The organism is Pseudomonas alliivorans (assembly GCF_017826695.1).
In the GTDB taxonomy this organism is placed as follows: Bacteria; Pseudomonadota; Gammaproteobacteria; order Pseudomonadales; family Pseudomonadaceae; genus Aquipseudomonas; species Aquipseudomonas alliivorans.
Window position 1 is genome coordinate 115,185 of record NZ_JAFFZW010000011.1, and the last position, 56,787, is coordinate 171,971.

At 59.9% G+C, this 56,787-nt stretch carries 51 protein-coding genes and 2 pseudogenes (1 of these 53 cut by a window edge); 30 read left to right on the plus strand and 23 right to left on the minus strand.

The window, feature by feature from the left end; all coding sequences use genetic code 11:
* The first annotated feature begins 159 nt into the window (after positions 1-159).
* The gene (locus JTJ32_RS23095; protein WP_210043415.1) at positions 160-1,320 is read left to right on the plus strand and encodes an efflux RND transporter periplasmic adaptor subunit; all 1,161 of its coding nucleotides are present in this window, start codon (positions 160-162) and stop codon (positions 1,318-1,320) included.
* A gap of 33 nt (positions 1,321-1,353) precedes the next feature.
* Entirely contained in the window at positions 1,354-4,482 is a 3,129-nt protein-coding gene (locus tag JTJ32_RS23100) for a multidrug efflux RND transporter permease subunit (protein WP_210043416.1), read from the plus strand.
* Here JTJ32_RS23100 and JTJ32_RS23105 read toward each other — a convergent pair.
* Both JTJ32_RS23105 and sfnG read right to left on the minus strand, forming a co-directional pair.
* Complete coding sequence (locus tag JTJ32_RS23105) at positions 4,479-6,065, minus strand: sensor domain-containing diguanylate cyclase (protein WP_210043417.1); 1,587 nt, start codon at positions 6,063-6,065, stop codon at positions 4,479-4,481. The genes JTJ32_RS23100 and JTJ32_RS23105 overlap by 4 nt on opposite strands.
* Positions 6,066-6,365: 300 nt before the next feature.
* A complete protein-coding gene (sfnG, locus tag JTJ32_RS23110) occupies positions 6,366-7,472 on the minus strand; it encodes a dimethylsulfone monooxygenase SfnG (protein WP_210043418.1) in 1,107 nt (368 codons plus the stop codon).
* 268 nt (positions 7,473-7,740) lie between these two features.
* Between sfnG and JTJ32_RS23115 the strand changes: the two genes are divergently transcribed.
* From JTJ32_RS23115 to JTJ32_RS23130, 4 genes are all read left to right on the plus strand, one after another.
* Complete coding sequence (locus tag JTJ32_RS23115) at positions 7,741-8,181, plus strand: YqaA family protein (RefSeq protein ID WP_210043419.1); 441 nt, start codon at positions 7,741-7,743, stop codon at positions 8,179-8,181.
* A gap of 156 nt (positions 8,182-8,337) precedes the next feature.
* The gene (locus JTJ32_RS23120) at positions 8,338-8,673 is read left to right on the plus strand and encodes a hypothetical protein (RefSeq protein ID WP_099226571.1); all 336 of its coding nucleotides are present in this window, start codon (positions 8,338-8,340) and stop codon (positions 8,671-8,673) included.
* Between the two features lie 192 nt (positions 8,674-8,865).
* Positions 8,866-9,369 carry a flavin reductase family protein gene (locus JTJ32_RS23125; protein WP_210043420.1) on the plus strand — a complete coding sequence of 168 codons (504 nt, stop codon included), beginning with the start codon at positions 8,866-8,868 and terminating at the stop codon, positions 9,367-9,369.
* Positions 9,370-9,448: 79 nt separating this feature from the next.
* Positions 9,449-10,486, plus strand: coding sequence for an LLM class flavin-dependent oxidoreductase (locus JTJ32_RS23130; protein WP_210043421.1), 1,038 nt, complete (start codon positions 9,449-9,451; stop codon positions 10,484-10,486).
* A 275-nt stretch (positions 10,487-10,761) separates the two neighbouring features.
* Here JTJ32_RS23130 and JTJ32_RS23135 read toward each other — a convergent pair whose 3' ends face one another.
* The 5 genes from JTJ32_RS23135 to glnT form a co-directional block, all read right to left on the minus strand.
* Positions 10,762-12,087 carry an ammonium transporter gene (locus tag JTJ32_RS23135; protein WP_210043423.1) on the minus strand — a complete coding sequence of 442 codons (1,326 nt, stop codon included), beginning with the start codon at positions 12,085-12,087 and terminating at the stop codon, positions 10,762-10,764.
* Between the two features lie 310 nt (positions 12,088-12,397).
* A complete protein-coding gene (locus tag JTJ32_RS23140; RefSeq protein ID WP_029241146.1) occupies positions 12,398-13,735 on the minus strand; it encodes an FMN-binding glutamate synthase family protein in 1,338 nt (445 codons plus the stop codon).
* Between the two features lie 15 nt (positions 13,736-13,750).
* Complete coding sequence (locus JTJ32_RS23145) at positions 13,751-14,434, minus strand: GltB/FmdC/FwdC-like GXGXG domain-containing protein (protein ID WP_210043425.1); 684 nt, start codon at positions 14,432-14,434, stop codon at positions 13,751-13,753.
* A gap of 11 nt (positions 14,435-14,445) precedes the next feature.
* Positions 14,446-15,351 carry a class II glutamine amidotransferase gene (locus tag JTJ32_RS23150; RefSeq protein ID WP_210043426.1) on the minus strand — a complete coding sequence of 302 codons (906 nt, stop codon included), beginning with the start codon at positions 15,349-15,351 and terminating at the stop codon, positions 14,446-14,448.
* 73 nt (positions 15,352-15,424) lie between these two features.
* On the minus strand, positions 15,425-16,759 hold the full coding sequence (gene glnT, locus JTJ32_RS23155; protein ID WP_210043427.1) for a type III glutamate--ammonia ligase: 1,335 nt from the start codon (positions 16,757-16,759) through the stop codon (positions 15,425-15,427).
* Between the two features lie 289 nt (positions 16,760-17,048).
* Here glnT and JTJ32_RS23160 point away from each other — a divergent pair, with 289 nt between their 5' ends.
* The 10 genes and pseudogenes from JTJ32_RS23160 to JTJ32_RS26850 all read left to right on the plus strand — a co-directional run bounded on the left by JTJ32_RS23160 (position 17,049) and on the right by JTJ32_RS26850 (position 27,872).
* Positions 17,049-17,654 (plus strand): helix-turn-helix domain-containing protein, encoded by a 606-nt coding sequence (locus JTJ32_RS23160; protein WP_210043428.1) that lies wholly within the window; start codon positions 17,049-17,051, stop codon positions 17,652-17,654.
* A gap of 379 nt (positions 17,655-18,033) precedes the next feature.
* Positions 18,034-18,900 (plus strand): formyltetrahydrofolate deformylase, encoded by an 867-nt coding sequence (gene purU / locus JTJ32_RS23165; protein WP_184323041.1) that lies wholly within the window; start codon positions 18,034-18,036, stop codon positions 18,898-18,900.
* Positions 18,897-19,802 (plus strand): bifunctional methylenetetrahydrofolate dehydrogenase/methenyltetrahydrofolate cyclohydrolase FolD, encoded by a 906-nt coding sequence (folD, locus tag JTJ32_RS23170; RefSeq protein WP_099226562.1) that lies wholly within the window; start codon positions 18,897-18,899, stop codon positions 19,800-19,802. The genes purU and folD overlap by 4 nt, the downstream gene beginning before the upstream one ends.
* Positions 19,784-21,025 carry an FAD-dependent oxidoreductase gene (locus JTJ32_RS23175; RefSeq protein WP_099226561.1) on the plus strand — a complete coding sequence of 414 codons (1,242 nt, stop codon included), beginning with the start codon at positions 19,784-19,786 and terminating at the stop codon, positions 21,023-21,025. Before folD ends, JTJ32_RS23175 begins: the two co-directional genes overlap by 19 nt.
* A 25-nt stretch (positions 21,026-21,050) precedes the next feature.
* Positions 21,051-21,356: a sarcosine oxidase subunit delta gene (locus tag JTJ32_RS23180; protein ID WP_184323044.1), complete on the plus strand. Its 306-nt coding sequence runs from the start codon at positions 21,051-21,053 to the stop codon at positions 21,354-21,356.
* Positions 21,353-24,259 carry a 2Fe-2S iron-sulfur cluster-binding protein gene (locus tag JTJ32_RS23185; RefSeq protein WP_210043429.1) on the plus strand — a complete coding sequence of 969 codons (2,907 nt, stop codon included), beginning with the start codon at positions 21,353-21,355 and terminating at the stop codon, positions 24,257-24,259. Before JTJ32_RS23180 ends, JTJ32_RS23185 begins: the two co-directional genes overlap by 4 nt.
* A 3-nt stretch (positions 24,260-24,262) precedes the next feature.
* Positions 24,263-24,835, plus strand: a complete 573-nt coding sequence (locus JTJ32_RS23190; protein ID WP_184323046.1) for a sarcosine oxidase subunit gamma — start codon at positions 24,263-24,265, stop codon at positions 24,833-24,835.
* Between the two features lie 148 nt (positions 24,836-24,983).
* Complete coding sequence (locus JTJ32_RS23195; RefSeq protein ID WP_099226557.1) at positions 24,984-25,757, plus strand: IclR family transcriptional regulator; 774 nt, start codon at positions 24,984-24,986, stop codon at positions 25,755-25,757.
* A gap of 330 nt (positions 25,758-26,087) precedes the next feature.
* Positions 26,088-27,014: pseudogene (locus JTJ32_RS26845) on the plus strand (HAMP domain-containing protein); the annotation flags it as partial.
* 129 nt (positions 27,015-27,143) lie between these two features.
* Complete coding sequence (locus JTJ32_RS26850) at positions 27,144-27,872, plus strand: methyl-accepting chemotaxis protein (RefSeq protein WP_408004622.1); 729 nt, start codon at positions 27,144-27,146, stop codon at positions 27,870-27,872.
* Between the two features lie 289 nt (positions 27,873-28,161).
* On the opposite strand, the gene JTJ32_RS23205 is transcribed toward JTJ32_RS26850, so the two are convergent.
* Positions 28,162-29,061: a LysR family transcriptional regulator gene (locus JTJ32_RS23205; protein WP_236059409.1), complete on the minus strand. Its 900-nt coding sequence runs from the start codon at positions 29,059-29,061 to the stop codon at positions 28,162-28,164.
* 110 nt (positions 29,062-29,171) lie between these two features.
* Here JTJ32_RS23205 and JTJ32_RS23210 point away from each other — a divergent pair, with 110 nt between their 5' ends.
* Entirely contained in the window at positions 29,172-30,047 is an 876-nt protein-coding gene (locus JTJ32_RS23210) for an MBL fold metallo-hydrolase (RefSeq protein ID WP_210043432.1), read from the plus strand.
* Positions 30,048-30,270: 223 nt separating this feature from the next.
* Here the strand turns inward: JTJ32_RS23210 and JTJ32_RS23215 are convergent, their stop codons facing one another.
* Entirely contained in the window at positions 30,271-30,588 is a 318-nt protein-coding gene (locus JTJ32_RS23215) for an AzlD domain-containing protein (RefSeq protein WP_099226553.1), read from the minus strand.
* Positions 30,585-31,286: an AzlC family ABC transporter permease gene (locus JTJ32_RS23220; RefSeq protein ID WP_099226552.1), complete on the minus strand. Its 702-nt coding sequence runs from the start codon at positions 31,284-31,286 to the stop codon at positions 30,585-30,587. Before JTJ32_RS23220 ends, JTJ32_RS23215 begins: the two co-directional genes overlap by 4 nt.
* A gap of 244 nt (positions 31,287-31,530) precedes the next feature.
* On the opposite strand from JTJ32_RS23220, the gene JTJ32_RS23225 reads away from it, so the two are divergent.
* Entirely contained in the window at positions 31,531-31,929 is a 399-nt protein-coding gene (locus tag JTJ32_RS23225; RefSeq protein ID WP_210043434.1) for a hypothetical protein, read from the plus strand.
* Positions 31,930-31,997: 68 nt separating this feature from the next.
* Complete coding sequence (locus JTJ32_RS23230; RefSeq protein ID WP_210043436.1) at positions 31,998-32,480, plus strand: GNAT family N-acetyltransferase; 483 nt, start codon at positions 31,998-32,000, stop codon at positions 32,478-32,480.
* A 67-nt stretch (positions 32,481-32,547) separates the two neighbouring features.
* On the opposite strand, the gene JTJ32_RS26560 is transcribed toward JTJ32_RS23230, so the two are convergent.
* The 4 genes and pseudogenes from JTJ32_RS26560 to JTJ32_RS23240 all read right to left on the minus strand — a co-directional run.
* The gene (locus JTJ32_RS26560) at positions 32,548-32,673 is read right to left on the minus strand and encodes a hypothetical protein (protein WP_004887921.1); all 126 of its coding nucleotides are present in this window, start codon (positions 32,671-32,673) and stop codon (positions 32,548-32,550) included.
* Positions 32,674-32,749: 76 nt separating this feature from the next.
* Positions 32,750-34,228: a chemotaxis protein CheW gene (locus tag JTJ32_RS23235; RefSeq protein WP_210043438.1), complete on the minus strand. Its 1,479-nt coding sequence runs from the start codon at positions 34,226-34,228 to the stop codon at positions 32,750-32,752.
* Positions 34,225-34,818, minus strand: coding sequence for a methyl-accepting chemotaxis protein (locus JTJ32_RS26855; protein ID WP_408004623.1), 594 nt, complete (start codon positions 34,816-34,818; stop codon positions 34,225-34,227). Before JTJ32_RS26855 ends, JTJ32_RS23235 begins: the two co-directional genes overlap by 4 nt.
* A gap of 33 nt (positions 34,819-34,851) precedes the next feature.
* Positions 34,852-36,357: pseudogene (locus JTJ32_RS23240) on the minus strand (PAS domain S-box protein); the annotation flags it as partial.
* 775 nt (positions 36,358-37,132) lie between these two features.
* Here JTJ32_RS23240 and JTJ32_RS23245 point away from each other — a divergent pair.
* Together JTJ32_RS23245 and JTJ32_RS23250 are read left to right on the plus strand one after the other, a co-directional pair.
* Complete coding sequence (locus JTJ32_RS23245; protein WP_099226548.1) at positions 37,133-37,315, plus strand: con-10 family general stress protein; 183 nt, start codon at positions 37,133-37,135, stop codon at positions 37,313-37,315.
* A 218-nt stretch (positions 37,316-37,533) separates the two neighbouring features.
* Positions 37,534-38,085, plus strand: a complete 552-nt coding sequence (locus JTJ32_RS23250; protein WP_210043441.1) for an ATP-dependent Clp protease proteolytic subunit — start codon at positions 37,534-37,536, stop codon at positions 38,083-38,085.
* On the opposite strand, the gene JTJ32_RS23255 is transcribed toward JTJ32_RS23250, so the two are convergent.
* Complete coding sequence (locus JTJ32_RS23255; RefSeq protein ID WP_236059411.1) at positions 38,076-38,450, minus strand: hypothetical protein; 375 nt, start codon at positions 38,448-38,450, stop codon at positions 38,076-38,078. The two genes, JTJ32_RS23250 and JTJ32_RS23255, sit on opposite strands and share 10 nt — an antisense overlap.
* Positions 38,451-39,076: 626 nt before the next feature.
* On the opposite strand from JTJ32_RS23255, the gene cyoA reads away from it, so the two are divergent.
* From cyoA to JTJ32_RS23285, 6 genes are all read left to right on the plus strand, one after another.
* Positions 39,077-39,988, plus strand: a complete 912-nt coding sequence (gene cyoA, locus JTJ32_RS23260; RefSeq protein ID WP_099226546.1) for a ubiquinol oxidase subunit II — start codon at positions 39,077-39,079, stop codon at positions 39,986-39,988.
* A 1-nt stretch (position 39,989) separates the two neighbouring features.
* Positions 39,990-41,963, plus strand: coding sequence for a cytochrome o ubiquinol oxidase subunit I (gene cyoB, locus JTJ32_RS23265; protein WP_210043442.1), 1,974 nt, complete (start codon positions 39,990-39,992; stop codon positions 41,961-41,963).
* A gap of 2 nt (positions 41,964-41,965) precedes the next feature.
* Positions 41,966-42,580: a cytochrome o ubiquinol oxidase subunit III gene (gene cyoC / locus JTJ32_RS23270; RefSeq protein WP_099226544.1), complete on the plus strand. Its 615-nt coding sequence runs from the start codon at positions 41,966-41,968 to the stop codon at positions 42,578-42,580.
* A 1-nt stretch (position 42,581) separates the two neighbouring features.
* Positions 42,582-42,920, plus strand: coding sequence for a cytochrome o ubiquinol oxidase subunit IV (gene cyoD / locus JTJ32_RS23275; RefSeq protein WP_099226543.1), 339 nt, complete (start codon positions 42,582-42,584; stop codon positions 42,918-42,920).
* 94 nt (positions 42,921-43,014) lie between these two features.
* The gene (locus JTJ32_RS23280) at positions 43,015-45,204 is read left to right on the plus strand and encodes a GAF domain-containing hybrid sensor histidine kinase/response regulator (protein WP_210043443.1); all 2,190 of its coding nucleotides are present in this window, start codon (positions 43,015-43,017) and stop codon (positions 45,202-45,204) included.
* Between the two features lie 98 nt (positions 45,205-45,302).
* The gene (locus JTJ32_RS23285) at positions 45,303-45,530 is read left to right on the plus strand and encodes a hypothetical protein (protein ID WP_210043444.1); all 228 of its coding nucleotides are present in this window, start codon (positions 45,303-45,305) and stop codon (positions 45,528-45,530) included.
* Here JTJ32_RS23285 and JTJ32_RS23290 read toward each other — a convergent pair.
* Positions 45,527-45,727 (minus strand): DUF2934 domain-containing protein, encoded by a 201-nt coding sequence (locus JTJ32_RS23290; protein ID WP_236059417.1) that lies wholly within the window; start codon positions 45,725-45,727, stop codon positions 45,527-45,529. The genes JTJ32_RS23285 and JTJ32_RS23290 overlap by 4 nt on opposite strands.
* Before the next feature lie 408 nt (positions 45,728-46,135).
* On the opposite strand from JTJ32_RS23290, the gene JTJ32_RS23295 reads away from it, so the two are divergent.
* Positions 46,136-46,483, plus strand: coding sequence for a hypothetical protein (locus tag JTJ32_RS23295; protein ID WP_210043446.1), 348 nt, complete (start codon positions 46,136-46,138; stop codon positions 46,481-46,483).
* A gap of 99 nt (positions 46,484-46,582) precedes the next feature.
* Here the strand turns inward: JTJ32_RS23295 and JTJ32_RS23300 are convergent, their stop codons facing one another.
* From JTJ32_RS23300 to JTJ32_RS23315, 4 genes are all read right to left on the minus strand, one after another.
* Positions 46,583-48,055 carry an amidase gene (locus JTJ32_RS23300; RefSeq protein ID WP_210043447.1) on the minus strand — a complete coding sequence of 491 codons (1,473 nt, stop codon included), beginning with the start codon at positions 48,053-48,055 and terminating at the stop codon, positions 46,583-46,585.
* A 62-nt stretch (positions 48,056-48,117) separates the two neighbouring features.
* Positions 48,118-49,050, minus strand: coding sequence for a SphA family protein (locus tag JTJ32_RS23305; RefSeq protein WP_210043449.1), 933 nt, complete (start codon positions 49,048-49,050; stop codon positions 48,118-48,120).
* A gap of 69 nt (positions 49,051-49,119) precedes the next feature.
* Positions 49,120-50,091 (minus strand): helix-turn-helix domain-containing protein, encoded by a 972-nt coding sequence (locus tag JTJ32_RS23310; RefSeq protein ID WP_210043450.1) that lies wholly within the window; start codon positions 50,089-50,091, stop codon positions 49,120-49,122.
* Positions 50,092-50,249: 158 nt separating this feature from the next.
* On the minus strand, positions 50,250-51,215 hold the full coding sequence (locus JTJ32_RS23315) for a GlxA family transcriptional regulator (protein WP_210043451.1): 966 nt from the start codon (positions 51,213-51,215) through the stop codon (positions 50,250-50,252).
* Positions 51,216-51,356: 141 nt separating this feature from the next.
* On the opposite strand from JTJ32_RS23315, the gene JTJ32_RS23320 reads away from it, so the two are divergent.
* Positions 51,357-51,902: a cysteine hydrolase family protein gene (locus JTJ32_RS23320; RefSeq protein ID WP_210043452.1), complete on the plus strand. Its 546-nt coding sequence runs from the start codon at positions 51,357-51,359 to the stop codon at positions 51,900-51,902.
* A gap of 57 nt (positions 51,903-51,959) precedes the next feature.
* Here the strand turns inward: JTJ32_RS23320 and JTJ32_RS23325 are convergent, their stop codons facing one another.
* The 3 genes from JTJ32_RS23325 to JTJ32_RS23335 all read right to left on the minus strand — a co-directional run bounded on the left by JTJ32_RS23325 (position 51,960) and on the right by JTJ32_RS23335 (position 55,454).
* A complete protein-coding gene (locus JTJ32_RS23325) occupies positions 51,960-53,495 on the minus strand; it encodes an amidase (RefSeq protein ID WP_210043453.1) in 1,536 nt (511 codons plus the stop codon).
* Between the two features lie 181 nt (positions 53,496-53,676).
* Positions 53,677-54,309, minus strand: coding sequence for an ANTAR domain-containing response regulator (locus JTJ32_RS23330; RefSeq protein WP_058432800.1), 633 nt, complete (start codon positions 54,307-54,309; stop codon positions 53,677-53,679).
* Complete coding sequence (locus JTJ32_RS23335; protein ID WP_210043454.1) at positions 54,306-55,454, minus strand: transporter substrate-binding domain-containing protein; 1,149 nt, start codon at positions 55,452-55,454, stop codon at positions 54,306-54,308. Before JTJ32_RS23335 ends, JTJ32_RS23330 begins: the two co-directional genes overlap by 4 nt.
* Positions 55,455-56,079: 625 nt before the next feature.
* On the opposite strand from JTJ32_RS23335, the gene urtA reads away from it, so the two are divergent.
* Positions 56,080-56,787: the 5' portion of an urea ABC transporter substrate-binding protein gene (gene urtA / locus JTJ32_RS23340; protein ID WP_099226531.1), read on the plus strand. The gene runs 474 nt beyond the window's last position; only the first 708 of its 1,182 coding nucleotides appear in the window; it begins with the start codon at positions 56,080-56,082; its stop codon lies off the right edge, out of view.

Sequence of the window (56,787 nt, forward strand, 5' to 3'; positions counted from 1 at the left end):
CGGGTGGAATGCGGCGCATTGTGCAGAAGCCAGCCTGTTTTCACAAAAGCCATTAACATTTGGTCACGAAAGTATCATGTGAGTCAATATTGACTCATATGACTACTAGCGTAGATCATTCGCGGCTTTAGCGTCTGATGGGCCATGCCCGGGTGAGATATGAGTACATTGCGCGACTGGCGTACGTTGTCGATGGTTACGCTGCTGTCTGCGGCGGTTCTCGCCGGTTGCGAGCAGAAGTCCCAGCCGGACCAGAGTGCTGCTGGGGCTCCCCGACAGGTCGAGTCGGTGGCAGTGAAAACCGAATCTCTCACGGTCATCAACGAGCTGCCCGGCCGCGTCGAGCCGGTCCGCGTCGCCCAGGTGCGTGCCCGCGTTGCCGGTATTGTGCTGACCCGCAACTTCGAAGAAGGAGCCGATGTAAAGGCTGGCGCCGTGCTGTTCCAGATCGACCCGGCTCCGTTCAAGGCCGCCCTGTCCAAAGCGCAAGGCGATCTGGCCAGAACCGAAGCCACGCTGTTCGAAGCCCGTGCCACGGTCAAACGTTATGAGTCGCTGGTGGAAATCGAGGCTGTCAGCCGCCAGACCTTCGACACCGCCCGCGCCACACTGCAGAACGCTGTCGCCGCCAGACGATCGGCTCAGGCTGACGTGGAAACAGCACAGTTGAACCTGGGTTTTGCGACGGTCAGGGCACCGATTTCGGGACGCATTGGCCGGGCTCTGGTCACCGAAGGCGCACTGGTCGGCCAGGCGGAAACCACGCTGATGGCGACCATCCAGCAACTGGAACCAGTGTTCGTCGACTTCACCCAGCCTGTAGCCGATGCACTGCACATGCGCGCTGCGATCCAGGAAGGTCGCCTGCCCAAGGGAGGAGAAGGTGCGCTGTCGCTGAGCATTGACGGTACCGATTACACCAGTACCGGCACGCTGCTGTTTACCGACGTCGAAGTGGATCGCACCACCGGGCAAGTGCTGTTGCGGGCCCGTTTCGCCAACCCTCAAGGCGTGCTGCTTCCCGGCATGTATGTACGTGTGCGCACACCACAAAGCATCAATGACCACGCCATTCTCGTGCCGCAGCGCGCAGTTCAGCGTTCCGGCGACGGCACTGCACGTGTGCTGGTGATCGGTCAGGACGGCGCAGTCGAGGCCCGTCCTGTGAAGACAGGTGCGATGCAGGACTCGCGCTGGCAGATCACCGAAGGCCTGAAGGCCGATGAGCAAGTGATTGTCGGCAACATGACCGGCATCAACCCGGGTGACAAGGTCGTCCCCAAATCGCAACCCGCCCAACAGCAGGCCAAGGCTCAGTAAAGCCGCCTTCAGCGCGATCGAGGATCACCTTCCATGTCCCTGTTCTTTATCCGGCGACCCAATTTTGCCTGGGTACTCGCCCTGTTCATCCTGCTGGCGGGGCTGATGGCCCTGCCAGCCTTGCCTGTAGCGCAATACCCCGTGGTCGCGCCGCCGCAGATCACCATCACAGCCACCTACCCCGGTGCGTCGGCGAAGGTGCTGGTCGATTCGGTCACCAGCGTGATTGAGGACGAGCTCAACGGCGCCAAGGGCATGCTGTATTACGAGTCGACCAGCAACTCCACCGGCTCGGCCGAAATCAACGTGACCTTCAATCCGGGCACCAACCCGGACATGGCCCAGGTCGAAGTCCAGAACCGGATCAAGAAAGCCGAAGCCCGTCTGCCGCAGCCTGTGCTCAGTCAGGGTCTGCAGGTCGAGCAGGCCAGTTCCGGGTTCCTGATGATCTTTGCCCTCAGCTACACCGGTGATACCGCCAACAAGGACACGGTGGTACTGGCCGATTATGCGGCGCGCAACGTCAACAATGAGATCAGTCGAGTAAACGGTGTCGGCCGACTGCAATTCTTCGCCGCCGAAGCGGCCATGCGCGTGTGGATCGACCCGCAGAAACTGGTGGGCTTCGGTCTGTCGATTGACGACGTCAACGCCGCGATTCGCGCCCAGAACGTTCAGGTGCCTGCCGGCAGTTTCGGCAGCACTCCGGGCTCATCCCTGCAGGAACTGACCGCGACCCTAGCGGTGAAAGGCACGCTGGATAACCCTGACGAGTTCGGGCGCATCGTGCTGCGCGCCAATCAGGACGGTTCCACTGTCCACCTGGCAGACGTCGCCCGGCTGGAAGTGGGCAGTCAGGATTACAATTTTGAATCAAGACTGAATGGCAAACGCGCCGTGGCCGGAGCCATTCAACTGTCGCCCGGCGCCAACGCCATCCAGACGGTTAAGGCCGTCAAGCAGCGTCTCGACGAGCTGTCGGTCAACTTTCCGGAAGGCGTCGAGTACTCGATCCCTTACGACACCTCGCGCTTCGTGGACGTGGCCATCGACAAGGTGATCTACACCCTGATCGAAGCCATGGTGCTGGTGTTCCTGGTGATGTTCCTGTTTTTGCAGAACATCCGCTACACGCTGATTCCGACCATCGTGGTGCCGGTGTGTCTGGCCGGTACGCTGGCCATCATGTACCTGCTGGGCTTCTCGGTGAACATGATGACCATGTTCGGCATGGTACTGGCCATCGGCATTCTGGTGGACGACGCCATTGTGGTCGTCGAAAACGTCGAGCGGATCATGGCCGAAGAAGGCCTTTCACCGCCCGCCGCAACCGTCAAAGCCATGGGACAGGTGTCCGGTGCGATTCTGGGCATCACGCTGGTGCTGGCTGCGGTGTTCCTGCCACTGGCGTTCATGGGCGGTTCGGTCGGGGTCATCTACCAGCAGTTCTCGCTGTCGCTGGCTGTGTCGATTCTGTTTTCGGGTTTTTTGGCCCTGACCTTCACGCCAGCCCTGTGCGCCACGCTGCTCAAGCCAATCCCCGAAGGCCATACCGAGAAGCGCGGTTTCTTCGGCGGTTTCAACCGCCTGTTCGGCACACTCACCGACCGTTACGAACGGGTCAATTCCAGCCTGATCAAACGTGCAGGCCGTTACATGCTGCTGTACGTCGGCATCGTCGGGCTGCTGGGTTTCTTTTACCTGCGTCTGCCCGAATCATTCGTGCCGGTCGAAGACCAGGGTTACCTGATCATCGATGTGCAGTTGCCGCCCGGCGCGACGCGTTTGCGCACCGATGCCACTGCGAAACTATTGGAAGATTACATGCTGTCCAGGGAAACGACAGACGCCGTCACCATGCTGCTGGGCTTCAGTTTCTCCGGCATGGGCGAAAACGCGGGTCTGGCCTTCCCTACCCTGAAGGACTGGTCGGAACGCGGCGACGGGCAATCGGCCGCGGACGAAGCGGCGGCGTTCAACCAGCACTTTGCCGGTCTCAGCGACGGCACGGTCATGGCGGTCACGCCACCGCCCATTGAAGGGCTCGGCACATCAGGCGGTTTCGCCCTTCGCCTGCAGGATCGCGCAGGACTGGGCCGTGAAGCGCTGCTGGCAGCCCGCGACGAGCTGCTGGGAAAGGCCAATGGCAATCCGAAAATTCTTTACGCCATGATGGAAGGTCTCGCAGAAGCACCGCAATTGCGCCTGAACATCGACCGTGAAAAAGCCCGGACAATGGGGGTCAGTTTCGAGTCGATCAGCAGCGCGCTGGCGACTGCGTTCGGCTCCTCGGTGATCAGTGACTTCGCCAACGCCGGTCGTCAGCAACGCGTGGTGGTCCAGGCCGAACAAGGCGCACGGATGACGCCTGAAAGCGTGCTTCAACTGTATGTGCCCAACAACAGCGGCACACTGGTTCCTCTTGGCGCATTCGTTTCGACGCGCTGGGAGGAAGGTCCGGTGCAGATCGCCCGTTACAACGGCTACCCGGCCTTCAAGATATCGGGCGATGCACCGCCGGGCGTCAGCACCGGCGAGGCAATGGCTGAAATCGAGCGCATCGTCTCGCAGTTGCCGCCAGGCATCGGTTATGAATGGACCGGCCTGTCCTATCAGGAGAAGATCGCCAGCGGTCAGGCGACCGGGCTGTTCGCCCTGGCGCTGCTGGTGGTGTTTCTGTTGCTGGTCGCGCTGTACGAAAGCTGGGCGATTCCGCTGGTGGTGATGCTGATCGTGCCCGTGGGTGCGCTGGGTGCAGTGCTGGCAGTGACGGCTGTGGGCCTGCCAAACGACGTGTATTTCAAGGTCGGCCTGATCACCATCATCGGTCTGGCGGCGAAGAACGCCATTCTGATCGTCGAGTTCGCCAAGGAGTTGTGGGAACAGGGCCACTCCTTGCGTGACGCTGCGATGGAAGCCGCACGCCTGCGCTTCCGGCCGATTGTCATGACCTCATTGGCGTTCATTCTGGGTGTCGTGCCGCTGACCCTGGCCACCGGGGCAGGCGCTGCAAGTCAACGGGCCATCGGCACCGGGGTGATCGGCGGCATGCTCAGTGCGACCCTGCTGGGCGTGGTGCTGGTGCCGATCTTCTTCGTATGGGTGCTGTCGGTGCTGCGCCGCAAGCCTCATCAACAGACCGTCGACAGCACTCAGGACTAGGCATCGGGTGACTGAGGCACGAGCGCGCCATCATCCGCAGGGTGATGGCCCTGGGTCCAGGCGGGAACCGTATCGGTGACGATCCCGGACGCCACGCAGACCCGGTTGCGGCCCTGGGATTTGGCGGCATACAGCGCCCGGTCGGCCATCTGGATAAGCCCGCGCGGATCCATGTGCCGATCGGTACCGACAAACGTCGCCACGCCCAGGCTGACGGTGACGATTTCGAACGGGCTTTCCGGGTGTTCGATACGCTGCTCCTGCAGCTTGCGCAGGATCGCTTCGGCCACCTTACAGGCGTTGGCCTCATCGGTACTGGGTAACACCACAGCAATTTCCTCACCGCCATACCGCGCTGCGATGTCACCGGGTCGGCGAATGCACTGCTCGACCAATCGGCTGATGGCGACCAGACATTCATCCCCGGCCAGATGGCCGAAATGGTCGTTGTAGCGTTTGAAATGGTCGGCGTCGATCAGGATCAGTGACAGCAGACCGCGCTCGCGGCGGGCACGCTTGAATTCGACATCGATGAACTGATCGAAACGACGACGATTGGCCAGTCCGGTCAGTTTGTCCTCGGAGGCAATCAGCTCAAGATTCTGGTTAAGTTCGATCAGCGCGGCCTGGGACACCCGCAGTTGCTCCTCGACGCGGATGCGGCGGTGAATATGCGCGATCAGACGCACCCCGAGGCCGACCACCAGGACCAGCAGCACCAGAACCAACAGCAACGACTGTTTGGCCTGCACCAGCCAGGCATGCATGGCTTCCTGCTGGCCCAAAGCAACCACCGTCACCAGCGGGTAAACATCGCTGCGCTGGAACGCATAAAAGCGCGGAACGCCGTCGAGCCGTGAGACGAAATCGACAGAGCCGGACCTCTTGTCAGGAAAGAGGCTGAAAATGGGCGTGGAGGACAGATCACGACCGATGTCGCCCTCCCGATAGGGAAACCTGACGTGCAGTTGCCCTTTCGACGTCGTCAGGCTGATGATGCCGGACTCCCCGACCTGAATGTTGGAATAGAACTTCAGCAGGTGGTCGATACCAATGGTCACCACGATCAGCCCCGCGAAGCCACCGTCCGGGTGATTGATCCGCCGACTTACCGAGATGACCCACTGGCCGTTGGCGCGGCTGCGGATGGTAGGCCCGATGAAAGACGCACGTCCGGCGTTTTCAGCATGGTGCCTGTAGAACTCGCGATTCGTGCTGTTGATACCGACGGCATTGCCGTTGGTGGAAAAGGTGCAGATCCCTTCCGCGTTGTACAGCGAAACACTGCTGATCTGGGGCAAGGCCCCCATCTGCCGAGCGATTATCCGGCGCAGGCGCTCGATCTGTTCAGGCCCTACACCGTCTTTTTCAACGCGTTCGGTCAGACCGAGAAGCATGACCTCGCTCTGCTTGAAAATACCGTCGGTGTAGGTACTCAGCGCGCTGGCCAGGTTTGCGCTGTTGGTCTCGATGTTTTCGAGGGTCTTCTGGCGTGCTGTCCAGGTCTGCCAGGCCATGAGCAATACAACACAGACACAGGTTGTACAGATCAGCCATGAGGCGAGTCTGAGATCGCGTTTCAAAACCTGCCTCCGCGGCAAATGAGAGCTCGCGCAACCGACCCGCACGAAATCTGAGTATCAGTGTCCGGACACGCCAATAGTCATTTATCGGCATCAATGGGCGTGAGCTTCAGCACCCGCTGTCGGTTCTGGCGATTGAGTCACCTGGAATCGCAGATCAAACAGGGCTCAACATACGCGAAGGGCTGCAGATTGGATCACTGCCGAGGATTTATTTTTGAAGGGCCGTGAGCACTGCGGCTCACGGCATTAAGGCGGGATGGTTGCGCATAGGTTCGCAGAGATGCAGGGATGTTGAGATCAGGCGATGGCGGCAGTCTGCACAGGAGCGCGAACAGCTTCGGCTTCCAGTGCTCTTACCAGCGGCAGGACGTGCTCACCGAAATAGGCGACCTCTTCCTGAAAGTGCAGGAACGCGGACAGCACCAGATCCACACCCACCGCCTTGAGCTGTACGATGCGCTCGGCGATTTGCTTCGGCGTGCCGATCAGGTTGGTCTTGAACCCATCGTTGTACTGCACCAGATCCTGAAAAGTGGACTTCGCCCAGTTGCCTTCACCCTCGGGACTCGCCTTGCCCGCCTGTTTCGCTGCGTCACCGAAGGCATTGACCGCTTCCGGGTCTGCCTTGTCGACGATTTCGGCCAGCACGGCACGTGCTTCTTCTTCGGTGTCGCGAGCGATGATGAAGGCGTTGACACCGATTTTCACGGAATGCCCGTTGGCAGCTGCCTTGGCACGAATATCGTCGACCTGAGCCTTGATGCCTTCCACGGTGTTGCCGTTGGTGAAATACCAGTCTGACACGCGGGCCGCCATGTCCCTTGCCGCTCGGGAACTGCCGCCCTGAAAGATTTCCGGGTGCGGACGCTGGACAGGCTTGGGTTTGAGGGTGTAGTCGTGGAAACGGTAGAAGTCGCCCTTGAAGGTGAAATTGTCGGTGGTCCAGATGCCCTTGAGCGCGCGGATGAACTCTTCCGAACGGCGATAGCGCTCATCGTGCTCAAGCCAGGGCTCGCCGATGGCAGTGAATTCGCCCTTGAACCAGCCGCTGACAATGTTGACTGCCACCCGCCCGGCCGTGAGCTGATCGATGGTCGCCAATTGCTTGGCCGCCACGGAAGGCGTCCACGGTCCCGGCAGAATCGCGGCGATGACCTTGAGTTTTTCTGTGGCAGCCAGCAGCGCATGGCTGAACGCGACCGACTCATGCTGATACTCGGCACCATAACCGGCGGTGAAACGAATCTGGGTCAGGGCATATTCAAACCCGGACTTCTCGGCGATCTGCGCCAACTTCCGGTTGTAGTCGATGGTCCAGCTGGTGCGCTGCTCAATCCTGCTCACCACAAGGCCGCCGCTGACGTTCGGCACCCAGTACGCAAACTTGATAGGGGTCTGACTCATATCGTTACTCCTCAGGCTTCAGGGTCCCGGCCACAAGAATCGAGCGGGCTTGACGGCAAGCAACAGAGCAGCAACCGTGCCACCGCAAGATATTCAATAAGATCAAAAGGTTGGAAAGCCCGATTGAAAACCCTGGCTGTCGGCAGACTTGCAAGGTGTTGGGCCGGTGTTGCTCAGGCAACAGTAGGTCGCCTTGTCGGAGGACTTGACCTGCCACACAATGCGCCCGCGTCATTTGCGACGATTCGCACGCACAAGGCTGCCTTTGATGTTCGAACTCTCAAGCTATTTCGGTCTGTTCATGGCAGCACTGGGTGCGGCGACGCTACTGCCCATGCAGTCGGAAACCGTGCTGGCTGGCATGCTGCTCAGCCAGGCCTACCCGGCCGCGGTGCTGCTTCTGGTGGCCACGGCAGGCAATGTGCTGGGCTCAGTCCTGAACTGGCTGCTGGGCCGTTCCATCATCCGCCTGCGCCACAATCGCTGGTTTCCAGCCAGCGAGGCGCAACTGGAAAAAGCCCAGCGCTTCTATCTCACGTACGGCTATTGGTCGCTGCTGCTGAGCTGGGTCCCACTCATCGGCGATCCGCTGACCGTGATCGCGGGCGTTCTGCGCGAACCGCTGTGGCGCTTCGTGCTGATCGTCACCTTAGCCAAAGGCGCGCGTTACCTGATGGTGGCGGCGCTGGTGACTCATGCAATTGGCTGAGTCCTGTCTTTAAGAACCACAGACGGCACGGAAATTGGCCACTCGTCGGCGACGGGATCCAAACCCGACGGAAGGCATGGCCACTGGCTATCCAGCACGTCTGACTCGGCGTACTTTTGGATCCAATGAAGTTCTAATTCATCCGCAGGAGCACCGATGAAATTTCATGCACTGTTTCTGGCCCTCATGATCCCCGCCGTTTCGGCACATGCTGAAGCAAAACCTATTTCGGTCCCCATTGACCCTGCCGCGCAGCATGCACTCGTGGTCAAGACCGGCACGATGACGCATCGCGTCGTGGTGACCAAGCGCGAAAGCCTGCTTGGCGTGATCTATTCCAAGCGCGTTTATAACTGCGACAATCACACGGTCAATCTGGTCGGCACGGGTGAGACACTTGAAATCATGGAAAGCGCTCATGCGGTCAGTGGCATGGGACCGGTGATTCGCGACTCCACCGCCCAGTACATTCAGGCCGAAGCCTGCAGTTAAGCGCTGCCTGCGCTGCCCTTTTCCCAACGCGACCACTTCCTATTACCGATCAGGCACCGCAGCGCTTTCTACAAGCGCTGCGCGGCTGCCTGTGCGCGCGATCGTCAAAAAACACTTGCACCCAAAGTATTACGGTATACCATCAGACAGACAAAAATATGATCCTGTCGGCACACCGTGCAGAGGTAGCAAATGATCGACGCAACTGACTACAAGAACGTCATGGGCTCCTTTCCGTCGGGTGTCACCGTCATCACCACACTCAATGACGAAGGCGAAGTCGTCGGCCTGACCGCCAGCGCATTCAGTTCCTTGTCGATGGACCCGCCGCTGGTACTGTTCTGCCCCAATTACAGCTCCGACTCCTACGCCACGCTGATCAAAAGCAGACGTTTCGCCATTCACCTGCTTTCCGGCAGCCAGCAGGAAGAAGCCTATGCATTCGCCCGCAAAGGCAAGCTGAAAGCCGAAGGCATCGAGTGGACGTTGAGCGAACTGGGTAACCCGCTGCTGAACAACGCCACAGCGATCATCGAGTGCGAACTGTGGCGCGAGTGCGAACTGTGGCGCGAGTACGAAGGTGGCGATCACGCCATCATGGTCGGCGAAATCAAGAACCTGATTCAGCCGCAACAGCCTGTCGACCCGATGGTGTATTGCCGGGGCAAGATGAGCACCTTGCCTGCGCTGGCCTGAGTGATTTCACTCTTCCCAACCATTTGATAATACGGGTGCCGGCCAAGCAGGCGCCCCCGCTCTGATCGAGGTAAGTGTCATGAAATTTTCGCTGTTCGTGCACATGGAACGCTGGGACGAATCCGTCAGCCACCGCCAGCTCTTCGAAGACCTGACCGAACTGACGCTGATGGCCGAAAAAGGCGGTTTCAGCACGGTCTGGATCGGCGAACACCATGCGATGGAGTACACCATTTCCCCGAGCCCCATGCCATTGCTGGCGTATCTGGCGGCCAGAACCGAGACCATCCATCTCGGCGCAGGCACCATCATCGCGCCGTTCTGGCACCCGCTGCGGGTCGCGGGTGAATGCGCGTTGCTGGATGTCATCAGTAACGGGCGCATGGAAGTCGGCCTGGCGCGTGGCGCGTACCAGGTCGAGTTCGACCGCATGGCAGGAGGCATGCCCGCGTCCGAAGGCGGCAAGGCACTGCGCGAGATGGTTCCGGTGGTGCGTGCACTGTGGCAAGGCGACTACGCCCACGACGGCGACCTCTGGAAATTCCCTACCTCGACCTGTGTGCCCAAGCCCATCAATACGCCGCCGATGTGGATTGCCGCGCGCGATCCGGACTCGCACAATTTTGCGGTGGCGAACGGCTGCAACGTGATGGTTACGCCCTTGATGAAAGGTGACGAGGAAGTCGTCGACCTGAAGAACAAGTTCGAAGCCGCGCTGGCCAACAACCCCGGCGTGCCGCGTCCGCAACTGATGGTGCTGCGCCACACCCATGTCCATGCGACGGATGATCCGGAAGGCTGGAAGGTCGGTGCCAGAGCGATCTCGAAGTTCTATCGCACGTTCGACGCCTGGTTCGGCAACAAGCAGACGCCAGTCAATGGTTTTCTGGCGCCGAGTCCTGAAGAGAAGTTCGCCGAGCGTCCGGAATTCAGCCTCGACAGCCTGCACAGGACGGCAATGATCGGCACGCCGGAAGAGATCATTCCGCGCATCAAGTACTATCAGGAACTGGGTGTCGACGAGTTCAGCTTCTGGTGCGACAACAGCCTGCCGCACACCGAAAAGAAAAAGTCGCTGGCGCTGTTCATCCAGCACGTGGTGCCCGCGTTTCAGTAAAGTCTCGCTGGCACAGCGCTGTCTCGCAGCAGACACCGGACTGTCGAAGAAGCACTGCATCTGCTTCTGTCCGGAGGGCGTGGGAGCCCTCGGACGTTACGACGGCAGCGATGGGCTGCGCGGCAGCCCTTGGATGCATCCGATACCCCCCTTGTGGAGATCTGTTGCCGGTTCCCGACAGATCGCCGGCAAACCGCCTCCCGCAGGCGGTTGCTTGCTGCGCGACGGCGAAGGCGAACAAGTGGTGGGGCCTCCACCAAAAAACGCACCCGACCTCAATGGTTATAGGCGCGCTCGTTATGCTCGGAAAGGTCCAGCCCCAGCTCTTCGACGGTCTCGTGGGCTCGCAGTCCGATAAGCACCTTGACCACCTTGAGAATCACCCAGCTCACCGCAAAGCAATAAACCGTGGTGAACAGCACCCCCTTGATCTGCGCAACGACCTGCGCGCCCATGGTCACATCCGGCACCAGACCGCCCATTGACGGCACGCAAAACACACCGGTCAGTACAGCACCGATCATGCCGCCGATGCCGTGCAGGCCGAATACGTCGAGGCTGTCGTCGTAACCCAGGCGTTTCTTCAACACCGTTACGCTCAGGTAGCAGAAGACCCCGCACAGCACGCCGATTGCCAATGCGCCACCGACGCCGACATAGGCACACGCAGGCGTGATGCCTACAAGACCGGCCAATGCACCGCTGGCCAGCCCCAACGCGCTGGGTTTGCCGACCTTGAACCACTCGGTGAACATCCAGCCGAGAATTCCGGCGCAGGCACCCACTTGGGTGTTGAGCATGACGATCCCGGACGTGCCGCTCAGACCACCGCCCGAACCGATATTGAAACCGAACCAGCCGACCCAAAGCATGGCGGCACCGGCCATGGTCAGGCTCAGGTTATGGGCGGGCATCGGTGTGTTCTGATAGCCCTTGCGCTTGCCCAGCACCAGACAGGCCGCCAGTGCCGCGACGCCTGCGTTGATGTGCACGGCGGTGCCACCGGCAAAATCCAGCACGCCCCAGTTGTGCATCAATGCGCCCGCCCCGCCCCAGACCATGTGCGCAACCGGGGCATAAACAAAGGTGAACCACAGCGCCATGAACAGCAGCGCGGCCGAAAACTTCATGCGCTCGGCGAAGGCACCGGCAATCAGCGCCGGGGTGATGATGGCGAAGGTCATCTGGAAGGTTACGAACACCCCTTCCGGAATATCACCGACCAGACTGTCGGGCGTCATACCCGCGAGAAATGCGCGGCTCAGCCCGCCGACAAAACTGTTGAAGGTCACCTGCCCTTCAACCATGTTGCTGGTGTCGACGACCATGCTGTAGCCATAGATCACCCAGAGCACGCCCACCACACCCGCGATGCCGAAGCACTGGGTGAACAGCGACAGCATGTTCTTGGCGCGCACCAGCCCGCCGTAAAACAGCGCGAGCCCCGGAAGGCACATGAACAGCACCAGCACCGCCGCAGTGATCATCCAGGCGGTGCTGCCGGTGTTGAGCGCAGGGGGTTCTGCGGCCTGTACCAGCGGGGCGAAAATGCCGAGTGCCAGTGCGGCCAGAAGGGATTTGCCGAATAGACGATTGACCATGTTCAAAGCTCCCGCAAATGAATGGAAAAATCTCGGGCAGCGAACGAAGGGGTTTATCTGGAGCGACGGGCCTTTGTGGCCTCTTATGGTGACTCACCACTCGTTTGTCCCGCTGCGCGTTCGGTCTTGAATGCGCAGCGCGGCACAGATGTGAAGTCGAGCGTCATACCTTGCTGCAACCAACGTACTGGGGGAGACGGCTTGCCCGCGATGCGTTCTCTTGAGCGACCTGTCTGTGATTGAACTGACGCCATCGCCGGCAAGCCGCCTCCCAAGGGGGCGCATTCAGATGGACACGATCATTGGCCGGTCAATACCCGCTACCACCTCCAGGAATCCACGACGTCCCCGCCAGTGGCACGCGGGCCATCGCGGCGGACTCGACGGTCAGCGCCACGAGGTCTTCCGGATCCAGGTTATGCAGGTGCGACTTGCCGCAGGCGCGGGCCATGGTCTGTGCTTCCAGAACCAGCACGCGCAGGTAGTTGGCCAGGCGGCGACCGCCTTCCACCGGGTCGAGCCGTTTGGACAGCTCCGGGTCCTGCGTGGTGATGCCCGCCGGGTCACGACCGTTCTGCCAGTCATCGTAGAAACCTGCCGCCGAACCGATCTTCTTCAACTCTTCGTCCAGGCGCGGATGGTTGTCGCCCAGCGCGATCAGCGCGGCGGTGCCGATCGCCACGGCATCGGCACCCAGCGCCATGGCCTTGGCCACGTCCGCGCCGTTGCGAATGCCGCCGGACACGATCAACTGCACCTTGCGATGCATGCCCATCTCCTGCAACGCCTGAACCGCTTGCGGAATGGCGGGCAGAATCGGGATGCCGACGTGCTCGATGAACACCTCCTGAGTGGCTGCCGTACCGCCCTGCATGCCGTCCAGCACGATCACGTCAGCACCCGCCTTCACGGCCAGCTTGACGTCGTAGTAGGGGCGACTGGCCCCGATCTTCACGTAGATCGGTTTTTCCCAATCGGTGATTTCACGAATCTCGGCAATCTTGATCGCCAGATCGTCCGGGCCGGTCCAGTCGGGATGCCGACACGCCGACCGTTGATCGACCCCCACCGGCAAGGTGCGCATGCCTGCAACACGTTCGGTGACCTTCATACCCAGCAGCATGCCGCCACCGCCCGGCTTGGCACCCTGCCCCAGCACGATTTCGATGGCGTCGGCCTTGCGCAGGTCGTCCGGGTTCATGCCGTAGCGGGACGGCAGGTACTGATAGACCAGATGCTGCGACTGGCCGCGCTCTTCAGGCGTCATGCCGCCGTCACCCGTCGTGGTGCTGGTGCCTGCGATGGTTGCGCCACGGCCCAGTGCTTCCTTGGCGTTGGCCGACAACGCACCGAAGCTCATGCCCGCAATGGTCACCGGGATTTTCAGGTACAGCGGCTTCTTGGCGAAACGGTTGCCGAGCACCACGTCGGTACCGCATTTCTCGCGATAGCCTTCCAGCGGATAACGGGAGACGCTGGCCCCAAGCAGCAACAGGTCGTCGAAGTGCGGCAGTTTACGCTTGGTGCCACCGCCGCGAATGTCGTAGATGCCGGTTTCGGCGGCGCGCTGGATTTCCTGGATGGTCAGGCGGTCGAACGTGGCAGACTCGCGCAGAACCGGGGCTTTTGGAGTGGAGGAATCGCTCATGGTCTTGCTCCTGGATCAGTACGCGGAGGCGTTGTCGACTTTGAAGTTGTACAACTGACGGGCCGAGCCGTAGCGTTTGAAATCCGCGGCCTTCTCGTTGAAGCCTGCGCGGTTGAGCAGCTCCTGCAGTTCCTGCAGATGCTCTTCGCGCATCTCCTTGGCAATGCAGTCGGAGCCCAGCGACTCGACCGTGCCTTTGACGTAAATCCGGGTCTCATAGAGCGAATCGCCCAACGCGTCGCCCGCGTCGCCGCAAACCACAAGCCGTCCCGCCTGGCCCATGAAGCAGCTCATGTGGCCGATGCTGCCGCCGACCACAATGTCGATGCCCTTCATGGAAATTCCGCAACGGGCACCGGCGTCGCCCTCGATCACCAGCAACCCGCCGTGAGCAGTCGCGCCAGCAGCCTGAGAAGCGCTGCCTTTGACCCGGACCGCACCGGAAATCATGTTTTCTGCGCAGCCGACGCCGACGTTGCCATGCACGGTGATCGAGGCTTTCTGGTTCATGCCCGCGCAGTAGTAGCCCGCGTGACCCTGAATATCGATGGAGATGGCTTCGTTGACGCCCACCGCCAGGTTGTGAGCACCGTCGGGGTGAGTGACCACCCATTCGCGGTCTTCCAGTTGCCTGACCTGATCATGCAGGGCTTGATTGAGATCACGCACGGTGGCGTTGGACAGATCGATGGTTTTCATGTGCGTGCTCCTTAGGCCGACTCGCGTTCCCAGATGTACAAGGTGGCCGGGACAGGTTCCCAGACCCTGGCGTGCTCGATACCCGGCAGGCTGGACAGCGCCTGATATTCCGAGGCCATGGCGACGTAGTCATCCGTTTCGGCGAGGACGGCCGGCTTGCAGGCAATCGGGTCGCGAATCACCGCAAAACCGTTGCGCGTGCCAATGGCAAAAGTGAAGAAGCCGTCGAGGTCTTCCAGGGATTTGTCGAGGGCCTGCTTGAGGCTGTCGCCCTGCTGCAGACGCCAGGCCAGATAACCGGCGGCCACTTCGGTGTCGTTGTCGGTTTCGAAATGAATGCCTTCGCGGCGCAGGCTCTGGCGCAGGCGGAAGTGATTGGACAACGAGCCGTTGTGCACCAGACACAGATCGGCGCCGGTGGAGAACGGATGACTGCCTTCCAGGGTCACGGCGCTTTCGGTGGCCATGCGGGTGTGGCCGATTATGTGGCTGCCCTTCATGGAGCTCAGTCCGAAGCGTTGGGAAATCTCCCTCGGCAGGCCCATGCCCTTGAGTATTTCGATGCTTTGCCCGGCGCTCATGATGCGCACGGTCGGCGCGAGTTGCGCCAGCAAGGCGCGCACCGCTGCTTCTTCGGCCTTGACCTTGAGGACCACGGCGCTGGCGTTCTGAAACCAGTCCAGCGGCACGTTCAGCTTGCCTTCGATGGCGGCAATCAGCGTCTTGAAATCATACGCTTCAGTGGTCGCCTGCAACGTCAGCTTGATCCAGCCATCGGCCACCTCATCGCCGTAGATGGCGAACCCGGCGCTGTCGGGACCGCGATCGGTCATGGCTTCGAGCATCGGCTCGAACAACTGGCCGAGCTGTGACTCCAGCGCCGGATTTTTCAGGTATAGCCCTACGATTCCACACATGACTCAACTCCTGGGCAGAGACGCCCCGCCCTGCGGCAAGACGTCGAAAACGGTTGCTTGACGATCCGGCAAATCAGAAGAATTCGATGTAACGCTTGACTTCCCAATCGCTGACATGGCGGCTGTATTCCACCCACTCCATGCGCTTGAGGCGCACGAATTCGCCGACGATCTCGTTGCCCAGCACTTCGGCGAACAGCGGGTCGGCTTCCAGCGCATCGCAGGCTTCCTTGAGCGACTGCGGCAAGGTCTTGATGCCACGTGCTGCAATCTCTTCAAGGCTCAGCTTGTAGAGGTTCTCGTTGCAGACGTGGTCGATTTCCAGCTGGCGGTCGATCCCGTCCAGCCCTGCGGCGATGATCGCGGCACTGACCAGATACGGGTTGCAGCCGGCGTCAGGCAGGCGAAACTCCAGGCGGCCATAAGGCACCCGCACCATCGCCGAGCGGTTGTTGGCACCAAAGGCGATGAATGCCGGCGCCCAGGTCGCGCCCGACAACGAGTTGCCGACCACCAGACGCTTGTAGGAGTTGACCGTCGGCGCGGCAAACGCACACAGCGCCGGGCCATGCGCCAACAGGCCTGCGGCAAAGTGATAGGCCATCTTCGACAGGCCCATGCCACTGGGATCGCTGGCGTCGTGGAACAGGTTCTTGTTGCTGGCGCTGCCGATTGACAGGTGAAAATGCATGCCGTTGCCCGCCCGCCTGGGATCGGGCTTGGGCATGAACGAGCAGATCATGCCCATGTCGTTGGCAATCTCTCCTGCGGCCATGCGGAAGAAGGTGAAGCGATCGGCGGACTCCATCGCGTCGCTGTAGGTGTAATTGATTTCGAACTGGCCGTTGGCGTCTTCATGGTCGATCTGATAGATGTCGAATCCGACCGGCTGCAATGCTTCGGTCAGGCGTTCAAGAAACTCCCGGGATCGCGACAGGCCTTTGTAGTCGTAGCAAGGCTTGTCGAGGGTATCGCTGGCATCGACCATTTGCAGACTGCCTGCAGCATCACGCTTGAACAGGCTGAACTCGGGTTCAAGGCCGGTGTTGAGGGTCCAGCCGCGCTGGCTCAGGCGTTCGACCTGTTGCTGCAACACGAAACGGCTGTCGTAGGGCCAGGGTTTGCCGTCAACATGCCCGATGCACACCACCCGCCCATACCCCGGTTGCCACGGCACCGGCGTCAGCGACGACAAGTCACCCTTGGCCATGAAGTCGGGACCGTGCGGCTCCATGCCCATGCCACAGATGGCAAACCCGGCAAAACCGGCACCATCTTCCGCGACCATTTCCAGGCCCGAGATCGGCACGGATTTGGTCTTCGACGAGCCATGAATATCCACGAACTGAGCCAGCACGTATTTGATGCCGTGCTGTTCGATCAGACGCTGTGTTTCGGGTGGCAACATGAGACTTGTCTCCTGGCATGAGCAGAACGTTTCAGGTAAGAACCGCAGTTTCACCCTCCTTCGGCCTGTATTCCGATCAGGAAAGTTACTTTCCCAATAGGAATGCAAAGCGCTTGCCAGTTTGGTATGCCAAAAGTCGTATGCGCGAGGCAGGGGCATTCCTGCTGTTTATATGGGAAACTCGTTTTCTCTCCGGGAATAATCCGCCCCACAGGCAGACACGCCGCACATTCCCGGTGCGAAATTAAAATTAACGAGCGGAAACCGTGCACACCCGATGACAGACCAGATGAACACGCCGAACGAAACGCCGCCCAAGCTGAAGCTTGAGCAATACCTGGGCATCCAGATCAAACGCCAGCGTCAGGCGCAGGAGCTGAAACTGGCCGATGTGGCCCGCATCGCAGGCATCAGCCAAGGCATGCTGAGCAAGATCGAGAACGCTCAGGTTTCCACTAGCCTCGATAACCTGAGCCGCTTGTGCGACGTGCTGGGCATGCCCATGTCAAAGCTGTTCAGCCAATACGATCAACAGGGCAGCAGCGCACAGCTGGTCAAGGCTGATGAAGGTCTGGAAGTGGTCCGGCGTGGCACGGAGAAAGGCCATACCTATCACTTGCTCAATCACACACGAGGTCCGAAGAAGAGTTTCGAGGCGTACATGGTGACCATGGACGACGCCAGCGAAGAGTTCCCGACCTTCTCGCACCCCGGCACCGAGTTTCTGCATTTGCTGGAAGGCGAGCTGATCTACCGCCACGGCAATCAGCTGTACCCTATGCAGGCGGGTGACAGCCTGACGTTCGACGGCGACATTCCCCATGGGCCGGAGCAACTGGTGCAAGTGCCGATCAGGTTGTTGTCGATCATGAATTATGGAGCGCAGGGAGAGTAGATCGCGCCGTCAGACCCACTCGGGACGCAGTGCGTCCCGGCCGCATCCCCACGCGGAGCGATGGGCACAGTCAGTGGGCTGGCGATCGAAGATGATCGTTCCCACGCTCCAGGGTGGTAACGCCAGTCTTTAAACCGATGGTGGAGCGTTCCGACTGCACGACTGTGCAGAGGATGACCTGAGTTACAGCACGCGCGTAAATATTCCCCTCACTCAATAAAGTTTCCAGAAAACCCTGGACGCTGCATTTTCTTTCGCCTATAAAACAGCATCCATGAATATTAAATTCCTGATAGGAATTTTTATTCATCCATCAAAACGGTTTTCACCCCTGAATTTTCGCCTTATCGAGCTGCCGCCATCTTCCAGAGGACTGACCATGCAACACGAGAAGAACCATTTCATCCTGAAGATCAGTTGTCCGGCGACGTCCGGGATCGTGGCGGCCGTCACGTCGTATCTGGCAGGCAATCAGTGCTACATCGGGGAAATGGCCCAGTTCGACGATGAGTTCAGCGGTACGTTTTTCATGCGTGCAGTATTTCGTTTCAATGATGGGCACGCGGGTGATATCGAACAGCTCAAGGCCGGGTTCGGTGCGGTGGCCAGCGATTTCGCCATGCAGTGGGAATTGCATGATACGCGCCAGCCGATGCGGGTGTTGTTGATGGTCAGCAAGTTCGACCACTGCCTGACCGACCTGCTCTATCGCTATCACAAGGGCGAGATGGACATGGCCATCACCGCCATCGTTTCCAACCACCTTGACCTGCGACCGATGGCCGAGCGTGAGGGGATTCGTTTTATCTATCTGCCGGTGACCAAAGACACCAAGGCCGAGCAGGAAGCGGCGTTGATGCGCGTGGTCAACGAGACCGGCACCGAACTGGTGGTGCTGGCGCGCTACATGCAGATTCTCTCCGACGACCTGTGTCGCCAGCTCTCGGGGCGGGCGATCAATATTCACCACTCCTTCCTGCCGGGCTTCAAGGGCGCCAAGCCGTATCACCAGGCCTACGAGCGGGGCGTGAAGCTGATTGGCGCCACCGCACATTACGTCACCAGCGATCTGGACGAAGGCCCGATCATCGAGCAGGAAGTTCAGCGCGTCGATCACGTGTACCTGCCGGACGATCTGGTCGCAGCGGGCCGTAATACCGAGACCATAGCCCTGTCCCGTGCCGTGAAATATCACCTGGAACATCGGGTATTTCTCAACACTGACCGAACGGTGATCTTCCGATGACCCAGGCCAGAATCATTAATGGCAAGGCTTCGGCCACCCAGGTGCTGCAGCAGGTACGCGAAGAGGTGCAGCACCTCAAGGCCGATGGCATTTCACCGGCGCTGGCGGTCATTCTGGTGGGCGACGATCCGGCCAGCGAGGTCTACGTGCGCAACAAGATCCTGCGCGCCGAGGAAGCCGGGATCCGCTCGCTGGAGTACCGTCTGCCCGCCGACAGTTCACAGGCCCGCGTGTTGGCGGTGATTGCCGGGCTCAATGCCGACCCGAGCGTGAACGGCATTCTGCTGCAACTGCCCCTGCCTGCCCATATGGAAGAAGCCTGCGCCCTGCAGGCCATCGACCCGGCCAAGGACGTCGACGGTTTTCACAGTGAAAACGTCGGCGGTCTGAGTCAGGGCCGCGACGTACTGACGCCCTGCACGCCCAGCGGCTGCATGCACCTGCTGCAGGAAATCTGCGGTGACCTGACCGGCAAGCACGCAGTGGTGATCGGTCGCTCCAACATCGTTGGCAAACCGATGGCCGCCCTGCTCCTTCAGGCCCATTGCTCGGTGACCGTCGTGCACTCGCGCAGCTCGAACGCCAAGGCCTTGTGCCAACTGGCGGACATTGTGGTCGCCGCCGTGGGCCGTCCGCGCATGATCGACGCCAGTTGGCTCAAGCCCGGCGCAGTGGTGATCGATGTCGGCATCAACCGCATTCAGGATCAGGGCCGCAGCCGACTGGTCGGCGACGTGGATTTCGACAGCGTCTTGAACGTGGCATCGGCCATCACTCCAGTGCCCGGTGGCGTCGGCCCGATGACCATCGCATTTCTCATGAAAAACACCGTGACCGCTGCCCGCCAGCAGTCCCGTGCGCAACGCAGCCAATCGGAGGCCGTATGCCTTTCAATCTATTGAAATACGGGCTCAGCCCACAATACCCGGTCGACGTGGACCTGCCCGCGCCCAAGGAGCTGAAGAAGGCCTACGACGTGGTGATCATTGGCGGCGGCGGTCATGGCCTCGCGACTGCCTACTACCTGTCGAAATACCACGGCATCACTAACATTGCGGTGCTGGAAAAAGGTTATCTGGGCGGCGGCAACACGGCGCGCAACACCGCCGTGATCCGCTCCAACTACCTGACCAGCGAAGGCGTCCGGTTCTACGCCGAGTCAGTGAAAATGTTTCAGGGTCTGTCCAACGAGTTCGATTTCAACATCATGTATTCCGAACGCGGCCAACTGACCCTGGCACACACCGACGCCACGGTGCGTTCATTTCGTCAGCGCGCCGAGGTCAACAAGCATTTTGGCGGGCGCACCGAGATGATCGACCGCCAGCAGATTCGCGAACTGGTACCCAGCCTCAACCTTGATCCCGGCCACCTTCCGGTGCTTGCCGGGCTGTGGCACGTCGACGGCGGTACTGCACGGCACGATGCCGTCGCCTGGGGCTATGCGAAACAGGCCGCCAAACGCGGCGTGGAGATCCATCAACTGACTGAAGTCCAAGAGCTGGTGATCACGAACGGCACCATCACAGCGGTCAAGACCAACCGCGGCACCCTCCAGTGCGGCTGTGCTGTGCAGGCGGTCGCGGGCATGAGTTCGCAGATGATGAAAAAGGCTGGCATTCGCTCGCCCATCCAGACCTTCCCGCTACAGGCCATGGTCACCCAGCCATTCAAACCCTTTCTCGATCCGCTGGTGAGCTCTTCAGCCCTGCATTGCTACGTACAGCAGACCAGCCGCGGCGAAGTAGTATTTGGCGGCGGCTCGGATCCTTATCCGCTGTTCAACACCCGCTCGACCCTGGACCTGAAGGAAAGCCTGCTGGCCCACGCCATCGAAATGTTTCCGTTTCTGGCCAATGCAAAGCTGATGCGCCAGTGGGCCGGGATCACCGACATGACCCCGGATTACAGCCCGATCATGGGCCTTTCACCGGTGAAGAATTATTACCTGGACGCAGGCTGGGGGACTTGGGGTTTCAAGGCAACGCCCATCTGCGGCAAGACCATGGCCGAACTGGTGGCCAGCGGCGGCAAGGTCCCGGAGCTGATCAGGCCCTTCGCGCTGGAGCGGTTCTCCACCTTTCAGCAAGTCAACGAAATGGGCGCAACTGCGGCCAGCCACTGACCCGTCATCGAGTAAGGAGCGATACATGAAAGTCATGACCTGCCCGCTCAACGGGCCACGCAACATCAGCGAATTCACTTACGGCGGCGAGTTCAAGCACATGCCTGACCCGCAGACCTGCAGCGACGCCGAGTGGGCCGATTACGTTTTCAACAGCGAGGACACGCTGGGCGTCGTGCGTGAATGGTGGATGCATAACCCGTCCAGCTACTGGTTTCTGGCCGAGCGCCACACCGCAAGCGACCAGATCATCCGCACGTTCGATCCACGGGAAGTATTCACCGCCCGTATCGACTTCACACCGATGCCCTCCAAGGAGATCGCAGGATGAACATGCCCACTCGCCTGCCCGCGCCCATGGGTCTGCTGATCGACCGCAACCAGCCGCTCACGTTCAGCTTCGATGGCAAGACCTATCAGGGCCTGCAAGGCGACAGCATTGCCAGCGCCCTGCTGGCCAACGGTCGCTTTCTGCTCTCGCGCTCGTTCAAGTACCACCGCCCGCGCGGCCCGCTGACCATGGCGGGACAAGACGCCAACAGCCTGATCCAGTTGCCCCATGAGCCCAACGTACTGGCCGACACGTTTGCGCTGCAGCAAGGTCTGCACGTCAGCGGACAGAACTTCAATTGCTCGCTGGACAACGACAAGGATGCCGTTCTGGGCAAGTTCTCGAAATTCATGCCGGTCGGTTTCTACTATCGCTCCTTCTACAAGCCAAAAGGCATGTGGAAAGTCTGGGAGCCGATCATTCGCAAGAAGGCCGGTCTGGGCGTGCTGGACCTGAAATTTCAGCCGGAGTATTACGACAAGGCTTATCTGTTTACCGACCTTGCCATCATTGGTGCCGGGCCAGCAGGCTTGCAGGCTGCATTGACCGCCGCCCATGCCGGTGCCCAAGTGCTCCTGATCGAACAGCAGGCGATTCTGGGCGGTTCGCTGACCTACGCCCGCTTCGACCTTGAAGGTCAGCGCGCCGGGCAGGTGCGCCGCGAGCTGGTCGAGGCCGTGGAAGGCCACGCCAACATCCGCGTGCTCAAGCAGGCGACCTGCAATGCCTGGTTCACCGACAACTACCTGCCGGTGATTCAGGGCAAGCGCATGTATAAGGTGCGCGCCACGCAATGTCTGGTGTGCAGCGGGTCATTCGACCAGCCGGTGATCTTTCGCAACAACGACCTGCCCGGCGTGATGCTGACCAGCGCCGTGCAGCGGCTGATGAAGCTGTATGCGGTCAGACCCGGCAAGCGCGCGGTGGTGTTGACCGGCAACGACGACGGCTACCTCGCGGCGCTGGACCTGCACGACCAGGGCGTGGATGTCGTCGCCGTTGTCGACATGCGCCCCCATGCACACGACCGGGCATTGCAGAACGCGGTCGAACAACGCGGCATCACCTGCCACATGAACACCACGGTGTTCGAAGCGTTGCACGAAAAAGGCATGCGTCACGTCAGCGGCGCGGACCTGCGCAAGATCACCGGCCAGGGACAGGTGGCCAACAGCGGCCTGACCGTCGAGTGCGATCTGCTGTGCATGTCCGGCGGCTACATGCCCGCCTACCAGCTACTGTGTCAGGCCGGTGGCAAGCTTGACTATGACGACGCCCAGGCCGAGTTCGCCCTCAGCGGTCTACCGCAGAACCTGAGCATCGCCGGTTCCGTCAACGGCTGTCACGCGCTGGACAACGTGCTGGCCGACGCGACACGCGCCGCAGCCGACGTGACCACGGCGCTGGGCCTCACCTTCGAAGGCACCCTGCCCGCGTTGCGCAACGAAGCGCGGGTCAATTTTGCCTGGCCGATCTTTCCGCATCCCAAAGGCAAGGACTTCGTCGACTTTGATGAAGACCTGCAGGTGCGCGACATCGTCAACGCCACCCGGATCGGCTACCGCGACATTCAACTGGTCAAGCGCTACTCCACTGTCGGCATGGGTCCTTCGCAGGGACGACACTCGGCGCTGCCGACGGCACGCCTGGTCGCGGCTTCGACCCAGCGCAGTATTAGCGAAACCGGCGTGACCACAGCACGGCCGCCGTTCGAGGCGGAAAAGCTGGCGCATGTCGCAGGCCGCGCCTTCGATCCATACCGGCAAACGCCCATGCATTGCCGCCACGTTGAGGCGGGGGCAAAGATGATGCCTGCGGGCATCTGGCAGCGCCCGGCGTTCTACGGCAAGCCGTCGCAACGCGATGCGTGCATGCAGGAAGAAGCCGCGCATGTACGCAACAAGGTCGGGATCATTGATGTCTCGACGCTGGGCGGGCTGGATATCCGTGGGCCTGACGCCGCCGAGCTGCTCAACCGTATGTACACCTTCGCGTTTCTCAAGCAGCCGGTCGGTCGGTCGCGCTACGCCCTGATGACCAATGAACAGGGCGTGGTGATCGACGACGGCGTCTGCGCGCGCTTCGCCGAGCAGCATTTCTACGTGACCGCGACCACCAGCGGTGTGGATCGCATCTACCAGCAGATGCTCAAGTGGAACGCCCAGTGGCGCCTTAACGTGGACATCACCAACGTGACGGCGGCGATTTGTGCAGTCAATGTGGCAGGTCCGGATTCGCGCAAGGTACTGGAACAGGTGTGCAGCGATCTGGATCTGTCCTCTGAAGGTTTTCCCTATCTGGGCGTGCGTCAGGGCTCTGTCGCGGGCATCAGGGCACGCCTGCTGCGGGTAGGCTTTGTCGGCGAACTGGGTTACGAGATCCACGTACCGGCGCGTCACGGGCTCAAGCTCTGGGACGCGCTGACCGAGGCAGGCCGGGCCTTTGACATGCGCCCGTTCGGCGTTGAAACCCAGCGTCTGCTGCGCCTGGAAAAAGGCCATGTGATCATCAGCCAGGACACCGACGGCATGACCCACCCGGCCGAAATCGACATGGGCTGGGCGGTTAGCCGGAGCAAGCCCTTCTTCGTCGGCCGTCGTTCGGTGGACATCCTCGAAGCCCGGCCACAGAAACGCAAGCTGGTGGGCTTCACCCTGCCCAAGGCCAGCCCGCTGCCGCTCGAAGGCCATCTGGTGCTCAAGGGGCCGGACATCAGCGGCAACGTTACCTCCTGCGAATACTCGCAGACACTGGGCAAGATCATCGGTCTGGCCTACGCCGCGTTCGATCAGAGCACACCGGGCCAGCAGATCCCGATTCGCGTCGAAGACGGTGTGGTGGTCCAGGCCACCGTGGTGAAACTGCCCTTCTTCGATCCTGAAAATCAGCGCCAGGAGCTCTGAACCATGACCCGTCTTTCTGCTGAACGCTCTGTTGGATTTGACCCGATGCCGCTGTGCACGCTGGAGGATCTGACCGACCTGCCACGCGTCGGCTTTCGCGGCACGGACAGCGCCGCTTACCTGACCGCACGCGGCTTCGACCTGCCCGACGCGCCCAACCGCGCAATGACTCAGGCAGATGGCAGCCACGTTGCGCGTCTGTCGCAGACCGAATACCTGCTGCTGGGCAGTGCGCAGGATCAAGGCCAGCGCATCGCCGATGAAGAGGTCCGCTGGGAGCTGGACCACATCGCCAATTACCTCCTGCCACGTCAAGACAGCCACGCGTGGCTGCAACTGAGCGGGGTGTGCATCAGCGAGGTGATGGCCAAGCTGTGCGGCGTGGACCTGCGTGTGCATGCGTTCCCGCCCGGGGCGGTGGCCCAGACCTCGGCGGCGCGCATCAACGTGATCGTGGTGAATGTCGGTGCGCAGTCGGTGCCGTGTTTTCAGATTCTGTTCGACCGCGCTTCGCTGGCGTACTTCAAGGATGCAGTGCTGGATGCGATGGCGGAGTTTGATGGGGCGAGTGTCTGAAATCGTTCTGACTCGCTGCGTTCGTCGTTGTACAACAAGCGCGAAAAGCAGATCCAGAACGAGGGTGGCTGGCTGAGTGCACATCCCACCCATTCTGTGTTTCATCCGTCGGGGACGAAAACGAACATGAGCCAGGGTGAAGCTATCCATGACTGATACGACTGAAAAAGACACCGACTACATCGTCCCCGCCCTGGCCCGTGGGTTGAGCGTGCTGGGCATGTTTTCAGCGCAGACCCGCTCGCTCGGCATGCACGAAATCGCCGGGCGACTGGGCGTCAGCACGTCTGCGGTCTACCGGATTCTGTTCACCCTGACCGACATGGGCTATCTGAACAAAAACGGCACGCAATACGAACTGGGTGCGCGAGTGATCAGCGATGGCTTCAGCTATCTGGCCAGCCGCGACATTGTCGACGTCGCGATGCCGCACCTGAACCGGCTGCGTGACCAGTCGTCGCTGTCCTGCCACCTGAGCATTCGTGAGCAGACCGACAGCCTGTACCTCTACCGAGCCTTCGCTGCGCAGCGTCTTTCAGTAAATGTTCCGGTCGGCACCCGCATCGCCTGCCACTGCACGGCCATGGGCCGCATGCTGCTGACGGCACTGGACGACGCAGAGCTGAGCAGGCTCTATCAGCACATCCGCCTGGACGACTACCCTGCTCCGGCCCCCCGCACGCTGCCTGAACTTCAAGCCATGACACGGCAGGATCGCGAGCGCGGCTGGGTTCTGCACCGCTCGGACTATGCGACCGCCATCGCCACGTCAATCAAGGACCATGCGGGCAAGGTCACGGCGGCAATCAACCTGTCCGGCCCGGACGCCATCATGGACCCGGACGGCGCGCGGGAACGGTTTCAGGATCTGTTGCTGGCCTGCAGCGCACACATCAGCAGCGAACTGGGGTATCGCCCATGATCCAGAAACGACATAAATGCCTGATACCGCCATCCCGTTTAAAGAATCCCGGTGGAACGCCGACTTGCTAGTGGTAGACCATAAGACAGCGCTCCCGAGTGATGACATGGTTCGACAGACTGCACACAAATGCAGCGCCCAACACACGGTAGTACTGGACACTCCGGAGCTCACATGAACATCAAACAGAAATTGACCTGGGCATTCGCAGTCATTGCGTGCCTTCCAATCATTGTGGTGGCAACGATTGTCGTCGTGAACCTGCGCGACGAGGCGACCCAGAATTTCGTGGATGGCAGCGGGCGCGAAATTCGTCAGGTCGATAACGCCATGCAGCTGTTTTTCGACGGCATCACTCAGAACGTCAACTACATCGCCGCGCACCCGCTGATCGCCGGTGCCAGCGACGATTTCAGAAACTATATGGGCGCCGCTGCGACGCCGCAGTCGGAAAATGACAGGCAGGCGACCGAGCTGTTCGCCAGCATTGCCAAGGCTCACCCGGCGTATTCCTATGTTTCCTACGGCCTGATCAACGGCAGCTACATCATGACGCCGGAAGACCCGAGGATGAGCAACTACGACCCTCGCGTCCGTCCCTGGTACAAGACGGCGATGGCCAACGTCGGCAAGACCGTACGCAGCGACGCCTATTACTGGGCCGCCGACGACGCCGTGCTGGTCAGCACCATCCGCGCGATTCCCAACAAGCTCGGCAACCCCGGCGGCGTGGTGAATATCGACGTGTCGCTCAAGCAACTGACCAACATCGTCAAACAGATCAAGCTGGGCGAAAGCGGCTATCTGATGTTGATGGAAAAGAACGGCACGGTGCTGGTCGATCCCAAGCAGCCGGAACACAACTTCAAGAAGATGGGTGAGCTGGGCGACGGCTTTGCCGAGCTGGCCAAGACCAACAGTGGTCTGGTCGAGGTTACGCTCAACGGCGAGCGCTACATGGCCAACGTCTACTCGTCCGAGCAGTTGGGCTGGAACTTCATCGGCCTGATCAAGCAGGAAGAAGTCATGGCGTCGGCCACGCGTCTGACCTGGCTGATCGGTATCATCGCCGCCGTGCTCGCACTGGTGTTCGCCATTGTCGGCGCGAGCTTCGCCAGGGTTATCGTGCGTCCGATTCACAGCGTCTCGACCGGTCTGGAAGGCATCGCTGACGGTGAAGGCGACCTGACCCGTAACCTGACCGTGCGCGGCAACGACGAAACCGCGCAACTGGCGGGCTGGTTCAACAAGTTCCTGACTGCGATCCGCAGCCTGATCCAGCACATCAGCCAGGCGGCGCACAAGATTCTAGAGGCGTCGCACAGCTCGACCCGTGTCTCCAACGACATGGCAGAAGCCGCAGGCCGTCAGCGTGAAGCGGTGGACATGGTGTCTACGGCGTTCCACGAAATGGTCGCCACCTCCAACGAAGTCGCCCGCTCCTGCAGCCAGGCGGCTGACTCTGCCGACAGCGGTCAACAGCAGGCCCGTGAAGGTCAGCGCCAGATCGACGACGCGGTACGCAGCGTCGATCAATTGAGCGAAGAGATCGCCCGCTCGGCCAAGGATGTGACGCAACTGGAAAAGGACAGCATCGACATTCAATCGATTCTGGCCACCATTCGTTCGATTGCCGAGCAGACCAACCTGCTGGCGCTCAACGCAGCCATCGAAGCGGCGCGTGCCGGTGAACAGGGTCGCGGATTCGCCGTGGTGGCCGACGAAGTCCGCGCGCTGGCCAAGCGTACAGCGGACTCAACTGCGGAGATCGACACGCTGTTGGGCAACCTGGCCAAACGTACCAAGTCCGTGGCACAGCAGATGAACGCGAGCCTGGATGTGTCGCAACAGTCGGTGACCAAGATCGGGCAGGCACGCAGCAGCTTCGGCCAGATCCGCGAGTCGGTGGACGTGATCCGCGACATGAACACCCAGATCGCGACCGCCGCCGAAGAGCAGCATCAGGTGGCCGAGGACATCAACCGACACATCAGCCAGATCCATGGCGATGCGCAACTGATCGCCACCCTGTCCGACTCGGCCCGTGTCGACTCCAGCAGCCTGGCGTCGCTGTCCAACGAGCTGGATGCACTGGTGCGCAAGTTCAAGACGTGATGGTAAAGACCTTGGAAAAGCCTCCGTCAACGCGCAACGCGTGACCTGCCAGGAAACGTGTTTTTGTGGGAGGCCCCGCCGTCTTCAACCAGGAGGCGGCGTGCCGGCGATCTGCCAGGAACCGGCAGCCTTCGGCGTATCAGATCCACTCAAGGGCCGCTACGCAGCCCGTCGCTGACGTCTTAACCCCCGAGAGCTCCCACGCTCTCCGGGCAGAAGCAGATTTCAGCGTTTCATCAGCAGTCAGGTGATTGATACAGACGGCCTGCGTATCACGCAACCTATGCCTCTACCCCCGCAATAAGACGTCCTCCCCGAACCATTCCGCCAGAAAATCCAGCAGGGTGCGCAAGGTCGCCGACTGGTGCTGGCGCGAGGTATAGATGCCGTGCATGCCCAGCGTGCGGGGCTGGTAGTCAGGCATCAGCGCGACGAGTTGCCCACTGGCCAGCAATGGCGCTGCCGAGTAAACCGGCTGCAAGGTGACCCCTGCACCTGCCACTGCGGCCTCGAGCAGCACCACCGAATCATTGGCGCTGAGGTTCCCGCCCAGGGGCACACTCAACGGCTGTCCGGCATGCACGAACTCCCAAAGGCTCTTTCCAAAGTAGGAATAGGTCAGGCAATTGTGGCCGCTCAACTCCTGTGGCCGCTGGGGTGTGCCGCGGACCGCCAGATAAGCGGGCGACGCACACATGACCGAATCGCAGGTTCCCAGCGGGCGTGCAATGAGATTGGGGTCCAACTGATTGGTGATGCGGATCGCCAGATCGATCCGTTCGCTCACCAGATCCACCGCCTGATTGCCGATCAACAGGTCCACAGACGTGCCGGGATAGCGCTGCAGGTAGGCCGTCACTGCCGGTGCCAGCACCGCCTGCGCCAGCGACTGGGAACAGGCGATGCGCACCATCCCGCGCGGCTCGTCCACCTGCGTATCGGCCGCCAGCGGCATGGCGTCGGCCAGCTCCAGAAGTTGCTGACAGCGTGCCAGCGTCACTTGGCCAGGTGCCGTCAGACCCAGTTTGCGGGTGGTGCGATGCAGCAGGCGTGCTCCGGCCCAGGTTTCCATTTGCGCCAGATAGCGCGTGACCATGGCCCGGGACATGTCCAGCGACTCTGCGGCAGCGATCAGACTGCCACGCTCGTTAATGGCAATAAACACCCGCGCCGCCATGATGCGATCCATAATTCGTCCGATCCAGGCAACCAATAGTTGCCAATTTTGAGGCTTTTGTTTCACTTCAAGCAACCTAAGATAAGACCACTTCCCGTCTGCCACTCGAAAAGGTTGTTACCATGTTGCGCAGTGCCCTGTTCGCCCTCTCCTTCGCCACTCTTTTTCCACTGGCCGCTCAGGCCGCCGATCCGCTGAAGATCGACGTCTATAACCCAGCCGAAAAAGCCATCTTCCCGGTCTCCTCCGAACTGATCACCGGCCAGCATGACGCGGTGCTGATCGACGCCCAGTTCCAGCGTAACGACGCCGAAGCGCTGGTGCAGAAGATCAAGGCCAGCGGCAAGAAACTCACCACTGTCTACATCAGCCACAGCGACCCGGATTACTACTTTGGTCTGGACGTGATCCAGGCGGCGTTCCCTGAGGCGAAGATCGTCGCCAGCGAACCCACCGTGAAAGCCATCAAGGCATCGATGCAGGGCAAGCTCGCCTACTGGGGCCCGATCCTCAAGGACAACGCTCCAGCCAGACTGGTCCTGCCTGAAGTACTCAAGGGCGATCACCTGACGCTGGAAGGCCAGCCGCTGGAAATCAAAGGGCTGCAAGGCTCGGCGCCGCAACGCAGCTACGTCTGGATTCCGTCGCTCAAGGCCGTTGTAGGCGGTGTTGTCGTATCCAGCGGCATTCACGTCTGGATCGCCGACACCCAGACGCCGACATCCCGTCAGGACTGGCTTGCCACCCTCAAGGGCATCGAAGCCTTGAAGCCGGCCACCGTCATTCCGGGCCACTATCTGGGCAAGGTGCCTGAAGGAACCAAGGCTGTCACGTTCACCGCCGACTACCTCAAATCCTTCGACGAGCACGCTGCCAAGGCCAAGGACGCCGCGGCATTGATCGACGCCATGAAAAAAGCCTGGCCACAACTGGCCGAGCCGAGTTCGCTGGAGCTGAGTGCCAAAGTGATCAAAGGCGAGATGAAGTGGCCGAACTGATCTGATCAGTCGCTAGGTTTTGTACGAAAAGTCGGCGAGCGAAGGTCAGGCAAGGCAAAAACAGGCGAGGAAGCGGAGTCTACGTGTTGTAAATGAGCATTCCGATCGGACTCGCGCACGAGCCTGTTTTTAACGCAGCATCACCGAGCGCAGCCACTTTTCGTACAGAGCCTAATTGCGTTTCACCACTGGCAGGCCACCGCTACCGGACCTGCCAGTGCCGCTAGACCGGAAAAAGCCAGCGAAACCCATAAAAACAGCCCATACCCAGCATCACACTGGTCAGAACCCGCCTGGTCCAGAGCATCAGAACAACGGTGCACAGTGCGCCCAGCAAGTAGGGATTGGTCAGACTCAGTTCCAGCCGGTGTTCAGGCAGAAAGATGATCGGCCCACAAATCGCGGTCAACATGCCAGGTACGGCGAAGCCGAGAAAATCCCGTGCGTTGCGCCCCAGCGTGAACGGCAGGCGCGGCTCCAGAAACACGTAGCGATTGAAAAACACCGCCAGTCCCATTCCGATAATGACCACAAAGATCATGATGCCTCCTGCCCCAGCGCACGTTTGACGACGAAACCTGCGGTCATGCCTGCAATTCCGGCCAGCACCAGCGCCGCACTCCAGTGCCAGTAGCTGAACAGCACCGAACAGAACAGCGAAACGGCGACGCACACCACCACCGGCAGATTACGCACCAGCGGTGTGACCAGGGCGATGAAGGTGGCGATGATCGAGAACTCCAGCCCCAGATGTTCCAGCCCCGGAAAGCTGTTACCCAGCACGATGCCCAGAAAGGTAAAGAGGTTCCAGATCAGGTAGAACGTGAGCCCGACGCCGAGCGCGAACCAGCGGTTGAACGATGCGCCTCCGTGCTGGCTGTTGAGGGCGAAGAATTCGTCGGTCAGCAGAAAACCCAGGCTCATCCGCCAGCGCAACGGCAGACGTGAAAGCGTCGGGCGCATGTGCAGACCGTAGAGCAGATGCTGTGAGGTCAAGAGCAGCGTCGTCAGCAGAATCGAGCCGATCCCTGCCCCGCTTTTCAGCATGCCGATAGCGACGAGTTGTGCGGCTCCCGCAAAGACGATAACTGACAGCCCCTGACTTTCCAGCGGCGTGAGATTGGCTTCCAGCGCCAGAGACCCGGCCAGCAGGCCCCACGGCGCGCAGGCCAACGACAGCGGCATGACCGCAATGGCGCCCTGACTGAACGCCTGATAAGCAGATGAAGAACGAAACATGAACAACCGCATGACCGATTATGGGGCAGCAACTTTCGCAGAATCACGGATGGACGTCTCGAACATTCTTGCGGGTGTCGATGATTTGAGTGGTGCGTGCAGCCTGGAATGCCCTGATCACATCAAGACCGGACGCCCTGTGTCCCATCGGTCGTTCACTTAATTGTTTCAGGAGCCAGCGTCAGGATAAAAGGCCTGACGCACCTATGGTCAGACGCCTCGCACAATGGCTATGCTGCGCCCCATGAATGCATCGCTTCCCACCCGAAACCCTTGCCCACCCGGCGTCTGCGATTGCGAGCGGGAGCGGCTCGACGCGCCTGATGCCGACCGGCGGATTCTGCTGCTGACCCGCGATCAGGAGAAACGCCTGCTTGAGCGACTCGAGGCCATCACCAGCCTGAACGATCTGGAACACGTACTGCACAAGATCGAAGTGCAACTGGGCGTGCGTGTAGACGTCATGCCGGGCTTCAACGAAGTACGCACCATGCGCGGCATCAATATTCTCGTGGAGCAGAAGGTCGGGGTCTGCCGCAAGACTCGCCAGTCCATTCCAGCCGCCATCAGGCGGGCGCTGGAAGCCAACCCGCACATCGCCTGGCAATTGCTCAACGCCAACGACCTGCTGCGCGACGCCTGACTACCGGCTCGCAGGACGATGCGGCTATCATGCCGCGCCATCTTTCACAGCCGTCAAGGAGAGTCTTTGTGTCGCTCGTCATTCGCCCCGCCACTGCCGCCGACGCCAGTCAGATTCTGGCGTTCATCACCGAACTTGCGATCTACGAACGTGCCGGGCATGAGGTCAAGGCAAGCAAAGAGGACATTCAGCGTTCACTGTTTGCCGATAACGCACCCGCAAAGGCGCTGATGTGCCTGTGCGACGACACGCCCATCGGGTACGCGGTGTATTTCTACAGTTACTCGACCTGGCTCGGTCGCAATAGCGTGTATCTGGAAGACCTGTACATCACACCGGAACAACGCAGCGTCGGTGCCGGACGCACGTTGCTGCGACACATTGCCCGCGAAGCAGTGGCCAACGACTGTGGCCGTCTGGAATGGAGCGTGCTGGATTGGAACGAGCCCGCTATCAAGTTCTACGAAGCCATCGGCGCAACGCCTCAGGATGAGTGGGTGCGCTATCGGATGGAAGGCAGTGTTCTGCAGGATTTCGCGGCGGGTGAGTGATCGTCAGACGCCGCGTAACGAAAACGCCCGGCCTGTGTAAGGCCGGGCGTTTTTGTGAAGACAGGTTTCAACAGACACCAGGCGGAATGCCGTCCTTATTGAAGTCCTTGAGCCGCTCCTTTTCCTCGGGCGTCGAGTGCGCAGGCACGTCGTCGCGAGGTTCCGGTTTCTTTTCGTCTTTCTTGTCGGTCATCGTCAGATGCTCCACTCGTGGCTGTCAACGTAAGGCCACGCGCGCAGCATTCGGTTCAGATTGATTCGCCCTCGCATCAAGCCACTGCGCGTTGCTGCACGCCGTGTTCCAGTTGCCTGGCCACACCCTGCAGGTCCAGCAGGGTCAAACGGCAACTGCGTTCAGGGCTGCCGACACTGACCAGTGAGCGCGCCCGATCATTGACCGAAATCTCCTTGCCCAGATTGGTCTGCCACCCCTGCTCGAGCATCGCTGGATCGAATTGATTGAAAGCGTCGATAGAATCCACCCGGCTGACCGCAAAGCCGAAGCACAGCCGCTCGCCGCGCACGATCAGTACCCGCGACGCCTCGGTGCGCTCGGGCGAGTCCTCTCCCAGCAGGCTGCTCAGGCAGATCAACGGCACCTGCTCGCCGCGCAGATTGAACTGACCCAACAAATGCGTGGAAGGCTGGGACAAACCAATCAACTGCCGTGGCATGGCGAGAATCTCGACGATCTGGCTCAACGGCGCTACAAAACGGGTCGGCGCATCGAAGAGCAGACAGGCGTGGCGCAACATGGCCTTGGTCACATCGTGCGAGGCCTGTGCGGGCTGCACATCATTCTGGTAGACCTTGGTGTAACTCGTGACTTCAGGGCGCTGCAGCAATTGCGGGTGGTCAAGCAACAAGGCCTGCTCGCCCTCCTGCAGATTCATCACGCCTGCAAACAGCTCAGGGTGCGGCAGGCCATAGCCAGGCACCGCCAATAGACTGTCCGGGTCCTGACGATGGATCGCCACCATCCGGTCATAGCCAAACCCGCAGACCCGCCCGTCCGGTGCCGTCAGCATTAACAGCTGCGGTTTTGTGGTTTGACGCTGGTGATCCAGCCCCAGCACCTCGGAAAGGTTCAACGCCGGAACTTGGGTGCCGCGCACCGACGTCACGCCGAAACAGCAATCGCTGCCGAAATCCGACGCGCTGATGTCGGGCTCGTCAACCAGTTCGGTGACCACACTCGCATCGATACAGAAATGGCGCCCGTCGCATTCGAACACCAGGTAATGAAGCAGGCGATGCTTGGCGGCCTGGGCTTCTTCCTTGAGCAATTGCGCATGCTGATCGGCGGCAAACATCACCCCCGGCAAACCGGCCAGCACTGCCAGGTCCAGCTTGTAGATCATGCGCGACTCTTCGGTGTTCAACAGCAGTTCAGGCAGCAGTCCACCGCTGGCTCCGCCCTGGCCGATGGCGCAGAACTGCGATTCGCGAGCCTTGAGAATGTCGCACACGGCATCGATTGCCAGCCCCAGATAACCGCCGCTGAACTTCAGAATCGCCACCAGCGGTGTCGGTGCCGAGCTGTTGGCACCTTCGGCCAATTGACTGCGCAGATCCACCAACGGCACCGGTTTGCCACGCAACGTGAAGACGCCCAGCAGCACGCCGCGCGTCAGCGGGTGCGCCTGAAGGTCGGTCGGCCAGTGCACCGCTTCCATCAGCGCGTCGGCGATGACCGCCAGGTAGGTGCCGTTGATCTGCACCACCCCGTAGGCATTCATACCGCTCATGCAGATTGTCCGACGGACACCTTGTCCAGCCCCTCGGTGTTGCTGTTCGAATTGGTCTTGTGGAGTTCGATGATCAGCGATTCGACCTCCTGGGCAGACACACGCTGCTTCTCGGTGGCAGTGTTGATACCGTCAATGGCCTGAGTGGTTTGCATAACGCCTTCGACGATGTGCTCGAATGCCTCGCCGGCGCTGCGGGAAATCTCGTTGCCCGACTCGATCCGGCTGACCGTTTCCAGAATCAGTTTGTTGATTTCCTTGGTGGCGCGGGACGATTTCTCGGCCAGCTTGCGCACCTCGTCCGCCACCACGGAGAAGCCCAGGCCATGTTCACCGGCGCGTGCCGCTTCGATGGCTGCGTTGAACGCCAGCATGTTTGTTTGACTGGCGATCTCACTGATCACCTGAACGATGTCCTGGATGCCTTCCGCCGATTTGGCGATCATGTCCATCGCTTCGGACGCTTTGCCCAGCGTCTGTGACCCACGGCTGGCCTGGTCGCGGGTCAGACGTGCCAGCCCGGTGGCCGTGTCCGTGCTCTGGGCCACATAGGCAATCGCGTTCATGAGCGCCTTGACCGATTCACCCATCGCTACGGTCTTGGCCTCGATGGCCTGTTCGATTTCGACCTGACGGGTAATGTCGGTGGCGAACTTCACCACTTTGAACGGTTTGCCTTCATGGTCGAAGATCGGGTTGTACGTTGCCTGAATCCAGACGTGCTGGCCATATTTGCTCAGACGCATGAAGCGTCCCGAGAAGAACTCGCCCTGCCCCAGCCCATGCCAGAACTCACGGTATGGCGTGCTGCGCACGTATTCCTCTTCACAGAAGATCCGGTGGTGCTGGCCCTTGATCTCCTGCATGCCGTAACCCATCGCTTTGAGAAAGTTAGGGTTTGCAGTGAGGATATTGCCGGCCATGTCGAATTCGATGACCGCCTGGGCGCGATCGATGGCGGTGACCTTGCCCTTGTCCTCGACACTGCTTTCTTTGGCATCGGTCACGTCGAGCGCGAACTTGACGATCTTGTAGGCTTTGCCCTGGGCATCGAAAATCGGATTGTAGGTGGCTTGAATCCAGATCTCCTTGCCGTCCTTGCGCCGACGTTTGTATTCGTTGGCGTCATATTCGCCACGGCCAAGTTTCTCCCACAGCTCACGGTAAGCCAGGCTGCTGACGAACTCTTCGGAGCAGAACATGCGGTGATGCTCGCCCACTACTTCGTTCAGATCGTAGCCAAATACATTCAGAAAGTTACGGTTGGCCGTCAGCACCTTGCCGGTCAGGTCGAACTCAATCACTGCCTGGGAACGCTCGATGGCGGTCACCTTGCCTGCCTGTTCGGCCTGACGCGCACGGCTTTCCGTCACATCGTTGGCGAACTTGACGATCTTGTAAGGACGGCCTTCGGGGTCGAAGATCGGGTTGTAGGTCGCGCTGATCCACAGCTCGCGCCCATTCTTGCCCAACCGCTTGTATTCGCCGGAATCGTATTCCCCCCGCTCCAGCTTCGCCCAGAACGCCCGATAGGCCGGGCTGTTGAGGTATTCGTCATCGCAGAACATACGATGGTGCTGGCCCTGCACTTCGTCGAGGCGGTAACCCAGAATCGACAGGAAGTTTTCGTTGGCGTGGAGCACCCGGCCGTTCAGGTCGAACTCGATGACACCCTGCGAACGCTCGATGGCGGCAACCTTGCCTTCGTATTCGGCATGGGTCTTGCACTGATGAGTGACGTCAGTCGCGAACTTTACAATCTTGACCGGGTTGCCGAGCTCGTCCAGCACCGGATTGTAGGTCGCCTGCAGCCAGATTTCCTTGCCGCCCTTGCCCAGTCGTTTGTACTGACCCTCGTCGAACGTACCCTTACCCAACTTTTCCCAGAAGGTCGCGTATTCGACGCTGGACGCGTAGTCGGGCGTGCAGAAAATGCGGTGATGCCGACCCTGGATTTCATCGAGTCGATACCCGACACAATCGAGAAAGTTGGTGTTGGCCCGCAAGATATTGCCTTCGAGATCGAATTCGATCATCGCTTGCGACCGATCAATGGCCGTCATCAGCGAGTGGAGGTCCAACTGCACCCCGGTCATGTCCTTAGGGGTACTTACAGTTGTGGTCGACATGGAAAAATGCTCTGAGAGTCAAACAGTTATCAAAAGGGTGCTGCGTATGGGTGTCAGCAGAACAGGCAAACGGTCTTCGCCGCGTGAGACATTGCCGCCGGAAGGCATCCATGGGTAATCGTATTTCTCAATCCGTTCGATAGCGCTTCGGGGCTCTGCCGAGGAAAAGGCGTTGCGTACAGGTGCCTGATTGCTGATACAGATTGCGCCACGAGCCATTAGTTCGCCACTACCGATAATCTGGAAGCAGGCGCCGTGCCTCAGGAAAAAAACCACATGACCAAAACCACCGTACCGGTCCATGCAAGGGTAAGCAGGAAGGAAAGCCCTGCGAGACGCGGATCCATGAGTCCCCCGGACCTGACAAAAACAGCGTGTGGAAAAAAGCGAAGCCCTGCATACGCGTAACAGAGCCAGCCGGATCATAGGACCCCGCACTATTTTTCATCGGTGCCTGAAGCAAACCCGTGACATGGATCAAGGGGCTCGATCAATCACCGATGAGACAGAGGTGTCCAACAGCGTTCGGTCCGGATACTCGCAACTAACAATAAACGAATCATTGCATTTCCAGCCTGTTCCAGATGTGACCAAAACTGTACAACCCAGGAAGAAACAAGTGACTTTCTGTACAAAACTTTTACAACTACCGCCATTGATCAGCCGATAAAAAATAGCAAAAACATTTCAGGCATTACACCAATCCGAAGAAGTGTCCTTACTCAAAAAATGGACACACAACCTCAAGAATCTTATTTGATACTGGAGAGCCATCATGACCACAGGTAACAAGAACCCGGGCAACTTTGCAAACGATCGGGAAAAAGCGTCGGAAGCTGGCAAGAAGGGAGGCCAGTCCTCAGGTGGCAACTTTGCCAATGACCGGGAAAAAGCGTCGGAAGCCGGTCGCAAAGGTGGACAAAAGAGCCATGGTGGCGGCCGCCAATCCTCGGAATAGATAGAATGACGCATACCGGTTGAATGCATGGCGTCCGACATGGACGACATTCAGCACGTCACACGTTGTTCAATCGCCTTGCGGGGGAGACGAACGCTCCCCCGCACTTGTATGTCTGTGAGATCGGTAGCAATAGCGCAGCCTGATAGTTCGACGGTGCCTTGGGTGCCGACATAACGTACTGAGCTTGCGTTTTTACCACGTCCAAGGATGCGCACATGACTTTGCACATCATCAATTTCACCGGCCCGATCAACGCCTCGACCTGCGGACAGCTCATTGAAAAGACGTCGCTGGCCATTCAGCGCGAGGCCTCGGAACTGACCCTCAACATCGCCACCATGGGCGGTGAATGCAGTTATGGTTTCACGCTCTACAACTTTCTCGTGGCGCTGCCCATCCCTGTCCATACGCATAACCTGGGCACAGTGGAGTCAATGGGCAACATTGTCTTTCTGGCAGGACAGCACCGCACGGCGTGCCTGCACAGCAAGTTCCTGTTTCACCCGTTCCACTGGCATCTGCACGGCTCGGTGGACCATTCACGCATGTCTGAATACGCGATGAGTCTGGACTACGACCTGCAACTCTATTCGCGCATCGTAGCGGAACGTACTCACCAGGCCGACGAAGCGCTGGAGACCGAAAAGTACCTGACCGCTGCCCCACGTATCCTCGACCCTGCACAGGCGCTGGCCACAGGCATCATTCACGCCATCGAGCCCGTTCGATTACAAGGCGAATTCGTCATCCATGGCATCTACTCCTGATCGGGCCATGACCGGGTCACGCCCGGCCTGACCTCAGGCGCGTCGTCATCGTCGTCATCCTCGCGGTCCGCACGGTCCGCCACGCGCAGGCGTCCGGATTCGCCCCCGGCGATGCGCTCCGCCTGATCGATACCACGCTTCATGGCATCGGGCACGGTCCATTCGGCACCCGGCAGTTTCGTCGTGCGCCTGGCCACCGTATGCCCATCCTCTCCCATGACGCAGACGACCAGTTCGATCGTGCCCTCCGGCAGCTGGCGGGCGCAGACATTAGCCGTGCAACCGTTTTCAAGATGTCGATCATAAGACTTCTCGGTCACCAGACTTTCAGACTTTGCAGGTGAGGTCTTATTCTTGTTAAACATATAACCCTCCAGAAAACACCACGATGAATCCATCCCAGGAAGACTCTGAAACACTCATAAAGCATATGGTGTGTCGCCCATCCTTTACGCATGAAGCGACAAAAGGTCACGCGCCGTTTCGCTTGTAATACCGTTTATCCTGTTTTCAGCGCTTGCCTAAAACCAATGCCTATCCCGCACTTCAAACGCACAAGCCAGTTCAGACGTCGGTTTAACGAGAAAGTGATAAACGGTGCATCTAACCTGCCGAGAAGAGGTGCAAAATGTCGACGATTGACCAGCCTTGTAAACAGTCCTGCGCTCACTATACCCCTGCCGACAAGACAGGCCATGTATATGAGCGAACTTCGGACGACGCGGGCAATGATACGTATAAAGAAAAACGCCCTGAACGACAGAAACAGTCACCCACGAATGACTACTGGGAATATGGTGATCATTCAGTAGAACCGGAAAACAGGCGCTCCTGACAGCCGATGAGTTCTGCGTTCAGCCGTCACGACAGTGAAACAGCATGTGCAAGTAACACTTAAAAGCGTGCCAGTCTCCATCGCAGGCTTTGCAACGTTCAGACCACGAAAACGTGTTGCACTCCCCGTTCAACCCTTGCGTGAGGTAGAGCGTCAATGCGAACGATCAAGTCTTGTCTGCTGGCGCTGTTCGTCGCCCTGACGCTGTCCGGCTGCAACTGGGTAGTGTTCAATCCCAGAGGCCAGATAGCCCTCGAGCAGCGCAATCTCATTATTCTGTCGACTGCCTTGATGCTCATCGTGGTCATTCCAGTGATTGTCATGACCTTCCTGTTTGCCTACCGGTACCGGGCGACCAACAAGAAAGCCAGATACTCGCCGCGATGGGCCAGCTCGCACAAGATCGAGGCCGTCGTCTGGGGCGTTCCGCTGATCATCATTATCATTCTGGGCTGGGTCACTTGGGTTACGACGCACAAGCTCGATCCGTATCGCCCGATCGAATCCGACAACCCGCCGCTCAATGTCCAGGTCGTCGCCATGGACTGGAAGTGGCTGTTCATCTACCCGGATCTGGGCATCGCCACGGTGAATGAGCTGGCCATGCCGGTGCATACGCCGGTCAGCTTCACGGTCACCTCGGACGCGGCCATGAATTCGTTCTTCATTCCCGCGCTGGGTGGACAGATCTACGCCATGGCCGGAATGCAGACCAAACTGCATTTGATCGCCAACGAACCGGGTCAGTACCGGGGCTTTTCCGCCAACTACAGCGGGCCGGGCTTTTCCGATATGCATTTCAGCACCCTCGCCACGACACCCGCCGACTTCGAAGCCTGGGTGGACAAGGTCAGAGGCATTTCCCGAACGCTCGATCAATCTTCCTACAAGACCCTGGCCATACCGACCCACGGCTACGACATCACCTACTACTCCACGGTGGACCAGCGGTTGTTCAAGACCATCGTCGACAAGTATGAGGGCATGAACAAGGCCGGACGGACCGGACCGGAGCCTGTAGCTGCCGAAGACGCCGATGACCGGAATACGCTGACGAAGGAGCGCTGAGATGTTCGGAAAACTGTCCTGGGATGCCATCCCGCTGCACGAACCCATCATCATGTACACGCTGGGGGTCGTCGCTCTGATCGCCATCGGCATGGTCGGCTCGATCACCTGGAAAGGCCAGTGGGGTTATCTGTGGCGCGAGTGGTTTACGTCGGTGGATCACAAGAAGATCGGCTGCATGTACATCATCGTCGCACTGGTGATGCTGCTACGCGGATTTTCCGACGCCATCATGATGCGCACCCAGCAGGCCATGGCGGCCGACGGCGGCCCCGGCTATCTGCCGCCGGAGCACTATGACCAGATATTCACCGCCCACGGCGTGATCATGATTTTCTTCATGGCAATGCCGTTCATGGTCGGTCTGATGAACATCGTGGTGCCGCTGCAGATCGGCGCACGTGATGTCGCCTACCCGTTTCTCAACGCGCTGAGCTTCTGGCTGTTCGTGGTGGGCGCGGCTCTGGTGAACATATCGCTGGGCGTCGGCGAGTTCGCGCGCACCGGCTGGGTGGCGTACCCGCCGCTTTCGGAACTGGGCTACAGTCCGGGCGTCGGGGTCGACTATTACATCTGGTCATTGCAAGTGTCCGGCATCGGGACGCTGCTGACCGGGCTCAATTTCTTCGTGACCATTCTCAAGATGCGCACCCAGGGCATGACGCTGTTCAAGATGCCGGTGTTCACCTGGACCTCGCTGTGCACCTCGATCCTGATTCTCGCTGCCTTTCCGATCCTCACCGCAACGCTGTTCATGCTCACTCTGGACCGCTACCTGGGCATGCACTTTTTCACCAGCGAAGCGGGCGGCAACCCAATGATGTATGTGAACCTGATCTGGGCGTGGGGGCACCCGGAGGTGTATATCCTGATCCTGCCCGCGTTCGGCATCTTTTCGGAAATCGCCGCCACCTTCAGCAGCAAACGCCTGTTCGGCTACAAGTCGCTGGTCTGGGCCACCATCGTGATCACTGTGCTGTCGTTCATCGTCTGGCTGCATCACTTTTTCACCATGGGCGCAGGTGCCAACGTCAACGCATTCTTCGGCATCATGACCATGATCATTGCCGTGCCGACGGGGGTGAAGATATTCACCTGGCTGTTCACGATGTATCACGGCCGGGTGCGCTTCGAGACGCCAATGCTCTGGACCATCGGCTTCATCGTGACCTTCAGCATTGGCGGCATGACCGGCGTGTTGCTGTCGGTGCCCGGTGCCGATTTTCTATTGCACAACAGCCTGTTTCTGGTCGCCCACTTTCATAACGTGATCATCGGTGGCGCGGTATTCGGTTACATGGCCGGGCTCACCTACTGGTTCCCCAAGGCATTCGGATTCAAACTCAACGACCGGCTTGGACGCATCTCTTTCTGGTGCTGGATCGTCGGCTTCTATTTCGCCTTCATGCCGTCCTACGTGTTGGGCTTCATGGGCATGACCCGACGCCTCAACCATTTCAACAACCCGGAATGGGCACCCTGGCTGATGCTAGAACTGATCGGCGTGGCGATCATCCTGTGCGGTGTGGCCGGGCAGTTGCTGCAGTTGTTCGTCAGCATCCGCAATCGCCACAAAACCCGCGACACCACCGGCGATCCGTGGGACGCAAGGACCCTGGAATGGGCAACGGCCTCCCCGCCTCCGGTCTACAACTTCGCCGAACAGCCCAGGGTCGATGACCTGGATGCCTACTGGGGCATGAAAGAGCGCGGTGTCAGCACGCTCAGCCATACCGATTACCGGGCCATCCACATGCCGCGCAACACCTCCGCCGGTCTGATCATCAGCGTCTTTGCGCTGATCTGCAGCTTCGCGCTGATCTGGCATATCTGGTGGCTGGCGGCGTTCGGGTTATTGGCGTCGGTGGTCACGCTGATCGTGCGCAGTAACGACGATGACATCGATTACTTCATTCCCGCACGCGAGGTGGCCGAGATCGAACAGGCACGCCTGAAAGAGCTGGAGGAGGCCTGATCATGTCGAACATCGTGATCGAAAAGGACATTGCCCACAGCCACGAGCAGGGACACGAAGATTCGGGATCGCTGACCGTTTTCGGGTTCTGGATCTACTTGATGACCGACTGCATCCTGTTTGCGACGCTGTTTGCAGGCTATGCGGTCCTGCGTGACAGCGTCGCGGGCGGGCCGTCCACGGTCGATATTTTCGAGTTGCCGTATGTGCTCACCGAAACCATGTTGCTGTTGTTCAGCAGCATCACTTACGGCTACGCCATGCTCGCGATGAACCGGGATGACACCTCCAGTGTTCTGCGCTGGCTGGGGCTGACGTTCGTGTTGGGGCTGGGGTTCATCGCGATGGAAATCAACGAATTCCATCACCTGATCGAGCAGGGTCACGGCCCTGACCGTAGCGCGTTTCTCACGGCTTTCTTCACCCTGGTCGGCACCCACGGCGCTCATGTTCTGACGGGGCTGGTGTGGATGGCGGTGCTGATCGGTCAAGTCTACTTTCGCGGCCTGACGACCACCAACGCCACACGCCTCAGTTGTCTGAGTCTGTTCTGGCATTTTCTCGACGTGGTCTGGATCTGCGTGTTCACCGTCGTCTACATCCTCGGAGTGCTCTGACATGTACACCCAAAGCCCCGTTCGCAGCACCGCCGGCACCAGCCTTGGCAACAACCGTTCGTACCTGGTCGGTTTCATTCTCTCGGTGGTGTTGACGCTGATTCCATTCTCGCTGGCCATGTACCCTGCACTGCCGCGCATAACGACGGTATGGCTGGTGGTTCTGACGGGCATGATTCAGGTCGTCGTGCACCTGAAATTCTTTCTCCATCTGGACACCGCCGTCGAGCAGCGCTGGAACCTGAGGGCCCTGATCTTCTCGGCGGTCATCATCGTCCTGCTGGTCGGCCTGACGCTGTGGATCATGTTCAGCATTCACCACAATATGCTTGCTCACTGACACGCCCGACCATGAAGAGCGTTCGAACCGGATCATCGGGGATTTTTCATCACCGCGCAGAGAGCCGTTCAGAGGTCGGCCGCACCAGACGCCTATGAACAGATTCGAACGGGGACAGGCACTGCTGCGCCAGCGCCGGGTGCTGGCTGAGTTCGGTGAGTTGGCATTGATCAGCCCGGACCTGGATGTGATTATCGATTCTGCGTGTGCCAAGGTCGGCGAAGCGCTGGGTACCCATCTGGCCAAGTTCGTCCAGATCACACCCGACCAACGCGAGTTCTGGGTTCGCAACGGTGTCGGCTGGACGCCGGGAATTGTCGGTAAGCTGAAAGTGCCGCTGACAAAAGGCAGCCCTGAGTGGTATTCGCTGAGCACGAACCAGCCCGTCATCTCGACCGATGCACTGCAAGACAACCGATTTCGTCTGCACTCCTTCCAGACTGACAACCAGGTCAAGGCGTTCGTCAATGTCATTGTCTACGCGCCGCACGACCAGCGGCCGATCGGTATCTTCCAGGTCGACAGCCGCGTGTCGCGGGCCTTCAGTGACAGCGATGTCGATTTTCTGCGCAGCTATGCCAATCTGATTGCCGGCTGCTTCGAGCGGTTCAGAATCACCGACGCGCTCAAGGCCGCCGAAGCGCGACTGCGTGAAAGTGAACGGCAATATCGCATTGCCGTGCAGTTGAATCCGCAGATTCCATGGACGGCGGATGTCGACGGCACCATCACCTCACTGGACCATCGCTGGTCGGACTTTTCCGGTGTGCTGCGTGAACGAACACCTGGCCAGGGGTGGCGCCAGGCTGCACACCCTGACGACATGCCCATGATCATCCAGCACTGGCAGCAGTCGGTCGCAACGCTGCAACCCTTCGATGTTCAGGCAAGACTGCGCAAAACCCAAGGCGAATATCAGTGGTATCGGGTCAGGGCGTTCCCTGATCTGGACGAAGCGGGTTTGTGCCGCCAATGGTACGGCACGATAGAGGACGTCAACGAGCGGGTTCGTCTGGAATCGGTGCTGCGCCAGTGGAATGACCGGCTGGAAGAGCGTATCGCCGAGCGAACTCAGCAACTGCAGCAGGAGCAGCGTGAGCGCGAGGCGGCCGAGGCAAAACTGCGACAGAGCCAGAAAATGGAGGCCGTCGGTCAACTCACCGGCGGTATCGCCCACGACTTCAACAACTTGCTGGGCAGCGTGTCTGCCAGCCTTGAGTTGATGCAGCTGCGTATGGACAGCGGGCGTTTTGCCGAGGTCGGCAAGTACCACGCATTGGCGCTGTCAGCGGTCAAACGCGCCGCCGCCCTGACAGCCCGACTGCTCGCTTTTTCACGCCTGCAACCGCTGGAGCCTCAGGTGCTCGATCCCAGCGCGGTGGTCGCCAGCATGGAGGACATGATCGTTCGCACCATGGGGCCGAAGATTCAGGTCGTGTGTCGGTTGTGCAATGAAGGGCGTATCAACTGCGATCTCAACCAATTGGAAAACGCACTGCTCAACCTGTCCATCAACGCCCGCGACGCGATGCCGAAGGGTGGCACGCTGACCCTCAGCACGCAGCGTATCGAGCCGGACGAAGAACTGGCACGCGCAGAGGATCTGCAGCGCGTCCCCTACCTGCTGATCTCGGTCGCCGACACCGGCTGCGGGATGAACGAGGAAGTGCTGCGCCGGGCGTTCGATCCATTCTTCACCACCAAAAAACTCGGCCAGGGCACAGGCCTGGGGCTGTCGATGATTTATGGATTTACCCGACAGTCTGGCGGGCAGGTGCGTATTCAAAGCGTCATGGGCCAGGGCACTACGGTCAATATGTACTTTCCGCAAGACCAGCGAGGCGTCGAGAAACGCACTGACCTGCACGATGCGGCCATACCTGAAAAGGCCGGCCAGGGGGAAGTGATCCTGATTGTCGATGACGAGACCGGCGTGCGTGAAATTGCCGCTGAACTGCTCATCGAGCAAGGCTATGAAGTTCATCAAGCGGCGGATTGCCTGTCGGCGCTTGAGCAGGTCAAAAAGCTCGACACCTTCGATCTGCTGATCACGGATATCGGACTGCCCGGCCCCATGAACGGTATTGCCCTGGCACAGCAACTGACATCGACGCGCCCAGACCTGAAAGTGCTGTTCATCACCGGATACGCCGAGGCAGAAGGCATTACCGAAGGCCAGTCGCTGGGCAAAGTGCTGTCCAAACCCTTCAGCCTCGCCGAGTTCTCCCAGACGGTGAAAGGCATCCTGGGCAAAAACCACGGCCCTGCAAACACGCGCGGTTGAGCCCGCTCATCAGTCCCGCGTTGCAGATCAACATGGGAGTACGTGGGACATGCCGCCCCGTAAAAACCGCTCCTCCGCCACGCACTGGTCACTCGTCCATGTCGATTGAACTGTGCGACGGGCCTGGGCATCCCATGAATGTCCAGATCGACACAACAAGAGAAACAGCCATGCACATCCCTGCCCGTTTCGAGTTTCATTACGTCCAGAACGGCGTGAAAAAGAGCGTGACCATTCTGACTGAAAGGCTCTTCAAGAAGCCCGCGACACTGCTGAACGGTCCCGCTCCGGCCGTCATGGTCCAGAAGCAAAGACGCGTTCGCTAGCGCTCCGGCATCGCAGCGTCCGGCTCGATGCCCTCTGTTGCGTCGAGCATGTCGGCGCCGGACGACTTATGCTGCGCTTCCAGTTGCTCACGGGCTCGATGCCAGTACTCGGCTGGCAGCAGATTTCCGCCGCCCTCACGCCCATCGGCTTCCCACAGTTCATAGGCTTTTTTACGAATTTCGTCTTCTTCTACCATTTTCAATACCCCTCCTGTCAGACAGATATTCCAGGCCCATGCCGGGCCTCTTCAAGCTGACCCGGCACGTCCACAGAAGTTGTGCCCTCACGACAGGAGGCCGACCGCCGGGTACCTCGGCCATCCCCCGTCCTCGAAAGTCCCCGATGACCGACGGTAATACTGCATCTCGTCAGAATACCGCTCGTGCCCTTCACCTTCCGATTAAACGAACTTGTACTTTTTACGGCAGCCATATAAAAAGATGCACCCGCGATATCATAAGGCCACCTAATACTTTTATATTAATGAACCACCCACGATCACCGCATTACCGTTGTGCCTGTAAGCAAGGACTTCTGCCCGCTGGCAAACAAGAACAATGATGCCGATCAAGGAGATGATCGAACAGTACGACCCGGAGTTACCATGAACAACAGATGTAAAATCGTGCCGTTTGCTCTGCTGGAGCGACTGGCAAAGATCGATAAGCTGCCCTGCCCCGATCAGTCGGCGGCCGTCCAGGAGCTTCGCGACTTGATCTCCAGCCCCACTCATCTTCCGCTTGATGACGACCTGCGTTATATCCTGGGCAGAGCGAATTTCAGCTGCATGTCCATTGCGCAGGGCCTGAGGCTGTTGGGATACGAGATCCCGGAGAACTCCGAAGACGAACAGGCGGTGGCCATTCACTGGATGCTGTCGCATTACCTGCGAGACCCCGCCAACTGGCGCCAGAACGCCTCGGAGGAGTTTCACTCCAAATCCGAATGTTGAAGCCGCCTCCGGCTGGCGCTGCGCGGATGTCTGATACGCTTGAGGCCAAGATCACCCGATCGACATGATCTTCACTGGCGAGGCACTCATGGTCACGTATTACCCTGCCGAGCATTTGCGGCCCGTGGAACACGCATTGACCAACGGCACTCGCCCGCGCCACGGCCGGGCGCGCTCCAGTTGTCCGGCCAGCGCCAGCAGCGTGCTTTCTTCGCCAAATCGTCCGGCAAAGTGCGCCCCCATGGGCAGGCCTGCGGCGCTCCAGGACAGTGGCACTGACATCGCCGGTTGACCGCTGGCATTGAACAGTGCCGCAAAGGGTGAGTAGCGATGAGAACGCTCGATCAGTTCCTCGAAACTCAAACTGGTATCCGGTACGACAAGCTCACCCATGCGGGCCGGTTCGCGCGTCAGCACTGGCGAGAGAATCGTGTCGTAATCCTGCATGAACACTGCCAGTCTTCGCCCCAGTGCGTGAATCCATTCGACGGCGGCGGCGTACTGCGCGCCGCTGACGTCGCCTTTGTCACGCAGAATGATGCGCGTGCGCGCTTCCAGCTCGGCATCTTGCACATCAAAACCGCGCATGCGCCCCAGCAGATCGACATGGTTGCGGGTATTGGCACCGATGATGGTGAATACATGGTCCAGGAACTCGGGCAGTACCACCGGCAGGCTCACCCGTTCGACCCGGTGCCCCAGGGACTCGCACAACTGCGCCGCGTCGCGTACGGCTGCAAGACTCTCGTCCGAGGTTGGCCAGGTGCCTGATTGTTCGATCAATGCAACGCGCAGCGACTTGGGATCATGCCGCACCGCGTTGCCATAAGGCGTGGCCTGAACGGGTGCCGCATAAGGCGCGCCAAGGTCCATGCCCGCCGTAGCGTCCAGCAACGCGGCGCTGTCACGCACCGACAGCGTGAGGGCATGCGAGGTGCTCAGCCCGGCCCAGCCTTCGCCCACCATCGGTCCTGATGGCATCAGGCCGCGACTGGGCTTGAAGCCGAACACACCGCAGCAGGACGCAGGCACTCGCAACGAACCGCCGCCGTCGTTGCCGTGGGCAAAAGGCACCACCCGCGCCGCCACCAGTGCCGCGGCCCCGCCACTTGAACCACCTGCGCTATGGTCAGGATTCCAGGGGTTGCGGGTGGCGCCAAAGCGAGTGGATTCGGTGGAGTATGAGGTGCCGAATTCCGGCGCCGTGCTGGTCCCGACCAACACGCACCCCGCACGCCTCAGGCGGCTGACACCTTCAGCATCGAAGTTGGCACGAAACGCGCCCATCGACAGTGAGCCGTTGCTCATTCCCGCGCCGTTGACGGGTGAAAACAGATCTTTGATGAGTGTCGGCACACCCGCGAAAACACCCTCACCCTTTTTCAGATTCAGCGCCGTGCTGCGGGCCGAGTCATAGAGGCGCTCGGCGACGGCATTGAGCTGCGGCTCGACCTGCTCGATGCGCAGGATCACTGCCTCCAGCAGGTCGATCGGCTGAACCTCTCCACGCCTGACCCACTCGGCCAGGCCCGTCGCGTCCTCGTCGTTCAACAATGCCTGAATATCTCTCATGTGAAAGCCCCTGATGTTCTGGATTCAGCTGGAAAGGGAGATGGCCATTCACGGCAATCGCTTTAAAAACTGTGGCCGACCCGCAGGGCCACGGTATAACCCTCGGAGCGGTTGCGCGCGCCGAACTCTTTATAAAGGTGAAACCACGCAGCAGGCATGCCGGGCGCGAAGTAGCTGATTGCAGGCCCCACGGCGATCACACTGGCGCGATTGCCGGTTTCCAGCCCTGGCGCATCGTCATCGGATAACTGCCGGTAGTAATACCCGCCCAGTCCCAGGGTGAAAGGACCTGCATGCTGACCCACGGCAAACTCATGACGGTATTCGACGCCGCTCGTGTAATCGGTCGCGCGATTGCGGGTATTGAAGTCCGTCTGGAAACTGCTGGACACCTCGAAACCGGTGTCGGTGATGTAGGTTGCGTTGACCGTGGGTGAGAACGTCCAATGGTTCATCCCCGGTGAGATCAAACGATTCTTGTCGTAGTCTCCCGTCGGCGCTTGAACCTGCAAGCGCGCATTGACGAATAGATTCGTAGAAAGATCCCACTGCAGAATCAGCGGCGATACCGACGCATCTGCCATGCGAAATGGATCCGCCTTGAGGTCCAGAGGACCGCCCGGGGTCTGGACCCGAAACGAAGCGTCCATCTGAAAGAAAGGGACCGCCACGCTGTAGCCGAAACGCGCACCCAGCATCCGGTAATCGGTCATGCGAAAGTACGCAACGCCGATGGACAGGACATCCAGAGAAAAGTTGTTGTCCAGCGAGCGACCCTGGCGGTCTTTCTGTACGTTGGCCGAATAGAACGCCACGCGCATTCCCAGCGTGCCCACCGGGGTCGAAGGAGGCAGTATGCCTGCACCGAAGTCGTAGACCCCGAAGGACGTGGTTGGCGCCCCGTTTTCCGTCGCCTGAACCGACAAACCGAGCCCCATCAGGCCCAACGTCAAGAAGGTGAAGCGTTTGATTTTGAAATTATTGTTATGGCTCATCGCATGTTCCTGACCACGAAGGTGGTGGGCCCATGCTAGTGAGTCGTGTCCGCAGGCCGTTATCCGATTTCAGCAAACATGGGAGCGTTGCAAGGTCTGCGAGGGCGTCTCGCCGAACAGCGTGCGGTAGTCACTGGCGAACCGGCTCAGGTGCCAGAATCCCCAGCGCGCTGCGACCGCCTGAACCTGTTCAATCCGGTCGCTTTCGCGCAGCTCGCGCCTGACAGCATTGAGACGCAAGGTCCTCAGGTACGCCACAGGGTTGATGCCCAGCGTTTCCTGAAAGCAGTATTGAAGTTTGCGGCGGCTGGTCCCGATGTGGTTGCACACATCCAGAATCGAAAACGGTTCATCCAGATGCGCCAAAGCATACTCACGTGCCCGGTCCACCACTCTTTTACAGGCAGTAGGGTTAAGCGGCGGCGCCTGATCCGGTGACACCAGTTCCAGCACTTGCAGCATTACGGCATCACGAATGCCACGCCGGATCGAATCGTGTTCAAGCTTCTCTAGAGACGCCTGCTCACCGTTCAACAGGTTATCGAACAGCGCAGCGAACCTTGACCGCACTGTCGGATCGGCCAAACGGTAACACGTGGGAAGATCGGTAATTTCAAAACGGCTGCCCTGACGTTCCAGTGCATACGCCAGGGCGCCCTCTTCGATCGCCACACCCAATGCGTCCAGCTGCAGAGGCGTGCTCAGCTCCGGAAGATGCTCGCCATGCGCGACGATCACGCTGGGCTCCTGAAGCGTATGCCCGGCGCAGAACGCCGGACCGTTGGCGCTCAACGGCAACGCAAAAACAATCGCGCCCTTCCAGGCCGAGCCGCTTTTGACAAGCGCCTGATTAGAGCGGTCGCGGACCAATTGCAGCCAGTCCGAGCGAAACTCAGTCAGCTCACCTTCAAAGCCACCAGGCGTCAGTTGGTCGTAACGAACCTGCCACCCGCCAAGGTTGCGACCGTGCTCGTCAATGTCGCAGGTCTGAAAATGCTGCAGGTGAGGTGCGGTCTGTATCGCCGCATTATTGTTATTCATCGGCCTTGCCCTCAATGCGTTTCAAGGTCATGAGGGTGAAAGGACGCAAGTTTCGTTCCGGTGATGTCAGGGTCGGGCGATTTGTGCTGAAAACGGCTGGTGCTCTTCCGGACTATCAAGAGAAAATTACATTTGAACGTGCGCTCTCTTTGCACCTGTTACCCACCCTTCTCCCGGAAAAACATCCGCCGATAATCCGAAGGCGACGTGCCCAGCTGCGCGCTGAATTGTTGCCGCAAGGACAGCGGTGTTCCGAACCCGGCTTCCCCTGCGATGCACTCGATCGGCAGGTCCGTCGTTTCCAGTAACTGCTGCGCCCTGGAAACCCGCTCTGCGTTCAGCCAGTTGGAAACCGTACTGCCGGTCGCTTCCTTGAAGCGGCGTGTGAAGGTGCGCCTGCTCATCCGCGCCTTTTCAGCCAGAACATCCAGCGACAGTTCGTTGCCCAGATTGACGCGTGCCCATGCCAGCACTTCGGACAGGTGGGTTTCGGTCGCCAGGTGAGGCACCGGGTTTTCTACGTATTGCGCCTGCCCGCCCTGCCTGTGTGGAGGCGTCACCAGCAGTCTGGCGGTGCGGTTTGCAGCATCGGCACCGTGGCGTTCACGTATCAGGTGCAGGCAGCAGTCAATGGCGGCCATGGTTCCGGCGGACGTCATGATGTTATCCGCGCTGACGTACAGCACATCGGGCCGAAAACGCGCTTGGGGGAAACGCTGTGCGAAGACGTCGCGGGCAATCCAGTGCGTCGTCGCTTCCTTGCCATCGAGCAAACCGGCATCGCCAAGCACGAACGAGCCCAGGCACAACCCCACGATCAGCTTGCCCAGGGCATTGGCATCCTGAAGCGCCTTGACGAGCGACGCAGACGCAGGCTCAAGGTTATCGGCCCAGGCCGGAATGATGATGACGTCGCAGCTTGTCATCAACTCAAGCCCATGCTCGACAGCGATGCCAAGGCCCTGATCACTGCCGACCATGCCCGGCGCTTGCGCGCAGTAGTTGATCTCGTACCGGGCCTCATCGGGTGCGGCTTCAACAGCGCCCAGTACGATTCCCGGCACGGACAGGTGAAACAGGCTTACGCCTTCAAAGGCCAGAACGGCAACGCGTATGCGTGACATGGCGCAATCTCTGAGGGAATTCGAATTGGCCCGATTCTATCGAATTATGTCATGCAGGCCACTGTTGAATTGTTGAGCATTTGCCAACAATGAAGTCCTTGGCAATGCATACCCCGCCATTCATTCGATTGGAGTCAGTTCATGAAACAAGGCCTTATCGTCGTAGATCTTCAGAACGAATACCTGCCAACGGGCAAGCTGCCGCTGACCGGCATTGAAGCCGCCGTTGCCAATGCCGTCCGGGTGATCGCGCATGCCAGAAGCACGGGCGTTCCGGTGTTTCACATTCGCCATGAGTCCGAAAGCAAAGGTGCCGGGATCTTCGCCAAAGGCTCTGACGGTGCGCAGATTCAGTCATCCGTAGCGCCGCAAGGCAAAGAAACGGTGACGGTCAAGAAGCACATCAACGCCTTCCGCGAGACCGACCTCAAGCATCAACTGGATGCGTTCGATGTTCAGGAAGTCGTTGTCATCGGTGCGATGAGCCACATGTGCATCGACGCAGTGGTGCGTGCTGCAGCAGACATGGGTTACCCGGTAACCGTTCTGCACGACGCCTGCGCAACCCTGGACCTCAGCTTCAACGACGTGACTGTGCCTGCGGCCCAGACCCACGCAGCGATGATGGCTGCATTCGAGTTTGGCTACGCCAAGGTCACATCCGTGGACGATTACCTTTCGGCCTGAAGCCCGCCGTATGAAGCGCCCGGTCATGTCCGGACGCTTCACTGTTGCAGAACGGCTTCAACCACGCGGCGGCTTGGGAAACTCACCCCGAACCTCTTCGTAGGCCTGCGCCACACGCAACGCCAGCGCGTCCTGGAAACGCGGCGCGACGATCATCATCGCCACCGGCAAACCGTCGGCCAAGCCGGCGGGAATCGACGTTGCCGGATGTCCAGTAATGTCGAACGGTGCCGTGTTGGCGAGCATGTTCAATGCGCTGTGTACATATTCCTCGATGGGCGCGTCCGGTGCGGTCAAGGGTGTGGCCACGAACGGCATGGTCGGCATCACCAGCACATCGAATGACTTGAACGCCTCGTCATACTGACGCGTGAGTTCCGGCACCAGCATGCGCGCCTTGGCGTAGCTGGCCCCGTGCAGATTTTTCAGACTGTAGTGGCCGGTCAGTGCCACGGCACGCACGCTGTGAGACAGCGAATTGGCGTGCTCGCGGCGTTTTGCGCCGTAGTAGCTCATGATCTCTGGATCGTAGTAACCCTCGACGTTCATGCCATAGCCGTTACCTTGCAGCATCTGATAGGCCGCGCCGTCTGTGGCGATCACGTTCCACATGTCCAGCGCTACGCCCGAATGCCACGGCGCACTGGCTTCGCCGACAATGGCGCCGAGGCTTTCGAGTTGGGCGACGGCCGCTTTGACCAACGCATCCACCTGCGGCTCGGACATGCCGGGAATCGCAAAACCTTCGCGCAGCAGGCCGATCTTCAAACCTGCGACGCCTTGATCCAGGGTCGCGAGGCAATTGACAGCAGGTGGATTTTTCTGCCGCGAATCCAGACCGTCGCCACCGGCGATCACGTCCAGCATCAGCGCGCAATCACGCACAGTATTGGCCATCGGGCCGACGTGGTCGATGGTCCGCTCGATAGGAAACGCGCCGGTATAAGGCACCAGGCTGTAGGTCGGTTTATGGCCGACGATGCCACTCCAGGCCGACGGCATGCGGATCGATCCGCCCTGATCGCCACCGATGGCCATGTCGACTTCGCCGAGGGAAACCAGTACCGCGCTGCCGCTGGACGAACCGCCCGCATTGCGGGTCAGGTCCCACGGATTTTTCACCGCGCCACTGGCGGCGGTAAAGCTGGCCCCGGAGAAACACAGGTCTTCACACACCGATTTGCCAACCACCGTGGCACCTGCCGCCAACAGGCGTTTTACCACCGTAGCGTCTTCGGACGGCACGTAGCCTTCCAGACTCAACGAGCCGTTGGCCATGGGCACGCCTGCGACCGAGACGTTGTCCTTGATAACCACCGTTCTTCCCTTCAGCGGTCCATCGGCGGCACCTTTGATGTGGGTTTTTACGTACCAGGCGGCATGCAGGTTTTCAGCGGGTAAAGGCTTGCTGTGCTCACGCAACGGTGTCGGCTGAGCGACATGGGCGGCATACAGCGTATCGATGGCTTCGTAGGAACTCAGGGTCTTGTCAGCGAGGTTCAGGTACGCCTGCATCTGGGTGTCGGACAGGTCGTAGCCATGGTCCTGGGCGGCAATCAAAAAGTCGGCATTTTCAGGGCGTTTGATGGACATGATGTTCTCCAGATGACGGTAGGAGCCGCCGGTGCCGAGTGCACGGGCTCAAGCTCGTTCCGGAGGACGCCGTTGTCCATGCCGGTCGCCACGCGGTGCTCCATACCTGCCGGTTGAGGGCGTATGGCAAACGTCCACGCAGAAGAGGATCAGGCGCTATGGCCTGACGCTCCAAAGATGATCAGGAACAGGCCTGTTGAAACAACTCATGGGCTTTCACCAGCGCCTCGGCGATCTTCTCCACCGGCTCGCGCTTGCTCATGGCCTGGTCACGCAGTGCGTTGTAGGCGTCGATTTCCGACAGGCCTTTGGTTTCCATCAAAATGATTTTCGCCTGCTGCACCGTGCGCATGACGGCCATGCGCCCTTCGAGGCGCTTGACGTGTTTCTCCCGCTCGCGGGTCTTGCGCGCATGGCTCAGGGTGAGAGTCAGGGCTGTGAGCAGCCCGAAAGACCTTACCGGTGACGGAATCACCGAGCAGGCGTTCAACTGGACCAGCGCCTCGACGATGATCGGGTTTTCATAAGCGATCACCGGGATGATCGGCGGGGTCGCGCTGTGCAGCAGCCAGGGCGTGTTGGTCGACAGGCTTTCCGGCGATATCGCCAGCACGATTACGTCTGCCTCGCTGTGCAGGCGTTCGGGGATCGGCCATTGCACGCGCACCTGGCAGCCAATGCGCTGCAGTTGCGCGATCAGATTGCGCCCGTCTTCGTCATCCGGGTGCATCACCAGCACGCTGATGTCACGCAGGTCCTTGATGCCGCCTGCGCTGTCGTTGCGCAGGCGTTTCTTGGCAGCACGCAGGGTCATGGACGCCTCCCGGCCAGACCGGACCAGCCAATGAAATCGGGTGCAATGGCATAGGGGTCGGGTTTGAGCGCCTTCTGGCTCTCGTAAAGAATGTCGAACTGACCATCGGCATTGGCGCGTCCGATCCGTGAATACAGGTAGGTGTGGTGGTTGTTTTCATCGATCTTCACTCTTCCCTGAGGCGCGTCGAATTCCAGACCACGCATGGTCTGCAACACCGCTTCCACGTCAGTGCTGCCTGCACGGCTGATGGCCTTGGCCAGCAGGTGCACTTGAAAATATGCCGCTTCCCAGCAGCGGTCGGTCACTTGGTGCTGGCCGAACAGCGCTCGGTATTCGGCGATGCATTGGCGATTGAGCGGTGTGTCGATGGACTGGAAATAACTGGCGGCCGAGATGTGCCCGGCGCCCAGTTGTCTGCCCATCTGTTGAATATCGGTTTCGCTGGTGGTGACGCTGGCGATCGGCATGACTGACGGATCGAAACCCGCATCGGCGTAGGCCTGATAAAGATGGGCCATGGTTTCGCCGACCACGGTGGAGAAGATGAACGAGGGTTTCAGTTCCCGCGCCTTGACCATCAGTCGGGCGAAATCCTCGGGCCGCGCGTTCTTGAGCGGCAGGTAATACTCGCCCAGTTTCTGCCCGCCGCGCTCGTACAGCAGGTCGCTCATCAGGCGGTTGGTTTCGTACGGATAGACGTATTCGGAGCCGATCATCAGCACGCGGTTGCCGAAGTGCTCGAACATGTAATTGCCCAGCGGCACGGCGTTGTGATTGGGCGTGGCGCCGGTATAGATGATGTTGCGTGAATATTCGAAGCCCTCGTAATACACCGGGTACAGCAACAAGGCATCGTAGCGTTCGACGACAGGCAACACCGCTTTGCGGGCCGCCGAGGTGTAACAGCCGAAAAAGAACTTCAGCTTCTCTTCGCGAATCAGCGACTCGACGTGCATGGCAAACAGCGCAGGCGTGGAATCGGGGTTACGGGTAATCATTTCCAGTGGTCGGCCATCCACACCACCGGCTGCGTTGATCTGCTGAATGGCGAACTGCGCGCCGCGCATCGTCGAGCATTCGCCAGCGGCCGTGACCCCGGTATTTGAAAACAGACCGCCTATGCGGATCGACTGGTCAACCATGCCAATAAACCTTGTTCAGCGTGAGATGAGACGCCCGTCTTTGGCCGGGGTCCTGGCGTTCATGCATAAAAGGGCTGAGCGAAAACCGCGAGGTTCAGCGGTGGCTCTCAGGCGGTTGTGCCTGGGCTGGCGTGACGACAGTGTCAGGGCCAGCGCATGCGAGGGACCTTCCACACCTGCCGGGAACGGGCGTGTGACAAGGGACCCTGCGAAGGTGTCGTCCAAGCCCATGCAGGGAGCGGGCCAGCGTGGGCACGATCAATCATCGGCAGGAAACGCACTGGCTGGCATACGTTTGCGGTCACGCTTTTGGTGCGCGCCGCCCTGCTCTCGCGCCAAAGCGGCGCAGTCCCTTGCGCGCGTGCAACTAATGAAGGGCCGCTCTGCCAAGGCGCTGCAAAGCGAACCATTGCGGGCATTTCAGTACTTGGCACCGGCCTTGCTATGACCTTTTGGAGACATCGCGCCAGTTGCCTGCCCTACGCCCTCATGGCAAGTAAGGAGACACCTCGCGTACGACTGGATCGGACATCGTCTGTCCCGCCAGATTCGGCACAAAAGCCTGACCTTCCGCCTGTTCGCAGGACGGAATGTCGGGCTTTTTTTATTCCTGGGAGAGAAGTGAATGCACAACGACAAACGCCGTTTGATCAAGCATGCGCTGTTGCTGAGCGCCATGAGCCTGCTGCCGTTTTCCCTGACCGGTCAGGCGCAGGCTGCCGAGACCGTGAAAGTGGGGATTATCCACTCGCTCACCGGCACCATGGCCATCAGTGAAGCTTCGGTGGTGGACGCCGAAAAACTGGCCATCGATGAAATCAACGCCAGCGGTGGCGTGTTGGGCAAGACCATCGAACCGATTGTCGAAGACGGGGCCAGTGACTGGCCGACCTTCGCCGAGAAGGCGCGCAAGCTTTTGGAAAACGACAAGGTCGCGGTGACCTTCGGCGCGTTCACCTCTGCCTCGCGCAAGGCCGTACTGCCGGTCTTCGAACGCAACAAGGGCCTGCTCTACTACCCGACGTTCTACGAGGGGCTGGAAAAATCCCCGGCGATTATCTACACCGGTGCCGAGGCCTCCCAACAGACCCTGGCAGCCGTTACCTGGCTGATGGCCAACAAGGGCAAGAGCGTCTATCTGGTGGGCTCGGACTACATCTGGCCGCGCACCACCAACAAGCTGGCGCGAGTCTCGGTAACCAAGCAAGGCGGCTCAATTGTCGGCGAGGATTACCTGCCGCTGGGCGCCATCGAGTTCTCCTCGGTGATCAACAAGATCAAGGTCGCCAAGCCTGACATTGTGATTTCCACCATTGTCGGCGGCTCCAACGTG

What these genes read in the sequence shown, in the direction of transcription:
- JTJ32_RS23210 (WP_210043432.1), top strand. Translation starts at nt 29,172, where the DNA reads ATGTTGCGCAGTGCCCTGTTCGCCCTCTCCTTCGCCACTCTTTTTCCA.
- JTJ32_RS26560 (WP_004887921.1), bottom strand. Translation starts at nt 32,673, where the DNA reads ATGACCGACAAGAAAGACGAAAAGAAACCGGAACCTCGCGACGACGTG.
- JTJ32_RS23255 (WP_236059411.1), bottom strand. Translation starts at nt 38,450, where the DNA reads ATGTTTAACAAGAATAAGACCTCACCTGCAAAGTCTGAAAGTCTGGTG.
- JTJ32_RS23330 (WP_058432800.1), bottom strand. Translation starts at nt 54,309, where the DNA reads ATGACCCTGCGTGCTGCCAAGAAACGCCTGCGCAACGACAGCGCAGGC.
- JTJ32_RS23295 (WP_210043446.1), top strand. Translation starts at nt 46,136, where the DNA reads ATGAACAACAGATGTAAAATCGTGCCGTTTGCTCTGCTGGAGCGACTG.
- JTJ32_RS23325 (WP_210043453.1), bottom strand. Translation starts at nt 53,495, where the DNA reads ATGTCCATCAAACGCCCTGAAAATGCCGACTTTTTGATTGCCGCCCAG.
- JTJ32_RS23140 (WP_029241146.1), bottom strand. Translation starts at nt 13,735, where the DNA reads ATGAGCGATTCCTCCACTCCAAAAGCCCCGGTTCTGCGCGAGTCTGCC.
- JTJ32_RS23220 (WP_099226552.1), bottom strand. Translation starts at nt 31,286, where the DNA reads ATGTTTCGTTCTTCATCTGCTTATCAGGCGTTCAGTCAGGGCGCCATT.
- JTJ32_RS23185 (WP_210043429.1), top strand. Translation starts at nt 21,353, where the DNA reads ATGAACATGCCCACTCGCCTGCCCGCGCCCATGGGTCTGCTGATCGAC.
- JTJ32_RS23335 (WP_210043454.1), bottom strand. Translation starts at nt 55,454, where the DNA reads ATGGTTGACCAGTCGATCCGCATAGGCGGTCTGTTTTCAAATACCGGG.
- JTJ32_RS23280 (WP_210043443.1), top strand. Translation starts at nt 43,015, where the DNA reads ATGAACAGATTCGAACGGGGACAGGCACTGCTGCGCCAGCGCCGGGTG.
- JTJ32_RS23125 (WP_210043420.1), top strand. Translation starts at nt 8,866, where the DNA reads ATGATCGACGCAACTGACTACAAGAACGTCATGGGCTCCTTTCCGTCG.
- cyoD (WP_099226543.1), top strand. Translation starts at nt 42,582, where the DNA reads ATGTACACCCAAAGCCCCGTTCGCAGCACCGCCGGCACCAGCCTTGGC.
- purU (WP_184323041.1), top strand. Translation starts at nt 18,034, where the DNA reads ATGCAACACGAGAAGAACCATTTCATCCTGAAGATCAGTTGTCCGGCG.
- JTJ32_RS23235 (WP_210043438.1), bottom strand. Translation starts at nt 34,228, where the DNA reads ATGAGCGGTATGAATGCCTACGGGGTGGTGCAGATCAACGGCACCTAC.
- JTJ32_RS23215 (WP_099226553.1), bottom strand. Translation starts at nt 30,588, where the DNA reads ATGATCTTTGTGGTCATTATCGGAATGGGACTGGCGGTGTTTTTCAAT.
- JTJ32_RS23315 (WP_210043451.1), bottom strand. Translation starts at nt 51,215, where the DNA reads ATGTCACGCATACGCGTTGCCGTTCTGGCCTTTGAAGGCGTAAGCCTG.
- JTJ32_RS23190 (WP_184323046.1), top strand. Translation starts at nt 24,263, where the DNA reads ATGACCCGTCTTTCTGCTGAACGCTCTGTTGGATTTGACCCGATGCCG.
- JTJ32_RS23250 (WP_210043441.1), top strand. Translation starts at nt 37,534, where the DNA reads ATGACTTTGCACATCATCAATTTCACCGGCCCGATCAACGCCTCGACC.
- JTJ32_RS23160 (WP_210043428.1), top strand. Translation starts at nt 17,049, where the DNA reads ATGAACACGCCGAACGAAACGCCGCCCAAGCTGAAGCTTGAGCAATAC.
- JTJ32_RS26850 (WP_408004622.1), top strand. Translation starts at nt 27,144, where the DNA reads ATGGTGTCTACGGCGTTCCACGAAATGGTCGCCACCTCCAACGAAGTC.
- JTJ32_RS23135 (WP_210043423.1), bottom strand. Translation starts at nt 12,087, where the DNA reads ATGGTCAATCGTCTATTCGGCAAATCCCTTCTGGCCGCACTGGCACTC.
- JTJ32_RS23150 (WP_210043426.1), bottom strand. Translation starts at nt 15,351, where the DNA reads ATGTGTGGAATCGTAGGGCTATACCTGAAAAATCCGGCGCTGGAGTCA.
- JTJ32_RS23310 (WP_210043450.1), bottom strand. Translation starts at nt 50,091, where the DNA reads ATGAATAACAATAATGCGGCGATACAGACCGCACCTCACCTGCAGCAT.
- JTJ32_RS23130 (WP_210043421.1), top strand. Translation starts at nt 9,449, where the DNA reads ATGAAATTTTCGCTGTTCGTGCACATGGAACGCTGGGACGAATCCGTC.
- JTJ32_RS23180 (WP_184323044.1), top strand. Translation starts at nt 21,051, where the DNA reads ATGAAAGTCATGACCTGCCCGCTCAACGGGCCACGCAACATCAGCGAA.
- JTJ32_RS23115 (WP_210043419.1), top strand. Translation starts at nt 7,741, where the DNA reads ATGTTCGAACTCTCAAGCTATTTCGGTCTGTTCATGGCAGCACTGGGT.
- JTJ32_RS23290 (WP_236059417.1), bottom strand. Translation starts at nt 45,727, where the DNA reads ATGGTAGAAGAAGACGAAATTCGTAAAAAAGCCTATGAACTGTGGGAA.
- JTJ32_RS23120 (WP_099226571.1), top strand. Translation starts at nt 8,338, where the DNA reads ATGAAATTTCATGCACTGTTTCTGGCCCTCATGATCCCCGCCGTTTCG.
- folD (WP_099226562.1), top strand. Translation starts at nt 18,897, where the DNA reads ATGACCCAGGCCAGAATCATTAATGGCAAGGCTTCGGCCACCCAGGTG.
- JTJ32_RS23285 (WP_210043444.1), top strand. Translation starts at nt 45,303, where the DNA reads ATGTCGATTGAACTGTGCGACGGGCCTGGGCATCCCATGAATGTCCAG.
- JTJ32_RS23225 (WP_210043434.1), top strand. Translation starts at nt 31,531, where the DNA reads ATGAATGCATCGCTTCCCACCCGAAACCCTTGCCCACCCGGCGTCTGC.
- sfnG (WP_210043418.1), bottom strand. Translation starts at nt 7,472, where the DNA reads ATGAGTCAGACCCCTATCAAGTTTGCGTACTGGGTGCCGAACGTCAGC.
- JTJ32_RS23320 (WP_210043452.1), top strand. Translation starts at nt 51,357, where the DNA reads ATGAAACAAGGCCTTATCGTCGTAGATCTTCAGAACGAATACCTGCCA.
- JTJ32_RS23095 (WP_210043415.1), top strand. Translation starts at nt 160, where the DNA reads ATGAGTACATTGCGCGACTGGCGTACGTTGTCGATGGTTACGCTGCTG.
- cyoC (WP_099226544.1), top strand. Translation starts at nt 41,966, where the DNA reads ATGTCGAACATCGTGATCGAAAAGGACATTGCCCACAGCCACGAGCAG.
- JTJ32_RS23100 (WP_210043416.1), top strand. Translation starts at nt 1,354, where the DNA reads ATGTCCCTGTTCTTTATCCGGCGACCCAATTTTGCCTGGGTACTCGCC.
- JTJ32_RS23205 (WP_236059409.1), bottom strand. Translation starts at nt 29,061, where the DNA reads ATGGATCGCATCATGGCGGCGCGGGTGTTTATTGCCATTAACGAGCGT.
- JTJ32_RS23175 (WP_099226561.1), top strand. Translation starts at nt 19,784, where the DNA reads ATGCCTTTCAATCTATTGAAATACGGGCTCAGCCCACAATACCCGGTC.
- glnT (WP_210043427.1), bottom strand. Translation starts at nt 16,759, where the DNA reads ATGTTGCCACCCGAAACACAGCGTCTGATCGAACAGCACGGCATCAAA.
- cyoA (WP_099226546.1), top strand. Translation starts at nt 39,077, where the DNA reads ATGCGAACGATCAAGTCTTGTCTGCTGGCGCTGTTCGTCGCCCTGACG.
- JTJ32_RS26855 (WP_408004623.1), bottom strand. Translation starts at nt 34,818, where the DNA reads ATGGGTGAATCGGTCAAGGCGCTCATGAACGCGATTGCCTATGTGGCC.
- cyoB (WP_210043442.1), top strand. Translation starts at nt 39,990, where the DNA reads ATGTTCGGAAAACTGTCCTGGGATGCCATCCCGCTGCACGAACCCATC.
- JTJ32_RS23305 (WP_210043449.1), bottom strand. Translation starts at nt 49,050, where the DNA reads ATGAGCCATAACAATAATTTCAAAATCAAACGCTTCACCTTCTTGACG.
- JTJ32_RS23300 (WP_210043447.1), bottom strand. Translation starts at nt 48,055, where the DNA reads ATGAGAGATATTCAGGCATTGTTGAACGACGAGGACGCGACGGGCCTG.
- JTJ32_RS23245 (WP_099226548.1), top strand. Translation starts at nt 37,133, where the DNA reads ATGACCACAGGTAACAAGAACCCGGGCAACTTTGCAAACGATCGGGAA.
- JTJ32_RS23145 (WP_210043425.1), bottom strand. Translation starts at nt 14,434, where the DNA reads ATGAAAACCATCGATCTGTCCAACGCCACCGTGCGTGATCTCAATCAA.
- JTJ32_RS23195 (WP_099226557.1), top strand. Translation starts at nt 24,984, where the DNA reads ATGACTGATACGACTGAAAAAGACACCGACTACATCGTCCCCGCCCTG.